The 54,224-nt window shown below is 69.7% G+C and carries 55 protein-coding genes, 3 tRNA genes and 2 pseudogenes (1 of these 60 running past the window's edge); 18 read left to right on the forward strand and 42 right to left on the reverse strand.

From position 1 onward, the window contains the following. The first annotated feature begins 256 nt into the window (after positions 1–256). Positions 257–1,363 (forward strand): hypothetical protein, encoded by a 1,107-nt coding sequence (locus ASF22_RS02820; RefSeq protein ID WP_056261284.1) that lies wholly within the window; start codon positions 257–259, stop codon positions 1,361–1,363. Here ASF22_RS02820 and ASF22_RS02825 read toward each other — a convergent pair. From ASF22_RS02825 to eno, 4 genes are all read right to left on the reverse strand, one after another. Then, positions 1,321–3,087, reverse strand: a complete 1,767-nt coding sequence (locus ASF22_RS02825; RefSeq protein WP_082483481.1) for an HAD-IIIC family phosphatase — start codon at positions 3,085–3,087, stop codon at positions 1,321–1,323. The genes ASF22_RS02820 and ASF22_RS02825 overlap by 43 nt on opposite strands. Before the next feature lie 107 nt (positions 3,088–3,194). Then, on the reverse strand, positions 3,195–3,446 hold the full coding sequence (locus tag ASF22_RS02830) for a phosphopantetheine-binding protein (protein ID WP_056261286.1): 252 nt from the start codon (positions 3,444–3,446) through the stop codon (positions 3,195–3,197). A 125-nt stretch (positions 3,447–3,571) separates the two neighbouring features. Further along, the gene (locus tag ASF22_RS02835) at positions 3,572–4,003 is read right to left on the reverse strand and encodes a DUF393 domain-containing protein (RefSeq protein WP_348271118.1); all 432 of its coding nucleotides are present in this window, start codon (positions 4,001–4,003) and stop codon (positions 3,572–3,574) included. Between the two features lie 59 nt (positions 4,004–4,062). After that, complete coding sequence (gene eno / locus ASF22_RS02840) at positions 4,063–5,352, reverse strand: phosphopyruvate hydratase (protein ID WP_056261289.1); 1,290 nt, start codon at positions 5,350–5,352, stop codon at positions 4,063–4,065. Positions 5,353–5,633: 281 nt separating this feature from the next. Here eno and queF point away from each other — a divergent pair, with 281 nt between their 5' ends. After that, positions 5,634–6,098: a preQ(1) synthase gene (gene queF / locus ASF22_RS02845; protein ID WP_056261292.1), complete on the forward strand. Its 465-nt coding sequence runs from the start codon at positions 5,634–5,636 to the stop codon at positions 6,096–6,098. A gap of 32 nt (positions 6,099–6,130) precedes the next feature. On the opposite strand, the gene ASF22_RS02850 is transcribed toward queF, so the two are convergent. From ASF22_RS02850 to ASF22_RS02920, 15 genes are all read right to left on the reverse strand, one after another. After that, a complete protein-coding gene (locus ASF22_RS02850; RefSeq protein WP_056261294.1) occupies positions 6,131–6,652 on the reverse strand; it encodes a hypothetical protein in 522 nt (173 codons plus the stop codon). Between the two features lie 180 nt (positions 6,653–6,832). After that, entirely contained in the window at positions 6,833–7,156 is a 324-nt protein-coding gene (locus ASF22_RS02855; RefSeq protein WP_056170882.1) for a hypothetical protein, read from the reverse strand. Between the two features lie 101 nt (positions 7,157–7,257). After that, on the reverse strand, positions 7,258–8,130 hold the full coding sequence (gene kdsA / locus ASF22_RS02860) for a 3-deoxy-8-phosphooctulonate synthase (protein ID WP_056261297.1): 873 nt from the start codon (positions 8,128–8,130) through the stop codon (positions 7,258–7,260). Positions 8,131–8,139: 9 nt separating this feature from the next. Continuing rightward, a complete protein-coding gene (locus ASF22_RS02865; protein WP_056261601.1) occupies positions 8,140–8,625 on the reverse strand; it encodes a hypothetical protein in 486 nt (161 codons plus the stop codon). A 41-nt stretch (positions 8,626–8,666) separates the two neighbouring features. After that, positions 8,667–8,993 carry a BrnA antitoxin family protein gene (locus ASF22_RS02870; protein ID WP_056170876.1) on the reverse strand — a complete coding sequence of 109 codons (327 nt, stop codon included), beginning with the start codon at positions 8,991–8,993 and terminating at the stop codon, positions 8,667–8,669. Beyond that, positions 8,980–9,252, reverse strand: coding sequence for a BrnT family toxin (locus ASF22_RS02875; RefSeq protein ID WP_056261300.1), 273 nt, complete (start codon positions 9,250–9,252; stop codon positions 8,980–8,982). The genes ASF22_RS02870 and ASF22_RS02875 overlap by 14 nt, the downstream gene beginning before the upstream one ends. Positions 9,253–9,306: 54 nt before the next feature. Further along, on the reverse strand, positions 9,307–9,750 hold the full coding sequence (locus ASF22_RS02880) for a hypothetical protein (protein WP_056261302.1): 444 nt from the start codon (positions 9,748–9,750) through the stop codon (positions 9,307–9,309). Positions 9,751–9,812: 62 nt separating this feature from the next. Continuing rightward, on the reverse strand, positions 9,813–11,108 hold the full coding sequence (locus ASF22_RS02885) for an aminotransferase class I/II-fold pyridoxal phosphate-dependent enzyme (protein ID WP_056261305.1): 1,296 nt from the start codon (positions 11,106–11,108) through the stop codon (positions 9,813–9,815). A 203-nt stretch (positions 11,109–11,311) separates the two neighbouring features. Next, a complete protein-coding gene (locus tag ASF22_RS02890) occupies positions 11,312–12,862 on the reverse strand; it encodes a Do family serine endopeptidase (RefSeq protein ID WP_056261309.1) in 1,551 nt (516 codons plus the stop codon). A gap of 106 nt (positions 12,863–12,968) precedes the next feature. Beyond that, positions 12,969–13,643 (reverse strand): DUF2459 domain-containing protein, encoded by a 675-nt coding sequence (locus ASF22_RS02895; protein ID WP_056261604.1) that lies wholly within the window; start codon positions 13,641–13,643, stop codon positions 12,969–12,971. Positions 13,644–13,681: 38 nt separating this feature from the next. Beyond that, positions 13,682–16,423: a valine--tRNA ligase gene (locus ASF22_RS02900; RefSeq protein WP_056261312.1), complete on the reverse strand. Its 2,742-nt coding sequence runs from the start codon at positions 16,421–16,423 to the stop codon at positions 13,682–13,684. Positions 16,424–16,534: 111 nt separating this feature from the next. Continuing rightward, positions 16,535–17,164, reverse strand: a complete 630-nt coding sequence (locus ASF22_RS02905; RefSeq protein ID WP_200927072.1) for a DUF2497 domain-containing protein — start codon at positions 17,162–17,164, stop codon at positions 16,535–16,537. 294 nt (positions 17,165–17,458) lie between these two features. Continuing rightward, complete coding sequence (locus ASF22_RS02910; RefSeq protein ID WP_056170859.1) at positions 17,459–18,853, reverse strand: TolC family outer membrane protein; 1,395 nt, start codon at positions 18,851–18,853, stop codon at positions 17,459–17,461. Positions 18,854–19,080: 227 nt separating this feature from the next. Beyond that, a complete protein-coding gene (locus ASF22_RS02915; protein ID WP_056170857.1) occupies positions 19,081–19,740 on the reverse strand; it encodes a protein-L-isoaspartate O-methyltransferase in 660 nt (219 codons plus the stop codon). Between the two features lie 206 nt (positions 19,741–19,946). Continuing rightward, positions 19,947–20,020 (reverse strand) — tRNA-Cys (locus ASF22_RS02920). A gap of 344 nt (positions 20,021–20,364) precedes the next feature. Here ASF22_RS02920 and ASF22_RS02925 point away from each other — a divergent pair. Further along, positions 20,365–20,440 (forward strand) — tRNA-Asn (locus tag ASF22_RS02925). 164 nt (positions 20,441–20,604) lie between these two features. Further along, positions 20,605–20,680: transfer RNA gene (locus tag ASF22_RS02930), tRNA-Asn, on the forward strand. Positions 20,681–20,948: 268 nt separating this feature from the next. Here ASF22_RS02930 and ASF22_RS02935 read toward each other — a convergent pair. From ASF22_RS02935 to ASF22_RS02985, 11 genes are all read right to left on the reverse strand, one after another. Then, positions 20,949–21,152, reverse strand: a complete 204-nt coding sequence (locus ASF22_RS02935; RefSeq protein ID WP_056095218.1) for a hypothetical protein — start codon at positions 21,150–21,152, stop codon at positions 20,949–20,951. Positions 21,153–21,367: 215 nt separating this feature from the next. Next, positions 21,368–21,601: a hypothetical protein gene (locus ASF22_RS02940; RefSeq protein WP_056170855.1), complete on the reverse strand. Its 234-nt coding sequence runs from the start codon at positions 21,599–21,601 to the stop codon at positions 21,368–21,370. Between the two features lie 51 nt (positions 21,602–21,652). Further along, the gene (locus ASF22_RS02945; protein ID WP_156368972.1) at positions 21,653–22,777 is read right to left on the reverse strand and encodes a branched-chain amino acid ABC transporter substrate-binding protein; all 1,125 of its coding nucleotides are present in this window, start codon (positions 22,775–22,777) and stop codon (positions 21,653–21,655) included. 69 nt (positions 22,778–22,846) lie between these two features. Beyond that, entirely contained in the window at positions 22,847–23,206 is a 360-nt protein-coding gene (locus ASF22_RS02950; RefSeq protein WP_056261316.1) for a DUF6867 family protein, read from the reverse strand. Beyond that, positions 23,206–23,988 carry an ABC transporter ATP-binding protein gene (locus ASF22_RS02955; protein WP_056170852.1) on the reverse strand — a complete coding sequence of 261 codons (783 nt, stop codon included), beginning with the start codon at positions 23,986–23,988 and terminating at the stop codon, positions 23,206–23,208. Before ASF22_RS02955 ends, ASF22_RS02950 begins: the two co-directional genes overlap by 1 nt. Beyond that, on the reverse strand, positions 23,985–24,905 hold the full coding sequence (locus ASF22_RS02960) for an ABC transporter ATP-binding protein (protein WP_082483482.1): 921 nt from the start codon (positions 24,903–24,905) through the stop codon (positions 23,985–23,987). The genes ASF22_RS02955 and ASF22_RS02960 overlap by 4 nt, the downstream gene beginning before the upstream one ends. Continuing rightward, the gene (gene livM / locus ASF22_RS02965; protein ID WP_056170908.1) at positions 24,902–26,206 is read right to left on the reverse strand and encodes a high-affinity branched-chain amino acid ABC transporter permease LivM; all 1,305 of its coding nucleotides are present in this window, start codon (positions 26,204–26,206) and stop codon (positions 24,902–24,904) included. Before livM ends, ASF22_RS02960 begins: the two co-directional genes overlap by 4 nt. Positions 26,207–26,278: 72 nt before the next feature. After that, positions 26,279–27,196, reverse strand: a complete 918-nt coding sequence (locus tag ASF22_RS02970; protein ID WP_056170850.1) for a branched-chain amino acid ABC transporter permease — start codon at positions 27,194–27,196, stop codon at positions 26,279–26,281. A 224-nt stretch (positions 27,197–27,420) separates the two neighbouring features. After that, positions 27,421–27,834, reverse strand: a complete 414-nt coding sequence (locus ASF22_RS02975) for a histidine kinase (RefSeq protein WP_056261319.1) — start codon at positions 27,832–27,834, stop codon at positions 27,421–27,423. 177 nt (positions 27,835–28,011) lie between these two features. Next, positions 28,012–28,362, reverse strand: a complete 351-nt coding sequence (locus ASF22_RS02980) for a hypothetical protein (protein ID WP_056170845.1) — start codon at positions 28,360–28,362, stop codon at positions 28,012–28,014. 68 nt (positions 28,363–28,430) lie between these two features. Continuing rightward, positions 28,431–29,084, reverse strand: a complete 654-nt coding sequence (locus tag ASF22_RS02985; RefSeq protein WP_056261321.1) for a hypothetical protein — start codon at positions 29,082–29,084, stop codon at positions 28,431–28,433. Between the two features lie 155 nt (positions 29,085–29,239). Between ASF22_RS02985 and ASF22_RS02990 the strand changes: the two genes are divergently transcribed. Both ASF22_RS02990 and ASF22_RS02995 read left to right on the forward strand, forming a co-directional pair. Further along, positions 29,240–29,908, forward strand: coding sequence for a response regulator transcription factor (locus tag ASF22_RS02990; RefSeq protein WP_056170840.1), 669 nt, complete (start codon positions 29,240–29,242; stop codon positions 29,906–29,908). Then, a complete protein-coding gene (locus tag ASF22_RS02995) occupies positions 29,908–31,335 on the forward strand; it encodes a HAMP domain-containing sensor histidine kinase (protein ID WP_082483483.1) in 1,428 nt (475 codons plus the stop codon). The genes ASF22_RS02990 and ASF22_RS02995 overlap by 1 nt, the downstream gene beginning before the upstream one ends. A gap of 5 nt (positions 31,336–31,340) precedes the next feature. On the opposite strand, the gene ASF22_RS03000 is transcribed toward ASF22_RS02995, so the two are convergent. Next, the gene (locus tag ASF22_RS03000; protein WP_056170833.1) at positions 31,341–32,426 is read right to left on the reverse strand and encodes a 2'-deoxycytidine 5'-triphosphate deaminase; all 1,086 of its coding nucleotides are present in this window, start codon (positions 32,424–32,426) and stop codon (positions 31,341–31,343) included. 100 nt (positions 32,427–32,526) lie between these two features. Further along, a complete protein-coding gene (locus ASF22_RS03005; protein ID WP_056261323.1) occupies positions 32,527–32,973 on the reverse strand; it encodes a hypothetical protein in 447 nt (148 codons plus the stop codon). 145 nt (positions 32,974–33,118) lie between these two features. Here ASF22_RS03005 and apaG point away from each other — a divergent pair, with 145 nt between their 5' ends. Genes apaG through ASF22_RS03025 form a run of 4 tightly spaced genes read left to right on the forward strand, consistent with a single transcriptional unit; the run spans position 33,119 to position 35,571 of the window. Next, positions 33,119–33,511, forward strand: coding sequence for a Co2+/Mg2+ efflux protein ApaG (gene apaG, locus ASF22_RS03010; protein WP_056170823.1), 393 nt, complete (start codon positions 33,119–33,121; stop codon positions 33,509–33,511). Between the two features lie 4 nt (positions 33,512–33,515). Further along, complete coding sequence (gene argE / locus ASF22_RS03015) at positions 33,516–34,682, forward strand: acetylornithine deacetylase (protein WP_056261326.1); 1,167 nt, start codon at positions 33,516–33,518, stop codon at positions 34,680–34,682. Continuing rightward, positions 34,679–35,263: a spermidine N1-acetyltransferase gene (gene speG, locus ASF22_RS03020; protein WP_056170817.1), complete on the forward strand. Its 585-nt coding sequence runs from the start codon at positions 34,679–34,681 to the stop codon at positions 35,261–35,263. Before argE ends, speG begins: the two co-directional genes overlap by 4 nt. Before the next feature lie 23 nt (positions 35,264–35,286). Then, positions 35,287–35,571, forward strand: a complete 285-nt coding sequence (locus tag ASF22_RS03025; protein ID WP_056170814.1) for a YciI family protein — start codon at positions 35,287–35,289, stop codon at positions 35,569–35,571. 132 nt (positions 35,572–35,703) lie between these two features. Here the strand turns inward: ASF22_RS03025 and ASF22_RS03030 are convergent, their stop codons facing one another. The 3 genes from ASF22_RS03030 to ASF22_RS03040 form a co-directional block, all read right to left on the reverse strand. Then, positions 35,704–36,729, reverse strand: coding sequence for an Hsp33 family molecular chaperone (locus ASF22_RS03030; protein WP_056261330.1), 1,026 nt, complete (start codon positions 36,727–36,729; stop codon positions 35,704–35,706). A 165-nt stretch (positions 36,730–36,894) separates the two neighbouring features. Continuing rightward, a complete protein-coding gene (gene argF, locus ASF22_RS03035; RefSeq protein WP_056170905.1) occupies positions 36,895–37,842 on the reverse strand; it encodes an ornithine carbamoyltransferase in 948 nt (315 codons plus the stop codon). 41 nt (positions 37,843–37,883) lie between these two features. After that, positions 37,884–39,077, reverse strand: coding sequence for an aspartate aminotransferase family protein (locus tag ASF22_RS03040; protein ID WP_056261333.1), 1,194 nt, complete (start codon positions 39,075–39,077; stop codon positions 37,884–37,886). A 236-nt stretch (positions 39,078–39,313) separates the two neighbouring features. Between ASF22_RS03040 and ASF22_RS03045 the strand changes: the two genes are divergently transcribed. Beyond that, entirely contained in the window at positions 39,314–39,787 is a 474-nt protein-coding gene (locus tag ASF22_RS03045) for a RidA family protein (protein WP_056261335.1), read from the forward strand. Positions 39,788–39,796: 9 nt separating this feature from the next. Continuing rightward, the gene (locus ASF22_RS03050) at positions 39,797–40,549 is read left to right on the forward strand and encodes a glycerophosphodiester phosphodiesterase family protein (protein ID WP_056261338.1); all 753 of its coding nucleotides are present in this window, start codon (positions 39,797–39,799) and stop codon (positions 40,547–40,549) included. 51 nt (positions 40,550–40,600) lie between these two features. Here the strand turns inward: ASF22_RS03050 and ASF22_RS03055 are convergent, their stop codons facing one another. After that, positions 40,601–40,999: a hypothetical protein gene (locus tag ASF22_RS03055; protein WP_056261341.1), complete on the reverse strand. Its 399-nt coding sequence runs from the start codon at positions 40,997–40,999 to the stop codon at positions 40,601–40,603. A gap of 189 nt (positions 41,000–41,188) precedes the next feature. Here ASF22_RS03055 and ASF22_RS03060 point away from each other — a divergent pair, with 189 nt between their 5' ends. Continuing rightward, positions 41,189–42,433, forward strand: a complete 1,245-nt coding sequence (locus tag ASF22_RS03060; protein WP_056170789.1) for a GNAT family N-acetyltransferase — start codon at positions 41,189–41,191, stop codon at positions 42,431–42,433. Positions 42,434–42,485: 52 nt separating this feature from the next. After that, the gene (locus tag ASF22_RS03065) at positions 42,486–43,007 is read left to right on the forward strand and encodes a glutathione peroxidase (RefSeq protein ID WP_056261344.1); all 522 of its coding nucleotides are present in this window, start codon (positions 42,486–42,488) and stop codon (positions 43,005–43,007) included. Here the strand turns inward: ASF22_RS03065 and ASF22_RS03070 are convergent. After that, positions 42,977–43,951 (reverse strand): cation diffusion facilitator family transporter, encoded by a 975-nt coding sequence (locus tag ASF22_RS03070; protein ID WP_056261347.1) that lies wholly within the window; start codon positions 43,949–43,951, stop codon positions 42,977–42,979. The genes ASF22_RS03065 and ASF22_RS03070 overlap by 31 nt on opposite strands. A 145-nt stretch (positions 43,952–44,096) precedes the next feature. On the opposite strand from ASF22_RS03070, the gene ASF22_RS03075 reads away from it, so the two are divergent. Next, positions 44,097–44,528, forward strand: coding sequence for an HIT family protein (locus tag ASF22_RS03075; protein ID WP_056261349.1), 432 nt, complete (start codon positions 44,097–44,099; stop codon positions 44,526–44,528). Positions 44,529–44,570: 42 nt separating this feature from the next. Here the strand turns inward: ASF22_RS03075 and ASF22_RS03080 are convergent, their stop codons facing one another. From ASF22_RS03080 to ASF22_RS03090, 3 genes are all read right to left on the reverse strand, one after another. Next, positions 44,571–44,978, reverse strand: coding sequence for a PilZ domain-containing protein (locus ASF22_RS03080; RefSeq protein ID WP_056170772.1), 408 nt, complete (start codon positions 44,976–44,978; stop codon positions 44,571–44,573). Positions 44,979–45,069: 91 nt separating this feature from the next. Next, on the reverse strand, positions 45,070–45,297 hold the full coding sequence (locus ASF22_RS03085) for a hypothetical protein (RefSeq protein ID WP_056261353.1): 228 nt from the start codon (positions 45,295–45,297) through the stop codon (positions 45,070–45,072). A 98-nt stretch (positions 45,298–45,395) separates the two neighbouring features. Further along, complete coding sequence (locus ASF22_RS03090; RefSeq protein ID WP_056261355.1) at positions 45,396–47,480, reverse strand: NAD(+) synthase; 2,085 nt, start codon at positions 47,478–47,480, stop codon at positions 45,396–45,398. Positions 47,481–47,769: 289 nt separating this feature from the next. Between ASF22_RS03090 and ASF22_RS03095 the strand changes: the two are divergent. From ASF22_RS03095 to ASF22_RS03100, 3 genes and pseudogenes are all read left to right on the forward strand, one after another. After that, positions 47,770–50,367: pseudogene (locus tag ASF22_RS03095) on the forward strand (DNA translocase FtsK); the annotation flags it as partial. A 98-nt stretch (positions 50,368–50,465) separates the two neighbouring features. Then, positions 50,466–51,091, forward strand: a pseudogene (locus tag ASF22_RS24710) (DNA translocase FtsK); the annotation flags it as partial. Between the two features lie 113 nt (positions 51,092–51,204). Beyond that, entirely contained in the window at positions 51,205–52,110 is a 906-nt protein-coding gene (locus tag ASF22_RS03100; RefSeq protein WP_056261358.1) for an outer-membrane lipoprotein carrier protein LolA, read from the forward strand. Positions 52,111–52,268: 158 nt separating this feature from the next. Here ASF22_RS03100 and ASF22_RS03105 read toward each other — a convergent pair whose 3' ends face one another. Both ASF22_RS03105 and ASF22_RS03110 read right to left on the reverse strand, forming a co-directional pair. Then, positions 52,269–53,450, reverse strand: coding sequence for a glycosyltransferase 61 family protein (locus ASF22_RS03105; RefSeq protein ID WP_082483486.1), 1,182 nt, complete (start codon positions 53,448–53,450; stop codon positions 52,269–52,271). Between the two features lie 45 nt (positions 53,451–53,495). Then, positions 53,496–54,224 carry the 3' portion of a lysophospholipid acyltransferase family protein gene (locus ASF22_RS03110; protein ID WP_056261363.1) on the reverse strand. The gene runs 27 nt beyond the window's last position, so only the last 729 of its 756 coding nucleotides appear in the window; its start codon lies off the right edge, out of view — the gene reads right to left on this strand; the stop codon is at positions 53,496–53,498.

Consider the following 54,224-nt stretch of genomic DNA (forward strand, 5'->3'; position numbering starts at 1 on the left):
GAACAGGCTTCTACGGGCCCATAGCCCAACCGTCAACGGCCAAATGACGGGGAAACGAAATTTTCGCGACGAAAGCGTCATCCCGCCTCACACGGCCCCCTGACGCGATCTGGAACGCCAGTTCCGACGCTCCCTCCGTCCGCATTCGGCCCAGGATCCTGCCGTTCCGAGCGACTTGAGATGCGGTCGGCGCGCGCGGTATGCGTCGTGGCATGACGCACCGAGACACTGCGCAGGCCCGACAGGGGCGAACCCGATGAGGTTCGCCCTCCCCTGGCGCCGCATCGCTCCTCCCGCCGGCCGTGCCATCGGGGCTCTGGCGATGTGCTTCGAGAGCCTCGGCGACAATTGCGAGTTCGGGTTGGTGCAACGCTATTGCGGCGTCGAGCCCCTGGGCCTGTTTCGATTCTCGTCCGTCGAACATGCCGCGCTGATCGACGCCCTCGAGACCGATTTCCGGCACTATGGCGCGGCCGACGATCTCGAGATCCTGGCGAGCTTTACGGGGCGGCTCTATGTCCGCAGCCGGCGCTACGGGTTCGCCTACAACACGTCCGATTTCATCGAAACCACCGCTCCTGAGACGATCCATCGGCGCGAGATCGGCAAGGTCGCCTATCTCAAGCGCCGTCTCTTGGAGGATCTCGCGGGCGGCGAGAAGATCCTGGTGCGCAAGGGCGATACCGATGGGCAGGCCGATGCCCTGGCCCGGGCGATCCGGCGCCACGGACCCGCGCCTCTTCTCAACGTGCGTGCGGCGCAGCCGGGGGACCCGTCAGGACGGGCGGAGGCGCGCGATGGCTGGCTGGCCGGACATGTCCGGCGCTTCGCACCGTACGAGACCGCCTACGAGATCGACCTCGAATCCTGGGTCGATCTCATGACCGATGCAGACGGCCTCGTTCGGGCGGGGGGCCTCGCGGCTCCCGCTCCGGTCCTGCCGAATCTCCTGGCCGGTGCGTCGGGCCGGGCCGTTGCGCATGTGCTCGGAACGCCCACGGACGGCGTCTGCGTGTTCGGTGCGCGCCAACGCACGGACCGCCTCGATCCGAACGCGGTCCACGTCTTTTCCGCGTGGGTCTGGGTTCCGGCGAGCTTTCGCGGTGACCGGGTCGGGGCGGCCATCGGGCATTTTCGCCTCGGCTGGCGCGATGCCGACCTCGACTTGCGGGAATGCTGGCAGCGGGTCTGGGTCGCGGCACGCATGCCCGACAGCTATCGCGATCTGATGATGGGGCTCGTCGTCGTCGGGCCGGTGGGCGACCGCCTGTGGTCGGCCGGGCGGCGACTCGAAGCGGCCCCCCTCCCCGGCCCGGCGCCTCAGCCGTGGGCGATGACGATGGGGCTCGGCCCCGGCCTGTAATCGGCGAGCGCCAGGCGGAAGGTCTCGCTGCCGTCGGCCTCCGCGGCGAGGGGCGTGAACCCGAGCCCGGGGTAATGGCCGCGCACCATGCCGTTCTTCGGGCTTGGCCGGTAGCGGCCGACGAGGTGGCGGCCGCCCGCCTCAGCGACGACCTCGGCCAGAACCCTCAGAACCGCCGCCTCCACCCCTCGGCCGAGGACCCGGCAGCTCATCAGCCAGGTCTCGATGGCATGGGTTTCCGGCTCGGTCTCCCGCGCCACCACCACGCCGATCATGCCGTTGTCGCCGAGGCGGTCGACGAGCCGGAACTGCAGGCCGAGGGCGTGCGGATCGGCGATCAGGGCACGGATCTCGTCCTCTGTGGTGCGCCGGGTGGTGAGGTTGAACTGGTTGGTCTTGTTGATCAACTGGGCGATGCGCGGCAAGCCGACGGGGTCGAACCGCCGCCAGACCAGGCGCATGTCGAGGCCGGCGAGGTAGGCGGCGAGGTCGCCCCCTTCCGAGACGGTCGCCACCCGCGCGGCGTTGGCGGCGTAATGGGCCCCCCGCGCCCGGTCCTCGTCGGTGACGCGGAGGGCTTCGAAATAGCCCGCTTCGGCGAGGCGGCCGGCGTAGAGGGCGGGGTCCTCGGGCAGTTCGGGCACGGCCACCATGGGCAGCTCCGCCCGCACCCATTCGCGCTCGAACGGATTGTCGTCGACGAAGACGAGGGCGTCGAGGCCGATGCCGAGGGTCTCGGCGACCCGGCGCAGGTTCGTGGCCTTGTCGTCCCAGTTCGCCAGGAAGGCGGCGATGTCGCCCCGGCGCAGCAGCATCTCGGGATGATTCTCGAACACGTCGAGGGCGTTGGCCGCGTCGTTCTTCGAGACGACGGCAAGGATCACCCCGCGCGCGGCGAGATCGCGCGCATACGCCTGGAGGCCGAGATAGGCCTCGCCCTCCGCGCTGCCCTGCCCAAGGACGAGACCGGCGGTGCCGTCGTCGCCCACCACGCCGCCCCACAGGGTGTTGTCGAGGTCGAGCACGAGGCACTTTTTCGAGAGGCCCTGCCCCGCTGCGAGCAGCCGGGCGACGTGGTCGCCGTAGAGGGGGGCCGCGGACGGTGCGATCGCCTGCTTGGCGCGCAGCCACCAGACCGGATCGTGCCAGGCGGCGAGTCCGTCCTGGGCCGCCGCCTCGTCGAGGGCGAGGATGTCGACGCCGTCGGACTCCGCCGCCGCGCGGATGCCGGCGTTGAGGCGCGTCACGGCGTGGCGGCGCGAGCCGGGCAGGCGATGCTCGTTGGAGCCCATGAGGGGCAGCGCCACGGGAAGAAGCGTCTGCTGGATCACCGGGCAGCGGAAGCCGTCTCGCGCGCGGCGCCAGGTCTCGCGCAGGCGGCGAAGGGCGTGCGCCTGGGCCGCCTGCGCCTCCTCCGGGCCGGCCGCGGGGTTCAGACCGCCGGTGAGGTGCGGGGTATCGAGGGCGAACAGGATCGCGTCCGGTCCGAACGCGTGCAGGCCGGAGGCGGGATCGGCGAGGTCCTGCGCGTAGGCACCGAAGGGCGCCTCGTAGGTCTCGACCCACAGGCCCCGGCGCAGGCCGCCGATGCGGATCGCCGGCAGGAGGTGCGAGACCGTGGACGAGGACAGCACGGCGAGGCGCAGCGGACGCGTCGCCAGATCGCCGGGCGGTCCCGCCGGAAACGCCTTGCGCAGCATCCGGTCGAGGCCGTTCGTCCGCATCGGGTCGAGGCGTGTGTTGGCCAGGGCGACGAACGCGTCCCAGGATCGGGCACGCGCGGTCGCGCCCGCCCAATCCTTCGGTTCGGGGAGCCAGGCGAGGGGGAGGCTCAGGGCCGGTCCGCCGTCTTCGCCGCGATGATGGCGATGAAATCCGCCACCCGCGCCATGCCGTCGACCTCGCGCGTGGTGAAGCGGATGCCGAATTCCGCCTCCGCCGCGACGATGAGCTCGATCATGCGTCCCGAATCCCAGCCCTCGATGTCGTTCGCGGTGGTTTCGGGATGGATGACCAGGTCGGGATCGCCGAACACCTCGCGAAACAGGTTGGTCAATCGTGCCTGGACCGCGTCGGTGTGCATGCCGCCCTCGCCTCGTTCGCCCGAGCTACGATCCGGGCCGATCTCGGCGCCCGCATATCAAGACGCCGCCCGGTCAGCTACCTCTTTCGCTTGCCCCGGGGCTGTCCCGGCGATCTCCCCCGAGCTCACGGGGAGCGCGGTCCGCACGCCCCGTCGCAGGGTGTCCGGCCCCCGAGGATGCGGGCGATCCGGGGCCGCAGGGGGAGGAACAGGCGGTAGGCGACCTCGGCAAGCCACGGCACGCCCGGGACGTGGCGTATCCAGGCGAGGCGATGCCATCCGGGCAGATGCGCCCACAGGGTGAAGAAGCCCGCGGCCCCCGAGGCGAGGCGTCCGTCGCGGTCGCGCACATGGAAGCGGGCTCGGGCGTCGGCGCGGCTGAGGCCGCCGAGATCGGCCGGACCGTCCCGGCTCACATCCACCCAGGCGAGGGCATCGGCACCCCGGCACCGGCGATAGGTTCGGATCTCGGCCGCACAGAGGGGGCAGGCGCCGTCGTAATAGACGGTGAGCGGGGCGTCGGAGGTCGTGTCCATCCCCGTGAGATAGGGCGGCACGCACGAAAAAGCGGCCGCGACAGATGCCGCGGCCGCCGGGTGTTCGATGAACGTAGGGCTCAGTGCGCGGAGCGGATCTTCAGGGCCTCGCGGCCGGCATAGCGGGCCTGCGAGCCGAGGCCCTCCTCGATGCGGATGAGCTGGTTGTACTTCGCCAACCGGTCGGAGCGGGCCAACGAACCGGTCTTGATCTGCCCGCAATTCGTCGCGACGGCGAGGTCCGCGATGGTCGAATCCTCGGTCTCGCCGGAGCGGTGGGACATCACCGCGGTGTAGCCGGCGCGCTGGGCCATATCGACGGCGGCCAAGGTCTCGGTGAGCGTGCCGATCTGGTTCACCTTCACCAGGATCGAGTTCGCCGTCCCCTCGACGATGCCGCGCGACAGGCGGGTCACGTTGGTGACGAACAGGTCGTCGCCGACGAGCTGGCAGCGGTCGCCGACGCGCTCGGTCAGCAGCTTCCAGCCCGCCCAGTCGTCCTCAGACATGCCGTCCTCGATGGACAGAATCGGGTAGCTGTCGACGAGCTTGGCGAGGTAGCTCACCTGCGCCTCGATGTCCCGGGTCTGGCCCTCGCCCTCGTAGCGGTAGGCGCCGTCCTTGAAGAACTCGGTGGCGGCGCAGTCGAGGGCCAGCACCATGTCGGTGCCGGGCTTGAAGCCGGCGGCCTGGATCGACTGCATCACGAAGTCGAGGGCGGCCTCGGCGGAGGGCAGGTTGGGGGCGAAGCCGCCCTCGTCGCCGACGTTGGTGTTGTGGCCGGCCTTCTTCAGGGCGCCCTTCAGGGTGTGGAACACCTCGGCGCCCATGCGCACGGCCTCGGCGAGCGAGGACGCGCCCACCGGCATGATCATGAATTCCTGGAAATCGATGGGATTGTCGGCGTGCGCGCCGCCGTTGATGATGTTCATCATCGGCACCGGCAACACCCGGCCCTGCGTTCCGCCGATGTAGCGGTAGAGCGGCAGGCCGGCGGTTTCGGCCGCCGCCTTGGCGACGGCGAGGGAGACGCCCAGGATGGCGTTGGCACCCAGCCGCGCCTTGTTCGGCGTGCCGTCGAGTTCGATCATCGCCTCGTCGATGGCGATCTGGTCCTCGGCGTCCATGCCCCCGATGGCGTCGAGGATGTCGGACTGCACGGCATTGACCGCCTTGCGCACGCCCTTGCCGCCGAACCGACCCTTGTCGCCGTCACGCAGCTCCACGGCCTCGTGGGCGCCCGTGGAGGCACCCGAGGGCACGGCCGCCCGGCCGAAGGAGCCGTCCTCGAGGAGGACGTCGACCTCGATGGTCGGGTTGCCCCGGCTGTCGAGGATCTCGCGGGCGGCGATGTTGGTGATCGCGGTCATGCAGGAGCCTTCTTGCGTCGTTGCGATCCCTGGGGCGAGCCCGACACGAGGCCCGGTCCTCAATCCCTGCCGACCGGGGCATCGGGTCGAGATCGCGATTCAGTCGAGGCTTATCCGCCAACGTCACGCATCGGGCAAGCGTCCGGCCCCTGCGGAGGGTGGGAAGGCTCCCAAGAATGTTCGCCCGCCCCTCAAGAAAATCTTGTCGTCGCCCTGTGCTCCACGCGACAGCGACGAACCGGCAGATGCGCGCCCCTGCATCGCACGTTATAGCGAGGGGCATGACGCACGCGCCCCTGAACCCCGAAACGCTCCAATTGGGGCAGGCCACGCCCCTTCCCGGCTCCCCCGAGGAGGCCCGTCTCGATCGGGTGCCGAATCCGCATCCGGGTACGGATTACCTCGCCCGCTTCACGGTTCCGGAATTCACGTCGCTCTGCCCCGTCACGGGCCAGCCGGATTTCGCCATCCTGGTGATCGACTACGTGCCGGATCAGTGGCTGGTCGAATCGAAGTCGCTCAAGCTGTACCTCACGGCGTTCCGCAACCACGGGGCCTTCCACGAGGATTGCACCGTCGGCATCGGCTTGACCCTGATGGAACTGCTGGCCCCGCGCTACCTGCGCATCGGCGGCTACTGGTATCCACGCGGCGGCATTCCCATCGACGTGTTCTGGCAGAGCGGTGAGCCGCTGAAGTCGGTCTGGCTGCCCGAACAGGGTGTGCCGCCCTACCGGGCACGCTGAGGCGCACCGGGCCTGCACGCCCCTCGGCGATCCTAGCGGTCTTCGTAGATCGCGCGCCGAACCTGCTCGACGAACCTGCTCTGCGACTCCGTCGGGCCCTGATGGACCGTGGCCACCGCCGTCAGCATCCGGCACAGGTCATCCCGCTCGCCCTGGGTCAGCCGGTCGCGCAGGAGCGGCGCGAGGGACCGGATCGCCAGATCGGGATCGGGTGCCGCCTGATCGGCCGCATGGCGGATCACCACCATACGGGTTGCCAGATCGTCGCTCGGGTCGGTCACGTCGCGCATTTGGGTCAGGATCTCGCTCTCCTGCTCGGGCGTCCGGACGCCGCGCTGTCGGGCCACCAGCGCCATCAACACGCCGGCCGCATCGGCGGGATTAAGCAGGGATCGCAGCGGCGCCGAACGGATCTGGCGCTCGCTCGCCCGTCGGCGCCGGGCGGTCCGCCAGTCCCGTACGGCGTGATCGATGTGTTGCATGCCGTTCCCGTACCTGACCCAGTAGATCAGGCCGGTCACGAGGGCCCCTGCCAGAGCGATGAGGATCGGCATTCGAAATCGTCTCCGCGCCCGTTCGCGCGGTCACCTCATGCAATCTAGGCGTGTGTTTGGCAATCGTCGCCGATGGTCGAACGGGGCCGTCCCCCTGTTGCGTGGTCTGCCCTCGCCGTGCATGCGAAAGGCGGCCGGCTCGCGCCAACCGCCCCATCGTTCGCACCCGTGAAAGGTGCCTCAGTAGCCGTAACCGTAGGCGGGGGCACCGTAGCCGTAGGCCGGACGGTCGTAGCCGCCGCGATAGTAGGAATCGCGGGCTGCACCGGCCGCGATGGCACCCGCCGCGAGTCCGGCGATCCCCAGGCCGACAGCCGCACCCGTACCGATGCCCCGGCGACCGCCCCCCCGATAGGCGTGACCGCGATGGCCGTACCCACCGTGATTGTAGCCGCCCCGACCGTAGCCGTAGCCATGACCGCCCGGGCGTGCCTCGGCCGCCGTCGTTGCCGCCATGGCGCCGAGGGACAGGGTGACGGCCGTGATCATCGCAAGCTTACGCATGAAGGTTCCTCGAAACGTTGCATCTCTTGAGAAGAGCAACGGTCTCAAAGCGGGAGGGTTCCCCGATCGGCCATTCGCGGCGAAAGCCCGAAGATTGGGATTCACCCGCGCGGGGATTTGTCGATCGCCTTGGCGAGGCGGTCGAATGCCTGCAATTCGGCCAGGAGTGCGGGCATGTCCTTCAACGCCACCATGTTGGGACCGTCCGACGGGGCGTGATCGGGGTCGGGATGCGTCTCGATGAAGAGGCCGGCGACACCGACGGCCACGGCCGCCCGGGCAAGCACCGATACGAATTCCCGCTGACCGCCTGAGGTGGCGCCCTGCCCGCCCGGCTGCTGCACCGAATGGGTGGCATCGAACACCACGGGGGCGCCGTGGGTGACGCGCGCCATGATCGGCAGGCTGCGCATGTCGGACACGAGGGTGTTGTAGCCGAAGGAGGCGCCGCGCTCGGTCACCAGGACGTTGGGGTTGCCGGCACCCGTCACCTTGGCGGCGACGTGTGCCATGTCCCAGGGGGCGAGGAACTGGCCCTTCTTCACGTTGACCACCCGGCCCGTCGCGGCGGCGGCGAGGAGCAGGTCGGTCTGCCGGCACAGGAAGGCCGGGATCTGGAGCACGTCGATCACCTGCGCCGCGACGGCGCACTGCCCGGCCTCGTGCACATCCGTGAGGACCGGCAGGCCGAACCGCTCCTTGATCTCGGCGAAGATCGGCAGTGCGCCCGCGAGGCCGAGGCCCCGGGCAGTGCCGCCGGAGGTGCGGTTGGCCTTGTCGAACGAGGCCTTGAACACGAGGCCGATGCCGAGCGTGTCCGTCATGCCCTTGAGGGCATCGGCGATCTCCACGGCGTGGTCGCGGCTCTCGAGTTGGCAGGGGCCGGCGATGAGGGCGAAGGGCAGGTGGTTGGCGAAGGCGACGCGGCCGGCCTGGACGACGGAACCGGCGGTATTGGGGGCAATCTCGAACATGGGAGCGGTCTAGCCCGGCCGGCGCTCCGCGAAAAGGCCGGCCCGGCGGCGCAGGGGGGCGGCCGGCGTCACGATGCAGACCGTGAGGCTGCCGGACAGGGTGTCGTCGCGCGGCCCGGTCTCGCAGCGCAAGGCCGCCTTGCCGACGATGCCCTCGCGCGGCAGGCCCGTCAGCAGCGAATCCTGGTGGAGCGTCAGGGCCAGGACCTCGACGGCCTCGGCCTTCGCCCCCGCGAGCGCCTCGGCCGCGCGTCCGACGAGCACGAAGAAAGGCCGTTCGGGTTCGCGCGCCTGGGATCCGAACACCATCCGGCGCGGCGTCCGACAGGCGAGGCTCATCCGCTCGGCATCGGCCGCTCGGAACACCGCGCCGGACCCGGCGCGCCCGGCGAGGGACGCGCCCGTGGCGCGGATGACCTTGGCCGTGAGGGCGTCGCAGGCGTCCGCGCCGTGGGCCGTGCCACCGGCGAGGGCAACGAGCAGACCGCTCGTCATCCAAAGGGCATGGACCGCGCGAGTTGGCTTGCGCGAGGTGCTCACCCCTTCGTCTCCACGGGACCAAGTTTGGCGGCGGCGTCCCGCAGAACGTCGTTCATCCGAGTCTGCCAGCCCTCGCCCGTCGCCTTGAACGCGTCGATGATGGCGGCATCGAGCCGGATCGTCACCGGAACCTTGACGCGCTCCTTCTCGGAACCACGTGATTGGCGGAGCTTTTCGCCCAGGGTCGGGAACGCCTCGGCGAACGGACGTGCAGTTCGGAAATCGTCCGCGGTCCATTCTGGGTTGTCGGTGACCGCGTTCCAATCGGCCTGGGAATAGCCCGGATTGGGGACGTAATCGGACGCGATCTTAGTGGCGGCCATACAACATCCTTTCCAATGCACTCGCGGGCCGAAGACTGATGAGGGTCAAGGCCTCCGTGCCGAGTGGGGATACGATCGCAGCGACGACGATGCGGCCGTTGAACGATCCGATCAGCTTACTCCGCGGGCGACCGGTCTGGCTGGATTTGGCCGGAACTTCCAAGGCGGTCGCGAAATTAAAACCGGCCTCGAAATCCGCGAAGTCCAGATCGTGTTTGACGAGATTCGCCAAGCGCTTCGGCTCATCCCATACAATCATGGACCATCTGTACGATGAGAGCTGCCTGACAGTCTACGGCGGGGAAACGAACGCTTAACGCCCCACCTCGAGCGACCCCGTCCGTTCGTCCGGGCAGGCGGCGTCGGGGTGCGCGCGTAGGATGCGTGACAGGCGGACCGGGCGCGCGCCGGTATCATCCTCCAGCACGCCCGTGAGGGCCTCCACCGTGAGCGTCCCCGTGAAGCGAAGCGTGTGCCCGTCCGAATCCACCGTGAAGGCCAGGGCCTTGGAGGCGGCGTCGACCCGGACGGTCCCCGCCTGGACGGGGCCCGTCAGGGCGGCCTCGTAGATCAGCGTATCCCCCATCGGCGAGCGGCGCAGGGTCACCCGGTGGCCGACGGGCTCGTGATCCACCGTCAGGCACAGATCGGCATAGACGGCGGTGCCGGACGCCCACGAGGTCCGGGCCTGGGCCGCGCCGGCCGCCGCCCACAAGGTGATGGCGAGGCCGAGGGTCCGTGTCGCGATCCCGCCCATCGCCGCCTCCCTGTCTCCGACGCGCCCCGGGGCGCGTCGGTTTCCAGATCGCGTCGGGCAGCCTACGCGGCGTCGCGTTCGCGCACCCGGCGCTCCGCCTCGACCGATGCAAGAAGGATGCACACGGCGATGCCTTCGGCGGCGGCGGTGACGTCCTTCAGGCTCGGATAGGAGGGCGCGAGGCGCAGGACGCTGTCGTGCGGATCGCGGCCGTAGGGCGAGGTCGCGCCGGCCGGGGTCAGGGCGAGGCCGGCTTCCTTGGCCAGACGCACCACCTCGGTGGCGGTGCCGTCGCGCGCCTCGACGGTGATGAAGTAGCCGCCCTCCGGCTTCGTCCACCGGGCCGCGCCCGTGCCGGCGAGGTGGCGGGACAGGGCTTCCTCCACGGCGGCGAATTTCGGCGCCAGCAGGGCGCGGTGCGCGTCCATGTGGGCGTCGAGACCGGCCGCGTCGCGCAGGAAGCGGACGTGGCGGAGCTGGTTGAGCTTGTCCGGCCCGATGGTGCGCTTCGACGCGCGGGCGAGGTACCAGCGCACGTTCTCGGGCGAGCCCGCGAAGAAGGCGAGGCCGGCGCCGGCCAGGGTGATCTTCGAGGTCGAGGCGAAGACGAAGGCGCGGTCCGGGTTCCCGGCCTCGGCGCACAGGCTGAGGATGTCGGCGACGGCCACGCGCTCGGGGGTCAGGTGGTGGACCGCGTAGGCGTTGTCCCAGAACAGGCGGAAATCGGGGGCGGCGGTCTTCATGGCGGCGAGGCGCCGGACGGTCTCGTCGGAATAGGTCTCGCCCGAGGGATTGGAGTATTTCGGCACGCACCACATGCCACGCACGGCGGGGTCGGCGACGGCGGCCTCGACCACGTCCATGTCGGGGCCGTGGCCCGTCATCGGCACGGGGATCATGCGGATGCCGTAGGCCTCGCACAGGGCGAAGTGCCGGTCGTAGCCCGGCACCGGACACAGGAAGGCTATGTCGCTCTCCTTCGACCAGGGCTTCACGGACCCGGGCACGCCCGTGAGCAGGGCCCAGGCGATGCTGTCGTGCATCATCGCGAGGCTCGAATTGTCGCCGACCACGATCCCATCGGCCGGTGCGTCGAGGAGGTGGGTGAACAGGGCACGGACCTCGGCGATGCCCTGTTGGCCGCCGTAATTGCGCGCATCCTCGCCGGCTTGCGTGACGTAGTCGCCGTTGCCGGCGAGGCCGAGCATGCCGGCGGCGAGGTCGAGCTGCTCGGGCGAGGGCTTGCCCCGGGTCATGTCGAGCTTCAGTCCCCGGGCCTTGAACGCCGCGTAGGCGTCGCGGGCGCGGGCGTGCAGGTCCGCGAGATCGGCAGGATTCCGATCGGCGATGGTGGTCATGGGTCGGTTCCGGATGGTTGGGGTGCTGCAATCAAACGGGATGCACCATGACCGCTCGCGGGGCGCGCGTCACCCTGGCGGGAACGCGTTCCTCGACGCCCTGCCCTGCGCTCCGGACAAAAGGAAGCCGGCCACGCGGGGCCGGCTTCGAGTCGAGGAGGGAGGCGTGAGGGAGGGGCGGCCGGTCGGCCGCCCGGAGCGGATCAGCCGGCCTTGTTGAGGGCGACGGCGACGAAGCGGGTGGTGCCCTTGGAACTCTTCACCCGCATGAGGACCGCCTTGCGGCCGCTCGATTCGGCGGAGCGGATGCGCTCGGCGACCTCGGAGGGCCGGGAGACGCTGGCACCGGCGACATCGAGGATGATGTCGCCCTGCTCAATGCCCTTGGCCGCGGCCGGGCCTTCGGGATCGACCTCCATCACCGCCACGCCCTCGTCGCCGGCGCCGACCTCGGAGGCCGGGGCGAGGCTGAGACCGAGGCGGGGCTGACCGTCCGACGACGATCCACCGCGAACGCCGCCCGTGGCCGATTTCGGGTCGTTCGGAAGCGCCCCAAGTTCCACCGTGGCGGTGTCGGACTTGCCGCCTCGGAGGTAGGCGAGTTCGACCTTGGCGCCGGGCTTCAAGCCGGCGATGCGGCGGGACAGTTCCTTGGCGTCGTTGACCGGGGTGCCGTTGACCGATTCGATGACGTCGCCGGACTTGAGCCCCGCCTTCGCGGCGGGGGTTCCGGCCTCGGCATGGTCGACCAGCGCGCCCTTGGCCTTGTCGAGGCCGAGGCCGTCGGCGATGTCCTTCGTCACCGGCTGGACCTGCACGCCGAGGTAGCCACGCGCCACCTTGCCGTCGGCCCGGAGCTGATCGACCACCGCCTGCACGGTCTCGGCGGGAATCGCGAAGGCAAGGCCGACGCTGCCGCCGGAGGGCGACGCGATGGCGGTGTTCACGCCCACCACTTCGCCACCGACGTTGAAGGTCGGGCCGCCCGAATTGCCTTTGTTGATGGGGGCGTCGATCTGCAGGAAGTCGTCGTACGGCCCGGCGCCGATGTCGCGGCCGCGGGCCGACACGATGCCGGCGGTCACGGTCCCGCCGAGGCCGAACGGATTGCCGATGGCCACAACCCAGTCACCGACGCGCGGCGCCGACTTGCTGAGCGAGACGTACGGGAAGGGGCCGCCCTCGGTGATCTTGAGGAGCGCCAGATCGGTCTTCGGGTCCTTGCCGATCACCTTGGCGTCGAGGGTGCGGTTGTCGTCGAGGGTCACCTGCACGCTCTTGGCCTTGTCGACCACGTGGTTGTTGGTGACCACGTAGCCGTCGGCCGAGATGATGAAGCCCGAGCCCATGGCGCCGCGCTGACCCTGGCGCTTGGGACCCTGGCCGCCGAAGCCGGGGCCACCCTGCCCACCCTGCCCGCCGGGACCGCCCTGGCCGAAGCGCTTGAAGAACTCGCGCAGCTGCGGCGGCACGTTCTGCTGGCCCTGGTTGCCCGGGCCGTCCTCGTCGTCCGAGGTCGCGCTGTCGTCGAGCTTCACCTTCACGGCGACGACGCCGGGCTTCACCTTGTCGACGACGGTGGCGAAGGAGCCCGGCGGGTGGTCCGGCGTCTCGATGGGGTTCTTCGAAAGGGCCTGGGCCTGGACCGGGGTCACGGGCTGGGTGACGACGCCGACGGCGCCCGTCGCCACGAGGGCGGCCACGGCGACGGAGGCGAGGGCGTTGCGGCGCAGGCGGTTCGGCTGGACGGGCATCAGAGATCTCCGGATCGGGGGGCGCCGCCACACATTCCCCGTGGGGAGCGGCGGGCCGTGATCCAGGGTGTAGGGCCGGCCGGGTGACCCCGCCGTGGCGGCGACATTACGGTTTGGACAGGTTCGGCTCGGGCCTCAGTCCGGCGCGCCAGCGCAGGTCGAGGAGAAGCCCCTGCGGGTGGGTGTCGAGCAGGAGCGTCACCGGCACGCCCGCCGCATTGAGGAGCCGGGCGGCCCAATGGTTGCAGACATTGGCGTAGGAGAAGCGCCCCTCCCCCTCGTAGAACAGGCTCGGCCCGTAGAGCCCCGGGCCGCCGGCGACGGGATGCCCGTCGACGAGGCGAAAACTCGCGTCGAGGCGCGCGAGGAGCCGCGCCAATCCGGCGCCGGAGACCCGCACGGCCACGAGGTCGGAGAGCGGAAAGCTCGCCCGCGCGGTCCGCTCAAGGCCGACCACCTGCACCACGCCGGCGCGACCGCCGGGGGTGAACAGGGCCTCCAGGGCGAGGCGGGCGTCGAACTCGGCGAGCGTCGGCGTCGTGCGGTAGAAGCGGGCCTCGCCCCAACCGAATTCGAGGTCCGGATAGGCCTGGAATCGCAGGGCGATGGCGTTCAGGGCCGGGCCGGCGCCCTCCCCCGTCAGGGCCTCGCGTGGGATCACGAGGCCGGAATGCCAGCCGTGATTGACGAGATAGAGGGTCCGGGCGTCGCTTCCCGTCGCGGGATAAAGCACCGGGTCGCCGGGGCTCGCCGTGAGAACCACCGCGAGCCCGAGGAGCATGAGCAGGCCGGCGAACCCGAAAGCCAGCCTGCGTCGGGTCACGGGGTCTGGTCGGTGAGCCGGGTGAGGGCTTCGGTGATCTTCTCCAGGCGGGAGGCCTGGGCGGCGCGGCGCTCGTGCTGCTCGTCCACGATCTCGTCGGGCGCGCGGGCCATGAAATCGGCGTTGGCGAGCTTGGCGTCGATCTTCTCGATCTCCGTCGCGGCCTTGGCGGCTTCCTTCGTGAGCCGCGCGACCTCGGCCCCGAGATCGACGATGCCCTCCAGCGGCAGGGCCGCCACGGAGCCGCGCACGAGGAGCTGCACCGCATTGCGCGGGGCCGCATCCGCGAAACCGATCTCGGACAGGCGGGCGAGGCGCAGGAGGGTGTCGCTCCAGCGGGTGGCGCGGGCCTTCAGGGCGTCGTCGGCGCCGATCACCACGAGGGGGATCTGCGCGCCCGCCGGCACGCCGGTCTCCGAGCGGGCCGAACGGATCTCGGAGACGAGGTCCACGAGCCAGCCGACCTCGGCCTCGGACGCGGCGTCGTTCAGGGCGGCGAGATCGGGCCAGGATGCCAGGGCGAGGAGCCCCCGGCCCGGGACGTCCTCACCCTTGATCCCCCACAATTCCTCCGTGAGGAACGGCATGAACGGGTGAAGCAGCTTGGCGATCTGGTCGATGAGGAAGGCGACGGTTCCTTGCGTCTCCGCCCGCACGCCCGCATCGACGTTCTCGCCCTGCAACACGGGCTTCGCCAACTCCACGTACCAATCGCAGAAGATGTTCCACACGAAGCGGTAGGCCGCCGCCGCCGCGTCGTTGAAGCGGTAGGCGTCCAGCGCCGTCGTGACCTCGGCCACGGCCCGGGCCGCCTCGCCGAGCGCCCAGCGGTTCAGGGGATCGGTGGCGGTCTCGGGGCGGTAATCGGCGCGCAGGGTGCAGCCGTTGATCTCGGCGAAGCGCGAGGCGTTCCAGAGTTTGGTCGCGAAGTTGCGATAGCCCTCGACGCGGTTCACCGCGAGCTTGATGTCGCGCCCCTGCGCCGCCATGGCCGCGAGGGTGAAGCGCAGGGCATCGGCGCCGTAGAGCTCGATGAGACCGAGGGGATCGACGACGTTGCCCTTCGACTTCGACATCTTGGCGCCGGCAGCGTCGCGGACCAGGGTGTGGAGGTAGACCGTGGAGAACGGCACCCGGTCGGTGACGTGCAAGCCCAGCATCATCATCCGGGCGACCCAGAAGAAGATGATGTCCTTGCCCGTCACCAGGGTGTCGGTGGGGTAGTGGCGCGCGAGTTCGGGCGTGGCGTCGGGCCAGCCGAGCGTCGAGAACGGCCACAGGGCCGAGGAGAACCACGTGTCGAGGACGTCCTCGTCGCGGGTCAAGGCGACCGGCCGGCCGTGCTTCGCATCGGCCTGAGCTTGCGCCTCGGCCTCGCTCGCGGCGACGAAGAATCCGCCCTCCTCGTCGTACCAGACCGGAATCTGGTGCCCCCACCACAGCTGGCGCGAGATGCACCACGGCTCGATGTTCTCCAGCCACTGGAAGAACGTCTTCTCGTAGTTGTCGGGCACGAACCGGGTCTGGCCGTCGCGCACGGCCTGGAGGGCGCGTTCGGCGAGCGGCTTCACGTTCACGTACCACTGGTCCGTGAGGTAGGGCTCGATGACCACGTTGGAGCGGTCGCCATGGGGCACGGCGTGGGTGTTGGACTCGACGAGGCGCAGCCGCTCGCGCGCCTCCATGAGGGCGACGACCTGCTTGCGCGCCGCGAACCGGTCGAGACCGTGCAGGGCGAGGGCCTCGGGCTCTGGAGTCGCGCCGGCCAGGAAGGCGGCGTTGCCCTCGAGGCTGATCCGGGCTTCCGCGTCGAGGATGTTGATGGGCGTGCAGCCGGCGCGGCGGCCGACCTCGAAATCGTTGAAGTCGTGGGCCGGGGTGATCTTGACCGCGCCCGTGCCCTTCTCCGGGTCGGAATAGGTGTCGGCGACAATGGGGATGAGGCGCCCGACCAGGGGCAGGCGCACGTGCCGGCCGACGAGGTGGGTGTAGCGCTCGTCCTCCGGGTGGACCGCCACCGCCGTGTCGCCCAGCATGGTCTCGGGGCGGGTGGTCGCCACCGTGATGACCTCGCCGGTCTCGGCGCCGTCCGCATCCACCAGGGGGTAGTCGAAGTGCCAGAGATGGCCCTTCACCTCGACCTGAAGCACTTCGAGGTCCGAGATCGCCGTCTGGAACTTCGGGTCCCAGTTCACGAGGCGCTTGTCGCGGTAGATCAGGCCCTGGGCGTGGAGATCCACGAAGGTCTTGGTGACCGCCCGGACCATCTGGTCGTCGGGGGCGCCGTTCAGCCCCATGGTGAAGCGCTCGCGCGACCAGTCGCAGGAGGCGCCGAGCCGCTTCAGCTGATTGACGATGGCTCCGCCGGATTCCGCCTTCCAGGCCCAGACCTTCTCGACGAAGGCGGCGCGGCCGATCTCGCGCCGGCCCGGCTCCTTAGCTTCGGCCAAGCGGCGCTCCACCACCATCTGGGTGGCGATGCCGGCGTGGTCGGTGCCGGGCTGCCACAGGACGTCGCGGCCGCGCATGCGCTCGAACCGGGCCAGGATGTCCTGCAGGGTGTTGTTGAGGGCGTGGCCCATGTGAAGGCTGCCGGTGACGTTCGGCGGCGGGATCACGATGGTGAAGGGCCGGGCGTCCGCCCGGTCGGGCCGTCCGGCCTTGAACGCGTCGCCCGCCTCCCAGGCGGCACTGACGCGCGCCTCGACGGCGGCGGGGTCGAAGGTCTTGTCCATCATGGGCGGGGTCGGGCCAGTTCGAGCATTGCGGGTCTATGCGGGTTGGCCCGCTTTCAACCCGTCAGGCCCGCCGCGTCAACACGAGGGCGGATATTCCCCGCCCGCGATCCCTCAACGCCCGCGTGCGACGCGCTCGATCTCGGCCCGCACGAGGCGCTCGACCAGGGGCGGCAGGTTCTCGTCGAGCCAGCCCTTCAGCATCGGCCGGAGCATGTCCTGCACGAGGTCTTCCAGGGTGCGGGGATTGTTGGACAGTACCGTATTGGCCAGCATGTGGAACGCCTGGCCGACGCTGGCATCGGTCACCGACGAGGTCAGGCGCTCGGCCGCCTCGGGCTCGCGATACGCCGGCTGCGGCTCGCGATACTCCGTGCGGGGCGCTTCGTAGGCCGGCTGCGGCACCGGACGCGGCGGCTCCGGGGCGGCCATGCGAACCGGTTCGGGCTCCGGCTCGAGATCGTCGTCGAACGAGATCGCGTCGAAATCGAGGGTTTCGTTGGTGAGCCCGATATCGGGCTCCTCGAAGGTCGCGGGCGCCGGGGCCTTGCGGACGGGCTGCGCCACCTCGGCGAGGTCAAGGATGTCGTCGTTCTCAGGGAGCGGCGGAGCGGCGCGCACGGGCTCCACCACCTCGGCCTTGGCGTTCTGGTCGTCGGCGATGATCCGGCGGATGGAGGCGAGGATCTCCTCCATCGAGGGTTCCTGCGCCTTGTCCGGCACCTTGGGGCTGGCTGCACTCATCCGGACGACGCTCGGCTCTCAAGGATAACGGTTCACGCTATCCGCCACTATTTCACGCTCCCATCCCGACACAAGCGCCCGGCGGAACGGGGTACGGGATAAAGTCCGCCGCCGCGATTCCCCTGGCCCGTGTGGCCGGAGGGCGACCCCCGGGATCGCCCGGCGGCGCCCCTTCCGAAGCGCACGCCCCCGCGGGAGACCCACGCGACGGCCCGAGCAACGGTCGGTTAACCAATCTAGGTTAAATCGGACTGCGTCGGTGCAGCGCCGGATCCCCTAAGACTGGACGCCCGATCAGCGCCCATCGGGGGTTCGGACGCCGAACCATAGATCCTTGACCTGGTCGAAATGCTCCTTGGGGCTGTAGGCCGCCACAGGGAGGGCGGTGAAGCGCACGGTGAGGCGGCCGATGGTCTGGACCACGCCGTAGGAGTTCACCACCCGGTCGCGCTGCGCCAGGATGAGGTTGACACGAGAGTTGAGTAGTTCCTGCTGGGCGTTCAGCACGTCGAGAGTTGTGCGCTGACCGACGCGGGCTTCCTCGCGTACGCCATTGAGGGCGACCTCGTTGGCCTGCACCTGCGCCTGCGAGGCGATGACCTGGGCCTTGGAGGCTTCGAGCCGGCCCCAGGAGGTGACGATGGCCGAGCGGATCTGGTCGCGGACGTCCTCGACCTCGATCCGGCGCTGGCCCACGAGCTCCTTGGCCTGGCGGATCTGCGAATAGGTCAGGCCACCCTCGTAGAGCGGCACGGAGATGCGGCCGACGATCTGGGCGTTGAGGCTGCGGTCGCCGGGGAACTGGCTGTCGAAGCGCTGCTGGACCGTGCCGGACAGGCCCGCCGTGGGGTAGAGCTGGCCTTCGAGCACCTTGACGCTGGCCTCGGCCACGTCGACCGCATGCATCGATGCCAGGATCTGGGGGTGCTCTTTCAGGCCGATCGTCACGGCGGCGTCGAGATTGGCCGGGACGTAGCGGTCGAGGGGGCGGCCGGGGGCGAGCTGGCGCGGCTCGACACCGATGAAGCGGCGGTAGGTGCCGATGCTGGCGCGCAGGGTCGCCTCGGCGCCGCTGACTTCGGAGCGGGCGCCGGCGAGGCGCGCCTCGGCCTGGGCGACGTCGGTGCGGGTGACCTCGCCGACGTTGAAGCGGTCGCGGGTCTGGCGCAGCTGCTCTTCCAGGACCTCGACGTTGTTGCGGCGAAGTTCGAGGTTCGCCGTGTCGCTGAGCACGAACATGTAGGCCTGCGCCGCGCTGAACAGGGTGTTCATCTCGACGGCGCGCAGGGTTTCGCGCGTGCTGAGCACGTTCGATTCCGCCCGGCGGGTCTGGTTGTCCGTCTGAAATCCGTTGAACAGCGTCTGGTTGACGGTCAGGGATGCGCCGCCCGGCCGTGTCACGTTGTTGATGTCCAGTGTCTGGACCCGTCCCTCGGTCCGAGCGAGACCGATATCGGCCGATCCGCTCACCGTCGGGCGATAGCCGGATTTCGCCTGGGCCACGTTCTCGTCGACGCCACGCAAGGCGGCGCGGTTCGAGTTCAGGGTCGGGTTCGCCGCATAGGCGCGCGACAGCGCGCTCTCCAGCGTCTCGGCCTTGGCCGGATGCCCTACCGCCAGCGTCACTGCGACGATGCCAGCGCATCGAAGCCCATGGCGCATCGCTGGTTTCCGTTCTCTCACGTTCATCAGCCCTTGCGGTTTCACGATGAACCGGTCGGCCGCTATCCTGCGGCGCCGCGCATTCGCGCAATCCGGGTTGCCCGCCCATGGGCAAGTCTAGCCGAACTTGGCGTCGCGGGCATCGGGGTGGGGACTGGCCGGGTGTTGAATGGACGGCAGTGCCACAAAAAAGCGACACCGGCCGGTCGTCGACGGGGCGTGGTCGCCCCGGAAGGAAGGCGGCGCGACGCGTCCTAGAAGGCGAAGTCGTTCGCGGCCGCGAAGGGACCGAGCACCGGAAGCGTCGCGTCGAAGAGCGGGCGGGCGCCATAGGCGTCGCCGGTCCGGACGAACAGCGTCGCCTTGGCGGCGCGCGGTTGCCCGATGACGCAGACGAGGCGTCCGCCCTCCTTCAGCTGTTCCAGGAGCGCCTGCGGCCGCACCTCGACGCGACCGTTGACGAGGATCCCGTCATACGGCCCGCTCGCCGGAGCACCGGCCTCCAGCGGGGCTTCGACGAGCTCGGTGCCCGCGAGACCGCCGAGGCGCTCACGCGCACCGGCCGCCAGGGTGGCGGAGGATTCGAGGGCGACCACCTCGGCACCGAGGTGGTGCAGGATTGCGGCCGCGTAGCCGTAGCCAGTGCCGACATCGAGCGCCTTGGCGCCTGCCTTGAGGTCCAGGGCCTGAATCATCCGGGCGAGCAGCATCGGGGCCGGCATCGCGCGAACATCGCCACCGCCGCCGTCGAGGGTCAGGGTCTGGTCGATATAGGCGAAGTCCTCGCGTCCGGGCGGGACGAACCGCTCGCGCGCCACGTCCTCGAACGCGTCGAGGACGGGGACGCTGTTCACGTCGAAGGTCCGCAACTGACAATCGACCATGAGGCGTCGCGCCTGCGCGTAATCGAGCATGAATGCGGTCTCTTCCTTCGACGGCGGTTCCGGCGTCCGGTCCGGACCCCCTCTCGTGGGAGGCCGTTCGGTGACGCGCGAAGCCCGCGGGTTGTCGGGGATGGGCGTTGAAAACGCAAGGTTCCGGCACGCCGGCGCGCGTTCGCCGGTCCCCGTGCGAGAATATCGGGGACAGCGACGGAAAGGGATGGGAAATGGGAAGGATTTGGAGGCCTCGCCCGGAATCGAACCGGGGTGCAAGGATTTGCAGTCCTCTGCGTAACCACTCCGCCACGAGGCCTTCCCGCTCTGCCCCGAACGAGCGGGGCGGCGCCCCCGGCCGGGCGGTCCGTCCGGGGTGAGCGGTCTCTAGCAGAGGGGTGGGCCGATCGGCAACGGTGTTTCGCCGGCCAATCCATGTTTCCCCGGTCCACCCATGTTGCCCCGGCCCACCCATGTTGCCCCGGCCCACCTATGGGAAGTCGCGCGGGCGGGCCGATGTGGTGAATCCGGCCCTTCCAAGCCGGCGCTCGCGATCCGGTCCGGCCGAGGCGGGTGGCGCTCGGGAAATGCGACGGATTTGTCAAACGCCGGTCCCCGGGGCCTTGCGTCCGGCGGCGGCCCTGTGTAGAGACCCGATCGCGGTCCCCGATAGCTCAGTTGGTAGAGCAAGCGACTGTTAATCGCTTTGTCGCAGGTTCGAGTCCTGCTCGGGGAGCCAAATTCTTCTCTCGATCTTGCGCTGTGCCTTCGTGGTGCAAGGTTAGGATCATGGTCCTTCGGACCTTCGTTTCATCCTGGGTCGGCGCAATCCTTGGCGCGATCCAGGTGGTCATGCCGCTCTCTTGCGCATCCCATCGGGTTCGCGCGGAGCCGTGGCGGTGATCCCCGATAGCTCAGTTGGTAGAGCAAGCGACTGTTAATCGCTTTGTCGCAGGTTCGAGTCCTGCTCGGGGAGCCAATCCTTCGTCCATGCCGGGTGTCTCGGGCCAAGTGCCTGGGGGCGCCGAGTGCCGAGACTGACACACCCCGCCATCCCCATGCTCGCCTGCCCGGCCGGGCCGCCCGAAATGGCCCCTCCGGGGTTCCGCCGTGACGCGGAGCCGGGCTGCGTGCGGCTGTGTCCTGCCACCCATCATGCCAATCCATCGATGATCTCATGAAAAACGCCGCAGACCCTGGGGTCCGCGGCGTCGAAGGATGTGGGTGGCGATGTCGGTCGGTTGGACCTACCGGTCGCCGGCTCCCGAAAGGAGCTTCTCGATCTGCTCCATGCCGTTGCCGTAGGCCTTGGCCTCGGTGGGCAGGCTGCGGTCGGACCGCTGCACCAGCTTGCCGTTCTTGCGAATGGCCCATTGGTAAGGAGCACCTTCCGCCTTCGGCGGCACGATCTCGAGGGTGTAGGGATGGGTGTTGATGGTTGTCTCGCTCATCCGCGCACTATGCCATGCGGGAGCGCCGGTCGCCAGACACCGGAGCGTTCAAGAAATCGATAAACGGCCCTTCGGTGCATTTTCTCACGCTGAGACAGGCGTTTTCACCCGCCCCGGCCATGCACGGCGCGGGTTCTGCGACCGCGCTCCCAGGTGATTCGCGGTCGGTCGGGCGTGATCGTCTCCCGGAAGGTCGATCCCGGCGGATGCGGTCTTCAGTCGGACGGGGGCTGTTCGGCCGACGATCGCACGTCGGTGATTCGGGCGTCGTCGGACGTCCGTGCGGCCAAGGCCCGGGCACGCCAGGCGTCGCGCTCGGCCAGAGCTTCGGCCAGGGCGGCCTCCGCCCTGTCGGCCCGGGTCGTCTCCAGCTTGGCCAGGGCCTGTGCCCGTTCGCGCGCCCGGGTCTCGGCCGCCATCTGGACCTTGAGGTCCCTCGGCGTTCCCATGATCTGTTCCTCGATGCCGGCGCCGGCCCGGGGGGCCGGCGCCGCGGGACCTTACTGGGCCACTTCGTTACCGGCGTAGTTGATGGAACCGTCGGCGCCCTTCTTCCAGACGTACATGACGTAGTCCGGCCGGGTGATGTCGCCCTTCTTGTCGTAGGCGATGTCGCCGATCACCGTGTCGAACGGCTTGCCCTGGTGCAGGACGGCCGCGACCTTCTGGCCGTCGGAGGATTTCGCGATCTCCATGGCCTGCTTCAGGATCTGGACGGCGGCGTAGGAGTAGAGGGTGTAGCCCTCGGGATCGAAGTTGATCGCCTTGAAGGCGTCCACGGTCGCCTTGGATTTCGGGTTCTTGCGAGCGTCGGGCGAGAACGTCATCAGGGTGCCGTCGGAGCCGGGGCCGCCGACCTGCGCGAACTCGCGGTCTGCGATGCCGTCGCCCCCCATGAGCGGGGCGGCGAGGCCCTGGTCGCGCATCTGGCGGATCAGCAGGCCGGCCTCGGTGTAGAGGCCGCCGAAATAGATCACGTCGATGCCCGCCTGCTTGAGCTTCGACACGAGGGACGAGAAGTCCTTCTCGCCGGGGTTGATGCCCTCGAAGATCACGTTGGTGCCGCCCTTGGCCTTCAACGCCTTCAGGGTCTCGTCGGCGAGGCCCCGGCCGTAGGGCGTCTTGTCGTGCACGAACGCGATCTTCTTGCCCTTGAACTTGTCCGCGAGGTAGGCGCCCGCCACCGCGCCCTGCTGGTCGTCGCGGCCGCAGGTGCGGAACGTGTTCCAATTGCCACGCTCGGTGTACTTGATCGCCGTCGAGGCCGGGCTGATCTCGATGATGCCGGATTCGGCGAGCACGTCCGAGACCGGGATCGAGACGCCGGAATTGAACGCGCCGACCACGGCCTTCACGCCCTCGGAGGCGAACTTGTTGGCCACCGACACGCCCTGCTTCGGATCGGAGGCGTCGTCGCCCACCGTCATCACGAGCTTCTCGCCGTTGACGCCGCCGGCCTTGTTGATGTCGGCGATGGCCTGTTGCGCCCCGGTCTTGATCTGCGCGCCGAAGGCGGCGTTCGGCCCGGTGACGGGGACGACCACGCCGATCTTGATCTCCGCATGCGCCGCCGTCGCCGCGACCATCAGGCCCAGAGCGACGCCCACTGACAACACTGACTTCATGCTGGTTTCCCCTCTCGAAGCGTCGTACCGCCCGGCATCCCGTGACGGCACGATCGCGTGGAATTCAGGTCACGGCGCGGCCGGCCGGTCGCGCCAGCTCAACGGGCCGGTGCGCTCGTAGAGCCAGGCGTATTGCCGGGTCATCTGACCCGCGCGGGTGAAGCGATAGGCGAAGGCCCCGACGGCGAGCGCGAACACGGCATCGACGGCGTAGGCCGGCGCGGACAGGAGCGTCCCCTCGAACAGGGCGTAATGCAGGAACCGCGTCACGGCCGCGATCAACAGGAGCGCGAGGGCGCAGTGCCAGAACGGGCGCCAGCCGCGTGCCATGCCACTCCCGGTCATCCAGGCGGCCGAGCCCCCCATCGCCACGGTGACGAGGAGGAAGATGCCCAATGTCGCGCCGGTCAGCGCGAAGGTCTCCGGCATCAATGCTGTCCCCCTTCGAGGTAGGCGGCCTTCACCTGAGGATCGTCGAGGAGCGCTTGGCCCGTCCCGCTCATGGTGACGGTGCCCGTGACCATGACGTAGCCGCGATGCGCCAGCTTGAGCGCATGGTAGGCGTTCTGTTCGACGATGAACACGGTCAGACCCTCCGTGCGGTTCAGTTCGCGCACGGTGGAGAAGATCTGCTTGACCACCAGGGGGGCGAGGCCGAGCGACGGCTCGTCGAGCATGAGCAGGCGCGGCCGGCTCATGAGGGCGCGGGCGATGGCGAGCATCTGCTGCTCGCCGCCCGACATGGTGCCGCCGCGCTGGTCGATGCGCTCCTTCAGCCGCGGGAACAGGGTGCACATTCGCTCGAGATCTTCCGCGAAATGCTTTCCGCCGTTGACGGCCGCGCCCATCTGCAGGTTCTCGCGGACCGTCATGCGCGAGAAGATGCGCCGGCCCTCCGGCGACTGGGCGAGGTTGAGGCGCGCGATCTCGTGGGTCGGCAGCTTCGTGATGTCCTGACCCGCGAAGGTGATGGTGCCCTCGCGCGCCTGGGGCTGGCCGAAGATCGTCATCATCAGGGTGGATTTGCCGGCCCCGTTGGCGCCGATGAGGGCGACGATCTCACCCTCGTTCACGTCGATGTCGACGCCTTTCAGGGCGCGGATGCTGCCGTAATAGGCCGACACGCCGCGCACGCTGAGCAGCGGCGCCTTCGCTTCCGCCGCCTGGGCGCGGGTCTCGTCCACGAGGACGTTGATGCCGGCGACGCTCATGCATGGGTTCCTGCAAGGCCGACTTCCGCCTCGACGGCGGCGACTTCCTCGTCGTCGACGCCGAGATAGGCGGCGATGACCCGCGTGTCGTTGCGTATCGCGTCGGGCGTGCCGTCGGCGATCTTGATGCCGTAATCGAGCACCACGATCCGGTCGGAGATCTGCATCACCACCGACATGTCGTGCTCGATGAGGAGTACCGAAGTGCCGAACTCGTCGCGGATGAGGCGCAGCAGAGTGTTGAGGTCCGCCGATTCCCGCGGGTTCAGGCCGGCGGCCGGCTCGTCGAGGCAGAGCAGGACCGGGTCCGTGCACATGGCCCGGGCGATCTCGAGGCGGCGCTGATCGCCGTAGGGCAGGTCGCCGGCCGGCTCGTCGGCCCGGCGGGTGAGGCCGATGCGTTCGATCCAGGCAGCGGCCTTCGCGATCGCTTCCTCTTGCGCCCTGCGGTAGCTCGGCAGGCCGAGGATGCCCGCCAGGCTGAAAGCGGAGGCCTTCATCAGGGGCTTGTGCATGGCGACCAGCAGGTTCTCCAGCACGGTCATCTGCGGGAACAGGCGGATGTTCTGGAAGGTGCGGGCGACGCGGGCCAAGCGGTTGACGTCGTGGCCGGGCAGGCGTTCCAGCAGGTAGGTCTCGCCGCCCGCCTGCCGCAGGCGGATCATGCCCTCGGTCGGCTTGTAGAAGCCGGTGATGCAGTTGAAGACCGTGGTCTTGCCGGCGCCGTTGGGGCCGATCAGCGCCGTGATGTCGCCGCGCCCGACCTTGAACGAGACGTCGCCGACGGCGGTAAGGCCGCCGAAGCGCATGGTGAGGTGATCGACCACGAGGATCGGATCGGCCGGGCCCCCGGGAACGGCGGCCGGGGGCTCGTCCTTCAGGGTGGCGAGGCGGGTGAGACCGGTGGCGTCGCTCATCGGGCGCGAGCTCCCAGGCGCACGGAGGGCGTGCGCTCGGAGATGAGGCCGCGCGGACGCCAGACCATCATCGCCACCATGGCGAGGCCGAACAGCAGCAGGCGGTACTCGTTGGGGTCGAAGCCCTCGCCGAACACCGCCTTGAGGAAGCCGAGGTTGCGCAGCAATTCGGGCGCCCCCACCATGGCGATGGCGGCGACGGCCACCCCGAGCTGGCTGCCCATGCCGCCGAGCACGACGATGGCGAGGATGATGGCGCTCTCGAGGAAGTTGAAGCTTTCCGGCGAGACGAACCCCTGCCGCACGGCGAAGAACGAGCCGGCGAACCCGGCGAACATGGCGCCGAGCGCGAAGGCCGAGAGCTTGGTGATGGTGGTGTCGATGCCGAGCGACCGGCAGGCGATCTCGTCCTCGCGGAGCGCCTCCCAGGCGCGGCCGAGCGGCAGCCGGCGCATCCGCAGGGTGACGAGGTTGGTGACGAGCGCGAGCACGAGGATGAGGTAATAGAGGAAGACCACCCGGTGCATCGGGTTGAAGGCGAGGCCGAAGACGTTGGCGAACCCGCCCTCCCCGGCCGTGAACGGAATCCCGAAGAAGCTCGCCCGCGGGATCGACGACAGGCCGGCGGACCCGCCCGAGAAGTCGACCCAGTTGATGAGCACGAGGCGGATGATCTCCCCGAAGGCCAGGGTGACGATGGCGAGGTAATCGCCGCGCAGGCGCAGGACGGGAAAGCCCAGCAGCACGCCGAAACCCGCCGCGAACAGTCCGGCCAGCGGCAGGCAGACCCAGAACGACAGGCCGAACACCGTCGAGAGCAGGGCATAGGAATAGGCACCGACGGCGTAGAAGGCGACGTAGCCGAGGTCGAGGAGGCCGGCGAGGCCCACCACGATGTTGAGGCCCCAGCCGAGCATCACGTAGGTGAGGATGAGGATGCCGAGATCGATCCAGTAGCGCCCCTCCGACAGGCCGCCCGACCCGAGGGCGGCGAGCAGCGGCAGGGTGAGGGCGACCACGAGGGTGAGGGGCCCGATGATCCGGCCGGGACGTGCGACGCGGGCGGGGGCCGTCGACTCCGCCTCCGCCAGGGTCCGGATATCGCGGCGGCGCGAGACCTCGCCGAGCACGAGGCGCTGGGCGAGCCGCAGGACGAACACCGCCGCGCACAGGCCGGCGACGAGGCCCCAGCGGCCGGTGAGTTCGAGGCCGGTGCCCTGGCCGAGATCCGTGCGGTAGGCCACCACCGGGATGGCGAGGCCCAGGGTCACCAGGGCAAAGAGCGCGGCATCCTTGATCATTTCGGGCAAGGCGGCGCCGGAGCGGCGCGCCACGGTCGGGGCCACCCGGCCGATCGTCGTACCTTGAGCCACCTAGACCTTCTCCACTTCGGGGCGCCCGAGGATGCCGGACGGCTTGAAGATGAGCACCACGATCAGGATCAGGAACGCGGCGACGTCCTTGTACTCGATGGAGAAGTAGGCCGACCAGAACGTCTCGATGAGGCCGATGATCAGGCCGCCGAGGACGGCGCCCGGCAGGGAGCCGATGCCGCCGAGCACGGCCGCCGTGAACGCCTTCACGCCGGGCACGAACCCGTCCGAGAACGAGACCACGCCGTAATACAGGAGGTAGAGGGTGCCGGCGACGGCGGCGAGTGCGGCGCCGAGCACGAAGGTCAGCGAGATGGTGCGGTCGACGTTGATGCCGAGCAGGGCCGCCATGCGCCGGTCCTGCTCGCAGGCGCGCTGGGCCCGGCCGAAGGAGGTGCGCTGGACGAGGTACCAGAAGCCGGCGAGCAGGAGCGCCGTCGTCGTCATGATGATCGCCTGCTTGTAGGACAGGGTCACGGTGTACTGCGCGTTCTCGTAGAGGACGATCACGTCGCGCACGAGGGGCGGCACCGGCTTGTTGCGGGCGCCCTGCACCACCTGGACGAAGTTCGACAGGAAGATCGACACGCCGATGGCGGAGATCAGCGGCGCCAGGCGGAACGAGCCGCGCAACGGTCTGTAGGCCGCCCGCTCGATGGCCCAGCCCCACAGGGCGGTCAGCACCATGGCGAGGATCAGCACGATCAGGAAGACGAGGGCGACGGAGGTCAGCCCGAGCCAGGTCGTGAGGATGAGGAAGAAGATCAGCGCGATGAAGGACGACAGCATGAACACGTCGCCATGGGCGAAGTTCACCATGCCGATGATGCCGAACACCATGGTGTAGCCGAGCGCGATCAGACCGTAGATCGACCCGAGGGTCAGCCCGTTGATGAACTGCTGGGCGAAGAATTCCATGGGCGCCTTTTCCAGAACCGGGCGCCATCGCGGGACCGATCAGCTTGAGCGGACAGGCCTCGCGAATGACGTGCCAGCTTGGCATGTTCCGAACGGGGGGCAACGGTCAATCCTCGGTGCCCATCCTCCGTGCACGGTCGCCGGCTCCTGAAACACGAACGGCCCGGCACAGGGGTGCCGGGCCGTCCTCGCAGTGAGACGCGAGAGCCGCTCGCGGTGGAGGCTTACTTCAAGAGGGAGACCAGGGCCTTGCCGGCCGGGGTCTTTAGTTCCTTGGCGTCGAGGGTGCCGTCGTTGTCCGGATCGGCGGCCTTGAAGCGGGCTTCCACGAGGGCGAGGTACTCGGTCTTGTCGAGGGTGCCGTCGCTGTCCGGATCGGCGGCCGTCAGGGCCTTCTTGCTGACGCGGCCCTTGAGCTCCTTGGCGTCGAGGGTGCCGTCCTTGTCGGCTTCCAGCTTGTCGAACCGCGCGGCGGCCACGGCCTGGACTTCCTTAAGATCGACCGTGCCGTCGTTGTCGGTGTCGACCATCGAGAGCACCTTCTGCGCGCTCGGCTCCTTCGCCGAGGCCGGCAACGTCAGGGGGAGCGTGAGCGCCACGGCGCCGAGGGCGGCGGTCAGACGGAACAGTTTGGACATGGAAGAACCTCTCTCGGGCAATCGCCATTGCCACTTCATCACGGGCGAACGGTCGAAAATCTATTTCATGCCGCAGTGCAATATTTCAACCCCCGCCCCGGGGTGAACCGGTAGAATCCTGCCGGTTCGGCGACCCTCGGGACAGGCGGCGCGGTGGGCCGCCCGTCCCGCGCCCGGTCAGTCGCGGGGTTTCGGAGCGGGACCGGCCGGTACCGGCATCGCCGCGAGCTTGTCGAGCATCTGCAGGGCAATCTCGGCGCAGGCCTTCATCGGTTCGTCGGCGGCGCATTTCACGTCGAGGGCGGTGTCGCCCCGCTCCAGGCGGAACTGCGCGGCCTTCGGCGGCGGAGGCGGGGCGTCGGGGCCGCCACGGGGGCCGCGCGGGCCGCCATGGGGCGGTGGAGGCGGCGGCGCGCCGGCTTCGGGACCGGTTTTCGGACCACCGGGCGGCGGCGGGGCGGGCTGGGCCACGGCGGCGGACGCGCACAGAATCGCGGCCGCGCTCAGCAAGGCGAGGGTCTTGGTCATGGGTGGAACTCTCGGTGAGGGTGCCCGTGAGGCACCGAGGCTAGGAACGCGGATCGGAAGGCCGGGGTTCAGAAGACGCGCTTCTCGCGCACCTGACCGTCGAAGCCGACATGGAGGTGGCGCTCGCGGCCATCCGCGCCCTTGGCCGCGACGTCGAGGTGGCGTGGCCCCCGGCCGGTGACGCGGATGTCGGAATAGCCGGCGGCCTCCACCTGGGCCGTCAGGGCGGGCACGTCGGCCTTCGGGCCGAGGCCCACCTTGTCCTTGGCCCAGTCGAGGGTGCCGGGGGGCAGGCCGCCGGCGGGGCCGACCACGACCTTGGTGCCGTCGGCGCGGGTGATCAGCGCGGCATGGAGGAAGCCGTTCTCGAACCGGCCCTGGACGGTGACGGCCTCGCCGGTCGTCACCAGGGTGCCGCCCTCGCCGCGCTTGCCCGTCTCCACCAGGGCTTTGCCGGTGCCGTCCTGCACCACGAACTTGTTTCCGTAGATCTCGGCGACCGTCCCCTTCGCGGCGATGGCGGCCGAGGGCTTCAGGGCCGCGACCGCGACGGGCTCCACCGGCGTGAGGGTCGCGGTGTTGTTCTGCGCCAGCGACAGGCCGACGGCGCCGAAGGCGAGGGGGGCGGCGATGGCGCCGGCCACGAGGGTACGCTTCCTGGAACGCTTGGCCTTCTTCGGGGTCAGGTCGGTGGCGGTCCGGTCGATGGTGTCGGTATTCATGGTGTCGGTGTTCCTGTCGGCGTTGCCCTTTCGGGTTGACGCCGTTCTAGGGAAGCCCCGCCAATCCGATCTGAACCGCGCGGTTCAGCCCCGGTTAAACCCAACGGCGTAGCCCGCCCCTTCCCATCCGCCGCCGCCCACGGATTCTACGCCCGATGAAGATCCTGCTCGTGGAGGACGACGCGCCGCTGGCCGCCGAGATCGCTAAGGCGTTGCGGGCGGAGAACTTCGCCCTCGACCACGCCGTGAACGGCGAGGACGGCCAGCACCTCGGCGAGACCGAGACCTACGACGCCGTGGTGCTCGATCTCGGCCTGCCCAAGCGCGACGGGATCGGGGTGCTCCAGGCCTGGCGCGGGGCCGGCCGGACGGTCCCGGTACTCATCCTCACGGCGCGCGACGGCTGGAGCGACAAGGTGGCGGGCTTCAAGGCCGGCGCCGACGACTTCCTGGTCAAGCCGTTCCGGGTCGAGGAACTCGTGATCCGCCTGCGGGCGCTGGTGCGGCGCGCCACCGCGCACGGGGCGAACCGCGTCGTCTGCGGACCCCTGACATACGATTCGGGGCTCGGCACCTTCGAGCGCGACGGCCTGCCCCTGAAACTCACGGGCCTCGAATGGCGGGTGCTGTCCTGCCTGATGCTGCGCAAGGACGGGGTGGTGCCGCGCGGCCAGCTCATCGAGCGAGTCTATGACGGCGACGCCGACGTCGATTCGAACTCCGTCGAAGTCATCATCACCCGCCTGCGCCGCAAGATCGCCCCGGCCCGCATCGAGGGCGTGCGCGGCCACGGGTATCGCCTGATGCCGGGCGAGGCGGCCTGATGCCGCCGCCGCGCGAGTTGGAGCCCCCTGCCCCGCCCGCTCCGAAAGCCGAGGGCGCGGCCGGGCCGTTCCATCTCGGTTCGCTTCAGCGCCGGCTGCTCGCCGCCGCCCTGGTCCTCGTCACCGTCGCCCTCGTGGTGGCGGGCGTCGCCATCGGGCTCGTTCTGTACCGCTTCGTCCGGGGCCAGCTCGACAGCCGGCTCGACAGCCAGCTCGTCGCCCTCGCGGCCGGCCTGGAACGCGGCCCCGGCGACCGCTTGCGGCTCGCGCGCAACCTCGACGGGCCGCCCTTCGACCGGGACCGGGCCGGCTGGTACTGGCAGGTGCGCCAGGGCGGCACCGTCCTGCGCTCCGGCGCCCTGGAGGGCCGCGACCTCGCCGTCGAGGCGGGACGCCCCGAACGGGACGACACGCATCGGCCGCGCCCGGCCGACGGCACCGGCCCGTGGGGCGAGAGCCTGATCCTGCGCGTCCTCACCCTGCCGCCCGCGCCTGGCGTGCCGCCCGCGATCCTCGTGGCCTCGGCGCCGTCCGCCGCCCTGTGCGGCCCCTTGCGCGAGGCGGCCGGCGCCCTGGCGCTCATCCTGGGCCTCCTCGGTGTCGGTCTTCTGGCCGGAGCCCTCGCGCAGATCCGCCTCGGCCTCAGGCCCCTGGAGCGCCTCCGCCGCGACCTCGCGGAGGTTCGCGCCGGGGACCGCGCCCGCGTGCCGGGCAAGCAGCCGGCCGAGATCCGCCCCCTGGTGGCGGAGGTCAACGCGCTCCTCGACCAGAACGCGGTCAACCTCGAGCGCGCCCGCACCCATGTGGCCAACCTCGCCCACGGGTTGAAGACGCCGCTCGCGACCCTGTCCCTCGCCTTGTCCGACCGGTCCCGCGACCCCGACGGGACCCTGGCCAGCCTCGTCGGTTCGATGGATTCCCAGGTCCGACACCATCTGCGCCGCGCGCGTGCGGCGGCCCTCGGTGGAGCCACCCGCGCCCGCACGCCCCTCGCCGGACCCGTCGCGGATCTGCGCACCACCTTCGCGCGGCTCTATGCCGAGAAAGGGCTCGTCATCGACGTCACCCTTCCGGCCGGCGTGACCGACACGTCCAACGCGGCCGTCGCCTGCGACGCCCAGGACCTCGACGAGATGCTCGGCAACCTCATCGACAACGCCTGCCAATGGTGCCGCAGCTACGTGCGCGTTGGTGCGGTCAGCACCGCATCCGGCCTAGTGATCACCGTAGAGGATGATGGGCCGGGCCTCGCTGCCGAGGCCGCCGCCGAAGCGGTCCGGCCCGGGCGGCGCCTCGACGAGACCGTGCCGGGCAACGGCTTCGGCCTGTCCATCACCCAGGAATTGGCCGAACTCTACGGCGGCGGCCTCCGCCTCGACCGCTCGGCCCTCGGGGGACTCCGCGCGGCCCTGACCCTGCCGGTGTGACGCCCTCAGGCGAAGTGCTTCGAGAGCTTCAGCCCTTGCGCCTGATAGTTCGAACCGGCCCCGGCCCCGTAGAGGGTCGCCGGCACCTCGGCCATGCGCTCGTAGACGAGGCGGCCGACGATCTGGCCGTCCTCGAGCAGGAACGGCACGTCGCGCGAGCGGACCTCCAGCACGGCCCGGGCGCCGGCCCCGCCGGCCGCGGCAAAGCCGAAGCCCGGATCGAAGAAGCCGGCGTAATGCACCCGGAACTCGCCCACGAGGGGATCGAACGGCACCATCTCGGCGGCGTGGTCCGGCGGCACCTGCACGGATTCCTTCGAGGCCAGGATGTAGAACTGGCCCGGATCGAGGATCAGGGCGCCCGAGCCGTCGGCGGCCAGCGGCTCCCAGAACTCGGCCGTCCGGTGCGCGCCGGGTCTGTCGACATCGACGAGGCCGGTGTGGCGCTTGGCCCGGTAGCCGATGAGCCCGTCGAAGCCGGAGAGATCGATGGAGACGGCGATGCCGCCCTGGAACGACGGCTGGCCCGCATCGACCAGGGGCGTGTGGGCGTGAAGCGCCGCGAGCGCAGCGTCGGTGAGGCGCGGATCGCCCCGGCGGAAGCGGATCTGCGACAGGCGCGAGCCCGTGCGCACCTTGACCGGGAAGGTGCGTGGGGAGATCTCGGCGTAGAGCGGGCCGTGATAGCCGGCCTCGACCTGATCGAACGCCGTGCCCCGGTCGGTGATGACCCGGGTGAACACGTCGATGCGCCCCGTCGAACTCTTGGGATTGGCGCTGGCGGCGAGATCGGCCGGCAGGGCGAGGTGCTCCTGCAACTCGGCGATGTAGACGCACCCCGTTTCCAGCACGGCGCCCTGGGTCAGGTCCATCTCGTGCAGCACGAAGGCCTCGATGCAGGCCGCGACCGTGCGGGCGCCGGGCAGGAAGCTCGTGCGGACGCGAAACACCCGGGCGCCGAGGCGCAGATCGAGGCTCGCGGGCTGGATCTGGTCCGGGGCGTAGGACGTGTCCGGCCGGATCGCCCCGGCCTGCGTCAGGGCCGCGATCCCCTGCGCCGCCAGGATGCCGGTGCGCGCCTCTGTCTGCATCACGTCCGGCCCTTCGCTTCGCCCGCACTCGATCGGGCGCCTCGTGTCGATGAGGATCGCCGAATTCGCGGCAGTGTCGCGGCGACGGCCTAAGGCCGCGTTAAGCTTCCGGCTCCTCGGGCGTCGCGAGCACGATCTGCGCGAGCACGATCCGCGCGAGGGCGAGGCGGGCGAGAGCCCCCATGGTGACGAGGCCGGCCAGCGCGCTCGCCAGGACGGGAAAGCCCGCCGGCCAGACGATCAGGCCGAAGCCGAACAGCACCGCGCCGAGGCCCGCGCCCGGCCCGACGGCGAGCACCACCGAGGGCATGCCCACCATGCGGGGCGACGGCCCGGTCCGCCGCGCGACCCGGGCGCCGGCCATCCGCGACAGCCCGTCGAGGGCGAGGGCGGCAACGAGCGCCGCGGCGGCCCAGGTGTTGGCATCCGGGGCGTGCCACGCGAAGGCGGCGGCGAGCCCGGCCATGGCGAGGCTGGCGAGAAGCCCCCGCGTCGGGGTTCCCCCCGGAAGCGGCGGAGAACCCCGCGAAACCGTCTCGTCGACCACGCAGGCTGGTCCTCATTTTTCCGCGGGTGTCCCCGCATTCACCACGATTGACGCGGTTTTCGCCGGGCCGTACCACGACGCCCTGAGCTTGTCGCGATCCTGGGTCGCGCCCGGGTCAGGCCCGGCCACGGAGGCGTTGAAGGCGATGTACAAGGCTCAGACGCGTGGGATCAGCGTGACGGTGATGCCCCGCTTCGTCGAGGAGGAATCCTCGCCGGACGAAAGCCGCTACTTCTTCGCCTACACCGTGGAGATCGTGAACAACGGCTCCGAGCAGGTGCAACTGCGCTCGCGCCACTGGCGGATCGTCGACGGGCGCGGCTCGACCCAGGAGGTGCGGGGCGCCGGCGTCGTCGGCAAGCAGCCCGTGCTCGAACCGGGCGAGTCGTTCAGCTACACCAGCGGCTGCCCGCTCTCCACGCCCGACGGCCTCATGGCCGGCAGCTACACCATGGCGACGAATGCCGGCGAGAGCTTCGAGGCCGAGATCCCCGCCTTCTCCCTCGACTCGCCCCACGTCCGCCGCAGCGTCCATTAAGCTCATGTCCGGCCCGCGCCCCGAGACCCTCGACCTGCTGGCGCGGCTCGTGGCCTTCGACACCGAGAGTTCGAAGTCGAACCTCGCGCTCATCGACTTCGTCTGCGGCTACCTTGCCGATCTCGGCGTCCCGCACGTGCGCATTCCCGACGCGACCGGCAGCAAGGCTGCGGTCTTCGCCACCATCGGCCCGATGATCGACGGGGGCGTCGTGCTCTCGGGGCACACCGACGTGGTGCCGGTGACGGGGCAGGCCTGGACCACGGACCCGTTCACCCTGCGCATCGCCGACGGGCGCGCCTATGGGCGCGGCGCCGTCGACATGAAGGGGTTCTGCGCCCTCGCCCTCGCGGCGATCCCGGACTTCCTCGCCGCCGATCTGGCGCGCCCGATCCACATCCTCCTGTCCTACGACGAGGAGACCACCTGCCTCGGCGTCGCCGACACCATCGTGCGCTTCGGCGCCGACCTGCCGCGCCCCGGCGCCGTCATCGTCGGCGAGCCCACCGACCTCGAGGTCGCCGACGCCCACAAGAGCATCGTCACCTATATGACCACGGTGCACGGCCACGAAGCGCATTCGGCCAAGCCGATGCTCGGCGCCAACGCCGTGATGGCGGCGGCCGACCTCGTCTCCGAATTGAACCGCATCGCCGATGCGATGATCGCGCGCGGCGACGCGTCGGGCCGGTTCGATCCGCCCGCCACCACCGTGCATGTGGGCACCATCGCGGGGGGTACGGCGCGCAACATCCTGCCGAAGCTCTGCACCTTCCACTGGGAGTTCCGGGGCCTGCCCGACCTCGACATGAGCGAGATCCCGGCCCTGTTCCAGGCGAAGGTGGACAGCGTGCTGAGGGAGCGGCTCAACCGCTACGGCGATTACGGGCACATCGAGACCCTGGAGGAGGTGGCGGTGCCCGGGCTCGCACCCGAGCCCGGCTCGGCGGCCGAGCACCTCGCCCTGCGGGTGGCGGGGCGCAACCACACGGTCTCGGTGCCCTACGCCACGGAGGCCGGACGGTTCCAGGTGGCGGGTATCCCGACCGTGGTGTGCGGCCCCGGCTCCATCGACCAGGCCCATCAGCCCGACGAGTACATCACCCTCGCGGCCCTGGAGGCCGGCGAGGCGTTCATGCGCCGCCTGATCGACGAATGCCGCGTCCCATGAGAACCGTCACGGCCCGCACCATCGCCGCCGACGGCCCGGTCAAGCTCCGCCCGCTGGAGCGCGAGGATCTGATGTTTGTGCATCAGCTCAACAACAACGACAGCATCATGCGCTACTGGTTCGAGGAGGCCTACGAGTCCTTCGCCGAGTTGGCGCAGCTCTACGAGCGCAATATCCACAACCAGACCGAGCGGCGCTTCATCATCGCCAATGCCGACGGCGAGCCCGCCGGTCTCGTGGAGCTCGTGGAGATCAACCACCTCCACCGGCGCTGCGAGTTCCAGATCGCGATCCACCCGATGTTCCAGGGCCAGGGCTACGCCCCCCGCGCTACCCGCATCGCCATGGACTACGCCTTCAGCGTGCTCAACATCCACAAGCTCTACCTGCACGTGGACAAGGACAACGCCCGGGCCGTGCGCATCTACGAGCGCTGCGGCTTCGTCCCCGAAGGCATTCTCAAGGACGAGTTCTTCGTCAACGGCAAGTACCGCGACGCCGTGCGGATGTGCCTGTTCCAGCCGGAATATCTGGCGCGCCGGGGCAGCGGCGAGATCGCCGAGCCCGTGTTGAAGGCCTGACGGCGCCGCCAAGGGATATGCGTATGATCGTCGTCTCGCTCACCTACGTCAAAAGCACCGAGGAGGCCGACCGCCACATGGCGGACCATCTGGCGTGGGTGAAGCGGGGCTATGCCGAGCACGGCTTCCTCGCCTCCGGCCGCAAGGTGCCGCGCACCGGCGGGGTAATCCTCGCCCGCGGCCCACGCGCGGAGATCGAGGCCTTCATCGAGACCGATCCTTTCCGCCAGCACGGCATCGCCGACTTCGAGATCACCGAGATCGACGTGACCACGGCGATCGAGGGACTGGAGGCCTTGAAAGGCTGAGCCCAGTCCTCGGTTCTCATACGGTTTCCGGCTGATCAGTTCGGTGACGCGGTATAATGCGGGTTCCCTCTCCTTCCAGGAGAGGGAACCCGTCGCGCCCGCTCGATCCGAAGTGATCAGGCGGACACCGTATTAGTCGGCCGCGACCTGCGCCTCCACCTCGGCCGGATCGAGGTCGTAGCGTCGCGAGCAGAACTCGCAGGTGATGCCGATGCGGCCGTCGTCGGCGACCATGTCCCGGCGCTCCTGGGGCGAGAACGACACGATCATCGCCATGACCCGCTCGGGCGAACACCGGCATTGTTCGCGCACCCCCTGCGCCTCGAACACCCGCACGCCGCGCTCGTGGAACAGGCGGTAGAGCAGGGTCTCGGACGACACCGCCGGATCGACGAGCTCGTGGTCCTCGATGGTCGAGACGAGGCTGCGGGCCTCGACCCAGGCGTCGTCCTCGGGGACGCCCTGGGCGTCGAAATGGGCGTGGCCCTCCGGGATGTCGCCGGGGGGCAGGTCGGCGAGCCGCGCCCGGTCGATGGATTGCGGCAGGAACTGCACAAGGAGGCCACCCGCCCGGTAGGTGGTGGTCCCGTTCGCGTATTCCTCCGCCACGGCGAGGCGGACCTGGGTCGGGATCTGCTCGGATTGACGGAAATACTGGTGGGCCGCCTCCTCCAGGCTCTGACCCTCCAGGGCGACGACGCCCTGGTAGCGGCTGTTCTGCGGCCCCTGGTCGATGGTCATGGCGAGGTGCCCCTGCCCGATCAGGTCGTGACTTTTCAACGGGGAGCTTCCCAGGGCCTGGACACGGCCGGCATCGAAGCGCGCCGTGGCCCGCAGCCGGTCGGGGGCCTCGAAATCGACGACGATCATCTCGACGGGGCCGTCGGTCTTGGTCTGGAGCTGGAACCGGCCCTCGAACTTCAGGGACGAGCCAAGGAGAACGGTGAGGGCCGCCGCCTCGCCGAGCAACCGCGCCACGGGGTCCGGGTAGCCGTGCCGGCGCAGGATGGTGTCGACGGACGGACCGAGGCGCACCACCCGGCCGCGCACGTCCAGCCCCTCGACGGCGAAGGGCAGCACCACGTCGTCGTCCCCCTCGATGGCGAGGGCCGGGGCGACGGGGTCGGGTCCGGCGGGGCGTTCGTATCCGGCAGTCATGGCATCTCCCTTCGGGGGCGGGCGAACGTGGGCCGTCCGAAGCGCCGAGCGGGGCGTTGCCTCGGCACTCGGCGCTCCAGCCCCTCCGTCGTCCGGCTCGAGCCGTTCATATAGGACGCGACCGCCGCTCGCGCGACGGGGGACACGATGCCTCGGGGCGCCCCGTCAGAGGGCGTGCAGGCACCAGGCCAGGATGCCCTTCTGGGCATGCAGGCGGTTCTCGGCCTCGTCGAAGATCACCGATTGCGGGCCGTCGATGACCTCGGCCGTGACCTCCTCGCCGCGATGGGCCGGCAGGCAGTGCATGAACAGCGCGTCCTTGGCCGCCGCCGCCATGAGCTTGGCGTTCACCTGATAAGGCGAGAGCAGGTTGTGGCGGTGGTGGTCGTCCTCGTCGCCCATGGAGACCCAGCAATCGGTCACCACGGCGTCGGCGCCGTCGACGGCCGCGTAGGCGTCGGTGGTGCAGTTGACGGCGGCGCCCTGCGCGCGGGCCCAGTCGAGGAGCGGCTGCGGCGTCGAGAGCTCCGGCGGGGCGGCGACGTTCAGGGTGAAGTCGAACCGCGCGGCGGCGTGCACCCAGCTCGCCAGCACGTTGTTGGCGTCGCCCGACCACGCGACGGTGCGGCCCTTGATCGGCCCGCGATGCTCCTCGAAGGTAAGCACGTCGGCCATGATCTGGCAGGGATGCGAGACCTTGGTGAGCGCGTTGATCACCGGCACCTCGGCGTGCTCGGCCAGTTCCAGCATCAGGTCGTGGTCGAGGATGCGGATCATGATCGCGTCGACGTAGCGCGACAGCACCCGGGCGGTGTCGCCCACGGTCTCGCCCCGGCCGAGCTGCATCTCGCCGCCCGTCAGCATCAGGGTCTCGCCCCCGAGTTCGCGCATGCCGACATCGAACGAGACCCGCGTGCGGGTGGACGGCCGGTCGAACACCATCGCGAGGGTCTTGCCGATCAGTGGCCGTTCGGCCGCGATCTCGCCCTTGCGCCGACGACCCTTGATGGCGGCCGCGGCGTCCAGCACCGTGCGCAGCTGCTGCGCCGAGAAGTCCTTGAGGTCGAGGAAGTGGCGCGGGCCGGGCCCGGTCCCGTTGAGGGTGGTGGTCATGGATCCGTTCTTCGTCTGACGGTTCGTCGTGGGACCGGCCATCACGCGGCCGCCCCCTGTGCCGGGGTCTTGAGTGCGGTGGCCGTCGCGTCGAGGCGCGCCACGGCCTCCGTCACGTCGGCATCGGTGATGATGAGCGGCGGCAGCAGGCGCACGACGTTGTCGCCCGCCGGGATGACGAGGAGGTGCATGTCCCGTGCCGTCGCGGCGAATTCGGTGTTGGGCACGCCGAGCTTGAGCCCGAGCATTAGCCCGTCGCCGCGGATCTCCTGGATCACCCCGGGGTGGCGGTCCTGCAGGGCGGCCAGACGCTGCTTGAGCAGCAGGCCCACCTGTCCGACCCGGTCGAGGAAGCCGTCGGCCAGCACCACGTCGAGGACGGCGTTGCCCACCGCCATGGCCAGCGGGTTGCCGCCGAAGGTGGTGCCGTGGGTGCCGGCGGTCATGCCGCGCGCGGCCTTGGCCGTGGCGAGGCAGACACCCAGCGGGAAGCCGCCGCCGATGCCCTTGGCGGCGCTCATGATGTCGGGCGTCACGCCGGACCATTCGTGCGCGAACAGCCGGCCCGTGCGACCGACCCCGGTCTGGACCTCGTCCATGATCAGGAGGAGGCCATGCGCGTCGCACAGGGCGCGCAGGGCGCGCAGGTGCTCGTGCGGAATCACCCTGACGCCGCCCTCGCCCTGGATCGGCTCGATCATCAGGGCGGCGGTCTCCGGGCCGATGGCGGCCTCCAGCGCCGCGAGATCCCCCGTCGGAACCTGATCGAATCCGTCTACCTTCGGGCCGAAGCCCTCGATGTACTTGGCCTGGCCGCCGGCCGCGATGGTGGCGAGCGTCCGCCCGTGGAACGCGCCCTCGAAGGTGATGATCCGGAACCGCTCGGGGTGGCCGCCGACCGCATGGTACTTGCGCGCCATCTTGATGGCGGCCTCGTTGGCCTCGGCGCCCGAATTGGCGAAGAACGCCACGTCGGCGAAGGTCGCGTCCACGAGGCGCCGGCCCAGCCGCTCGCCGTCGGGAATCTCGAACAGGTTCGAGGTGTGCCAGAGCTTTTGCGCCTGGGTGGTCAGGGCGTCCACGAGGTGGGGATGGGCGTGGCCGAGGGCGTTCACCGCGATCCCGGCGCCGAAATCGAGGTATCGCTCGCCGTCGCGCGCCACGAGCCAGGCGCCCTCGCCACGCTCGAAGGCGATGGGGGCGCGGGCATAGGTCGGCAGAAGAGCGGATGTCACGATCCCGACTCCGTGTCTCGCGGCGTCCGAAGGCGACCGCACCAAATGAAAGTGCCGCCTCGGCAAGGGGGCGGCACGCGCGCGATTACTAGAGAAAAGCCCAATTCTGTCAATGACGGGAGGGGTTCACACCTCCGACATGACGGCCCGCTACGCCGTTCGCGGAGGTGCCTTGCGTGCCACGCGCGGACATGGTCAGAGCCCCTCGGAACGGTTTCTCAGGAGATGCGACGCGCATGAGCACGGCCAAGGAACGCCTGGAGGCCATGGGCCTCACCCTGCCGAAGGCGGCGGCCCCCGTGGCGAACTACGTGCCGTTCGTCCGCACCGGCAACCTCGTGGTGATCTCGGGGCAGATCTGCTTCGGGCCCGACGGTAAGCTCGACCCGGCCCATCTCGGCAAGCTCGGCGCCGAGGTCTCGGTTGAGAACGGCATCGCGGCCGCGCGCCTGTGCGCCATCAACGTCCTGGCCCAGGTTCAGGCGGCCGTGGGCGACCTCGACCACGGCGTGGTGCAATGCGTGCGGCTCGGCGGCTTCATCAACGCGGTGCCGAGCTTTTCCGGCCTCGCCGGCATCATGAACGGCGCCTCCGATCTCATGGTCGAGGTGCTGGGCGACCGGGGCCGCCACGCCCGCGCCACCGTGGGCGTGGCCGAACTCCCCCTCGACGCGGCCGTCGAGGTCGAGGCGATGTTCGAGGTCAAGTGAGCGTTTGAGTTGAGCGTCAACGCACCGGCCTGGCTCACCGCCCGGCCCATCGCCCATCGCGGCCTGCACGACCGGGGGGCCGGTGTGCCGGAGAACACGATCGCGGCGGCGAGCGCCGCGATTCACGGCGGCTACGCCATCGAGTGCGACGTGCAGCGCAGCGCCGACGGCGAGGCGATGGTTTTTCACGATGCCGGGCTCGGCCGCCTGACCGGGATTCCGGACCCGGTTGCGAGCCTGTCGGCCGCGGCTTTGCGCGATCTCGCGGTCGCCGGCTCGTCCGAGCGCATCCCGACCCTGCCCGACTTCCTCGCCGCCATCGCCGGGCGTACGCCCCTCGTGATCGAGGTGAAGTCGCGCTACGACGGCGACCTGCGCCTCCTCGAGCGCGTCGCCGAACTCGCAGCCGCCTATGCGGGCCCCGTGGCGGTCAAGTCGTTCGATCCGCAACTCGTGGCGGCCCTGCGCGAACGCGCGCCCGGCATCCCGCGCGGCATCGTCGGCGAGACCCGCCAGGACGACCCGGCCTACGCCGCCCTGCCCCCGAGCCTGCGCCGCGCCCTGTCGGACCTGCTGCATTTCGGCGAGACCGAGCCGGACTTCCTGTCCTGGCGGGTGGACGACCTCCCCTGCGCGCCGACCCATCTCTGCCGGCTGCTCGGCGGACGCCCGGTGATGACCTGGACCGTGCGGACACCCGACCAGCGGCGTCACGCGCAAGCGCATGCCGACCAGATGGTGTTCGAGGGGTTTCTGCCCTGAGCGGCGTCTGCCCTGGGAAGACTCCCGCCCCGAGAAGTCCTCGTCGGCGGACTACCGCGCCAGCGGCTTCAGCCCATCCAGGAAGGCGGAAACCTCGCGGCGATTCCACGACGCACCGTTGTTCCAGAAGTTGAGCAAGGCAACGTGGTTGAGGCGCACCCATGCGATCACGCGCGGAAGCGCAGCACGCGAAAGCGTGCCGGGTAAAAAGTCGTCGCGGGGCTGCGGGTCCGGGCCGATGGAGACGATGAGGCAGGGCAGAGTTCTGCCCGCGCGATCGGGATACCACTTCACCCGAGGGCCATGCGCGCCCAGTGCCGTCGAGATGAAGATCGTGCCAGGAATGTTGGTGTCCTGTTCGTCGAGATTGGCCATCTCGATCAGGACGTCTTGGGCGAAATCGTCCGGCGGCGTGCGGGACGGATGCGTCTGCCCGGCATGAACGTCCATCAATCCCATCGTCTGCCCCTTCCGAAGGCACGTACCGCGTCATCTTGAGCTTGCGGATCCGTCCTTACAAGCCCCACCAACCTTGCGAGCGACCAACGCCGGACGTCGGTGACGACGGACATCCCTGCGACGGTGCGCGGCTCCGCTCGCCCTTGGCCCCTCCGCCGGCGGGGCCTAGATTGCCTCCTCATGGACACGCCCGACGCAGCACCCGACGCCCCGGCCGAAACCGTGACCACGTTGCAGGTGCGTGCGGTCCAGGGCCTCGGCCAGATCGCGGCGGCCGAGTGGGATGCGTGCGCGACCTCGCCCGAGACCCTGTCGGCCGGCGACGAGACCCACAACCCGTTCATCTCCCACGCCTTCCTGTCGGCCCTGGAGGATTCGGGCTGCGTCTCGCGCCACACCGGCTGGCTGCCGCTCCACGTGGCGGTCGAGCGCGAAGGGCGCCTCGTCGGGGTGGCGCCGTGCTACCTGAAATCCCACAGCCAGGGCGAGTACGTGTTCGATCACGGCTGGGCCGACGCCTACGAGCGGGCCGGGGGCGCCTACTACCCGAAGCTTCAGGTCAGCGTGCCGTTCACGCCGGTGACCGGCGCGCGCTTCCTCATCGCTCCGGGGCAGGACGTGAACGAGGCGGCCTCCGCCCTAGTGGCCGGCCTGCGCGCCCTGCGGGCGGAGACCAAGGCGTCCTCGATCCACGTCACCTTCATGCAGGAGCGGGAATGGGCGCAGGCCGGGGAGCTCGGCTTCCTCCAGCGCGTCGACCAGCAATTCCACTGGGACAATGCCGGGTATGCAAGCTTCGAGGATTTCCTCGGGGCTCTGGCGTCCCGCAAGCGCAAGGCGATCCGGCGCGAGCGCCGGGATGCCCTCAGCCGCGGCATTACCATCGAGCACGTCACCGGGGCCGATCTGAAGGCGGAGCACTGGGACGCGTTCTACGCCTTCTATTCCGACACCGGTGCACGCAAATGGGGCCGGCCCTACCTCAACCGGAAGTTCTTCGATCTCGTCGGTGAACGGATGCCCGAGCGAGTGCTGCTGATCCTTGCCCGCCGCGAGGGGGAGATCATCGCGGGCGCCATCAACTTCATCGGCGACGTCGCCCTCTACGGCCGCAACTGGGGCTGCGTCGAGGATCATCCGTTCCTGCATTTCGAGGTCTGCTACTATCAGGCCATCGACTACGCCATCGCCCATGGCCTGAAGCGGGTCGAGGCCGGGGCGCAGGGCGAGCACAAGCTTGCGCGCGGCTATCGGCCGGTGCTCATGCACTCGGCCCACGACATCGCCGACCCGGCCCTGCGCCGCGCCGTGGCCGACTATCTCGCGCGCGAGCGCGCGCACGTGGTCGAGGCGGCCGACGTCCTCGACACCCTGACGCCGTTCCGGCGCGACGGGGCGGAGCGGCCGCCCGAGGAGCCCGCGTGAGCCCGACGGGGATCAGACCCGCCGGCGCCAGATCCACCCCCGAGGGGACCCGATGACCAGCCTGTACGATCTCGTTCCACGCGCCGCCGACGGCACGCCGTATCCGCTGGCGCAGCATCGCGGCCGGGTGCTCCTCGTCGTCAACACCGCCTCGCAATGCGGTTTCACCGGGCAGTATGCAGGGCTGGAGGAGATGTGGCGCCGGCACCGCGACGCCGGCCTCGTGGTGCTGGGATTTCCCTGCAACCAGTTCGGCGCCCAGGAGCCCGGGGACGCCGCCGAGATCGCCCGGTTCTGCAGCCTGACCTACGACGTCACGTTTCCGGTTCTCGCCAAGGTGGCGGTCAACGGCTCTGCCACCGATCCGGTCTTCGCCCATCTGAAGCGGGAGAAGCCGGGCCTCCTCGGGCTCACCGGAATCAAGTGGAACTTCACGAAGTTCCTCGTCGGGCGCGACGGGCGCGTGATCGCCCGCTACGCCCCGAAGACCAAGCCTGCCGATCTCGATGGGGCGATCGCGCAGGCGCTCGCCGCGCCGGCGCCTCAGGCCCCGGCGGGTGCCGCCGCCGGGTAGGCCGGCGCCGTGTCCTTCGACTGGATCTCGATGAACACCCGGGTGACGTCGGGGCTCCGCGCCTTCAGCTTGCCTTCCAGGCGGCCGACCATCGCCTCGATGTTGCCGGCGCTCAGGGTGTCGTCCATGTCGAGGCTGACGTTCACCAGGATGTCGGACGGCCCCATGTGCTGGGTCAGTACGGCGTTGACGTTGTGGACGCCCGGCTCCGTGCGCACCACCTCGCGGATGGCCGCGACGAGGGCGGGGTCCGCCGCCTCGCCGATGAGCAGGCCGTGGGTCTCGATCATCAGGAAGCCCGCCATGCCAATGAGGATCGCCCCGATGGCGATGGAGGCCCAGCCGTCGAGGTCGGGCATCTCGAGCACGTGCGCCAGGATCACGCCCGAGAGGGCCACCACGAGGCCCATGAGAGCGGCGACATCCTCGACGAGCACCGTGAACAGGGCCGGGTCCTTGCTGCGGCGGATGGCCGTGAGCGGCGGGCGGCTGCCCTTCTCGGCCCAGAACGACTTCAGGGCGACGGCGCAGGAATAGCCCTCGGCCAGAACCGCGAAGCCCAGGATGCCGACATTGACCCACAGGCCCGGGATCGTGTGTCCGAACACGTGCGCGTCCGAGACCGGCTCGGGATAATGCAGCTTGTGGATGCCCTCGTAGACCGCGAAGGCGCCGCCGCCGAGGAAGATGAACAGCGCGACGATGAACGCGTAGAAGTAGATCTCGCGGCCGTAGCCGAACGGATGCAGGGCATCGGCCGGGCGCTTGGCCCGCCTCATCCCGACGAGGAGCAGGATCTGGTTGGTGGTGTCCACCATCGAATGGACGCCCTCTGCCAGCATCGCCGAGGAGCCGGTGAAGAACGCGCCGACGAACTTCGCCGCCGCGATGGCGAGGTTGGCGCCGGCGGCGGTGTAGATGGCGCTCGTGCTTTCGTGGGCCATGTTGGTCTCGTCCGGGAAAAAGCCGGGGAAAGCCCAGGCGTCGAACCCTGCAACGCATGGGGCAAGGCCAAGGTTCGGTCGGTAGACGCGCGGGGGACGCCTGTGCATCGTGGCGCCCGAAACGACCCGACCGGAGCGAGCGACCGTGACCGCAGCCTATGACCCCCAGAACATCTTCGCCAAGATCCTGCGCGGGGAGATCCCGGCGCAGAAGGTCTACGAGGACGACCACACCCTCGCCTTCATGGACGTGATGCCCCAGGGCGACGGCCACACCCTGGTGATCCCGAAAGCCCCGGCCCGTGGCCTGCTCGATGCCGACCCGGCTTCGCTGGCGGCGGTGGCGGCGACGGTCCAGCGCGTCGCCCGCGCGGTGAAGGCGGCCTTCGCCGCCGACGGTCTGACCGTGTTCCAGTACAACGAACCGGCCGGCGGCCAGACGGTGTTCCACCTCCACGTCCACATCCTGCCGCGCTTCGACGGCGTGGCGCTCGGGCGCCACTCGGGCGGCATGGCCGATCAAGGTGTTCTGGCCGATCACGCGGCGCGCATCCGGGCGGCGTTGGAGACGGCGTAGCGCTTGCACACCCCAGATTCCGGGGGACCGCTCGGGCCGGCCTCAGCCGGCGTTGACGGTGCCCTCGGCCGGAGCGGCCGCCGCGCCCATGAGCAGGCGGCGCAGGGCCGCGTTCTCGGCTTCGAGTTCGCCGACCCGGCGCATCAGCATCAGCATGGAGCCCGGATCCTCGGCGGGAGCCGGCATGGGCGCCGGCACGGCCTCGTCCAGAAAGGTGATGCCGACGCCGTCGGCCCGGCGCCAGGCCAAGGTCGAGCGGTAGGTCCTGTCCTTCTGCGGGATGTAGAGGTCGAAGGATTCGGGAAGGGTGGTGGTTTCGCTGAGGGCCAGGCGCGCGCCCGACGCCGACATGTCGCGCACGAGGCAATCCATGCTCGACGCACCCTTGTTGAACAGGATCCGGCCCTTGAGGAACGTCCTCTGCCGTACTTCCCTGCGATGCTCCGACATGGGGCGCGATCTCCGTTCACCGCTCGCGATGACGGATCCTGACACGCGCCCCTTAAGGAATGATCGCCGGGATCGGCGACTCGGGCGCGTCTCAGTGGAAGCGTCTGTCCATGGTCTGGAACAGGTAGAATCCGTTGAAGCGCACGGCCGTCTCAGCCGCCCGGTCGTCGAACTCGATGGGGGCCGCGCCGAGATCCGCGATCTTGCCCCCGAACGACCAGTGCCCGCCGCCGAGGAAATGCGGCACCGTGCGGCTCTCGGGCACGGCGCAGCAGAGGCCCTCGACGGTCCTGAGGCAGAAAACGTTGTAGTTCTGCATCGGTCAACCTCCGATTCGCCCACCCACCGGGAGACGTAGCCGGACAATCGGACGGGTTTGTGTCGGCTCCCGGTCCGGCGGCCCTTTCGGTCTTGGGCTCAGCGCTCGGGGACGTTGCGCTCCAACTCGTCCAGCCACGCTCGGGCCGAGCCGTCGGAGGGCGCCCGCCAGTCGCCACGCGGCGACAGGGCGCCCCCGGCCGAAACCTTCGGCCCGTTCGGCAGGGCCGAGCGCTTGAACTGGCTGAAGCCGAAGAAGCGTTTCAGGAACAAGGCGAGCCAGCCGCGGATCTCGGGCAGCGCGTAGGCCCGGCGCTCGCCGCGCGGAAAGTCCGGCGGCCAGGCCCCCGCGCGCGCGTCGCCCCAGGCGTGGAGCGACAGGAAGGCGATCTTCGAGGGCCGGAAGCCGTACCGCAGAATATGAAACAGGTTGAAATCCTGCAGGGCGTAGGGGCCGATCACATCCTGCGTGCTCTGCGGCCGGGCACCCGCATCCACCGGCACGAGTTCCGGCGAGATCTCGGTGCCGAGGATCGCCTCCAGGGTCGCGCCCACGTCTCCGTCGAACTGTCCCGTGCCGACCACCCAGCGGATCAGGTGCTGGATCAGGGTCTTGGGCACGCCGGCATTGACGCCGTAATGGCTCATCTGGTCGCCGACGCCGTAGGTGCACCACCCGAGGGCCAGTTCCGACAGGTCGCCCGTGCCGATGACGATGCCGCCCTGCTGGTTGGCCAGCCGGAACAGGTAATCCGTGCGCAGGCCCGCCTGCACGTTCTCGAAGGTGACGTCGTAGACGGGCTCGCCGCGCCCGAACGGGTGGTCCATGTCGGCGAGCATCTTCGTCGCCGTGTCGCGGATGTCGATTTCCCGGGCGGTGGTGCCGAGGGCCGCCATCAGGGCGTGGGCGTTGGCCTTGGTCTCGTCCGAGGTGGCGAAGCCCGGCAGGGTATAGGCCAGGATGTTCGAGCGCGGCAGGCCGAGGCGGTCGAAGGCCTGGGCCACGACGATGAGGGCGTGGGTCGAATCGAGGCCGCCCGAGACGCCGATGACGGCGCGCTTCGTGCCCGTCGCCGCCAGGCGCTGGGCGAGGCCCGCGACCTGGATGTTGTAGGCCTCGTAGCAATCCTGGGCGAGGCGGGCCGGATCGGCCGGGACGAACGGAAATCGCTCGACCCGTCGCTTCAAGCCGAGGTCGCCCCTGGGCGGATCGAGGCGGAACCCGACGCGGCGACAGGCCGACCCGCGGGCCCGGGCGTTGTCGTCGAAGCTTCCGGTCTGGAGTCGCTCCTGGGCGAGCCGGTCGAGGTCGATGTCGGCGAGGGTGACGACGGGGGTGTCGGCGAAGCGCGCGCCCTCGGCGAGGCGCTCGCCCAGTTCGTCGATGCTGGTCTGGCCGTCCCACGACAGGTCTGTGGTGGATTCTCCCATCCCCGCCGCAGCGTAGACGTAGGCGCACAGGCCCCGCATGGAGGCGGCGCGCGTCAGCAGCGCGCGGGATTCCGCGCGGCCCACGGTGATGGGGCTGCCCGATGGGTTGGCCAGCACCGTGGCGCCGGCCAGCGCCAGATCCATGCCGGGGGAGGCGGGCACCCACAGGTCCTCGCACACCTCGATGCCGAGCACGAATCCCGGCACGTCGTCGGCTTCGAACAGCAGATCGGTGCCGAACGGAACGGTCTGGCCGCCGATCCGGATCGTCTGCCCGGTGATGCCGGCCCCGGACGCGAAATGGCGCTTCTCGTAGAATTCCCGATAGTTCGGCAGGTAGCTCTTCGGCACCACCCCGAGCACCCGGCCCCGGTGGATGGCGAGGGCGCAATTGTAGAGCCGGTGGCCGGCCCGCAGGGGGGCGCCGACCACCAGTACCGTGGCCAGCCCCTCAGAGCCCGCCCGCACCGCCTCCACGGCCGCCTCCACGGCCCCCTGGATCGTGGCCTGCAGGAGCAGGTCCTCGATGGCGTAGCCGGACAGGCAGAGTTCGGGAAACACCGCCAGCGCCGCGCCGTGACCGTCGCAGTCCCGCGCGAGCGCCAGGACGGCCGCGGCATTGGCCGCCGGATCGCCCGGGTGGCTGCGCCCGGTGCAGGCCGCGGCCCGGGCGAAGCCGTGGGTGTAGAGCGAGCGGAAGGGCTGGGCGGCGCAAGTCGGGGCGGGGCTGGTCTGGGCCGGGGGAGCGGTCAAGGGGCTGGGGGTCCGTAGGGGAGGGGCCGTAGGGATCTGGTGAGCCATCCTAGTCCGATCCGCCCCGTCCCTCCAACGGCCGTCGGCCGGTGGCGCAAGCGTCTGTTAACGACGATGGTCCTAACTCGTGGGTGAACCGCGCCCCTCCCGGCAGCGGACCCGCTTCGAGTAAATCCGGCCAATCATGCGCGCATCGGGACGGCTCCCCTACTCCCATCGTGATCCCTCTCGCCCCGTCCGTGGCGGCGACCGCCTCGGACTGTCCATAGGCGCCCTGGCGCATCGGCTCATGAACCTGCGGGCCACCCTCACCCGCCGGCTCGCCGGGCCGCCGCAGCGCCCGGACTACACCGTGGCGGCGACCCGGCCGGCGCCGAGCTGGATGACGAGTCCGCACGCCCTCGTCGGACGGGAAGCGGCCTACCGCACCCCGCCCGCCGTGCAGGGCTGGCCCGACCACGTCTTCGACGACCGCGCCACCCTCGACATGATCCCGGCGCGCGCGGCCCCCTTCGCCCGGCCCGAGGACGGTCTCGGCGACGGCGAGGCCGGACCCCGCGTCCTCATCCGCGCCCCGCGCCGGCCCGCCGCCATCGTGCCGGAGGCCGACGAGGCCCGCCCGGTCCAGGCCACCACCGCCCCCGCCCCGGCCGTGCGCTACACCCGCACGCCCGATCCGGTGCTGCAGGAGCGCCGCCAGCGCGCGCTGGATGCCGAGCGCGCCGTCCTGGCCCAGGCCGAGGCCGCCGCCGAGGAGATCCGGACCCGCGCCGAAGCCGAGCGCGCCGCCGAAGCCGCCGCGCGCGCGGCCGCCGAACTCGAAGCCATCGAGCGGGCGACCCGCGAGGCGGCGGCGGCCACCGCCGAGCCCCTGTGGCGCCAGCCCTTCGTGGTGCCGGAGGGCGTCCGTTTCTTCCGCAGCCCCGACCGCCGACAGGCCAGCCCCGCCGTCGAGGCGCCCGTTCTGGAGGCGCCCGTTCTGGAGGGGCCCGGCTTGGAGGGGGCCGTTCTGGAGCTGTCGGTCATCGCCGAGACGCGTGCCGACGCCCCGGCGGCTGATCCCATGGCCGATCCCATGGCCGAGGATCGCGACTGGTCCGAGGTTCCGGACTGGTCCGAGGTGCACGCCTGGTTCGACAACCGCGATTCCGCGGCCCTCGACGCTTGGTCGGAGATCCAGGCGGATTCGGCCGGCGTCGCGCCGATTGCCGATGTCGTCCCGCCGTTGGCGGAGGTCGCGCCGGCTCCGGACACCGTCGTCCCCGCGCCCGCCGATCTCGCGCTCCTGCGCCCGGCGCCGGTCTACGGCCTCGACCGCCTGCTGCAGTTCGACAGGCCTCCCGCCCCCGCCGACGGTCAGGACAACGCGGCGTGCGCCGTCGCGCGGGTGGCCGCCGCCGCGCCGCGTTCGCCCGTGCTGAGCGCCATGGCCGCCCGCGCGGCCATTCGCTCGGCCCGCCCGCCGGTGGCCCCCTCCCCTGCCCCGCTCCCGCTCGCCGCGATCGTCCCGGCCCTGCCGGACGCGCGTGCCGAGCTAGTGGCGTTGCCCCGGTCCTTCGCGGAATCCCAGCCCTTCCCCGATCCCAAGCCTTTCCCCGACCCCAAGCCTTTCGCCGAACCCGTGATCTTCACCGAGTCGGCCTTCGTTCCGGCGGCGATCCCGGCGCGGACGGTCCTGCTGCGCACGCCCAAGGGCGCGCCTGCCCCCGAGCCCGTGGTCGAAACGCCGGAAGCCGAAGGAACCCTCGCGCCGCAGGTTGCGCCTGAGGCGCAGGCTGCGTCCGAGCTTCGGGCCCAGCCCGAGCCCGAACTGGCCGCGGCGGTCGCCCCTCCCGTTCCGGTCCTCAACATCCCGCGCGCCATCCTGCCCGAGCGCCAGACCCTCATCGCCGCCGGGCGGCACATCTCCCTGTCGCTCGTCGAGAACGAGGATTACGAGCATCCCTCCCTCGAACTCCTGGCCGAGCCCGACCCGAGCGGGACCGAGGAGGTCGATGCCGACGTGCTGGAGCAGAACGCCCTGAACCTCCAGCAGACCGTGCAGGATTTTGGCGTGCGCGGCGACATTTTGGCCGTACGGCCCGGCCCCGTCGTGACCCTCTACGAATTGGAGCCCGCGCCCGGCACCAAGTCGAGCCGCGTGATCTCGCTCTCGGACGACATCGCCCGGTCCATGTCCGCCGTCTCGGCCCGCGTCGCCGTGGTGCCCGGCCGCAACGTCATCGGCATCGAGCTGCCCAACGACACCCGCGAGACCGTATACCTGCGCGAGCTCCTCGCCTCGGCCGATTTCGGCCTGAGCAAGCACAAGCTCGCCTTGTGCCTCGGCAAGAACATCGGCGGCGAGCCGATCATCGCCGACCTCGCCCGGATGCCGCACCTTCTGGTGGCCGGCACCACCGGCTCCGGCAAGTCGGTGGCCATCAACACCATGATCCTCAGCCTGCTCTATCGGCTCAAGCCCGAGGAGTGCCGCCTGATCGACGGCATCCCGCACCTGCTCTCGCCCGTGGTCACGGACCCGAAGAAGGCGGTCATCGCCCTCAAATGGGCCGTGCGCGAGATGGAGGAGCGCTACAAGAAGATGTCCAAGATCGCCGTGCGCAACATCGACGGCTACAACGCCCGCATGGCCGAAGCGCGGGCCAAGGGTGAGATCATCACCCGCGAGATCCACACGGGCTTCAACCGCGAGACCGGACAGGCCGTCTACGAGACCGAGGAGATGGACCTCTCGGCCCTGCCTTACATCGTCATCGTCGTCGACGAGATGGCCGACCTGATGATGGTGGCGGGGAAAGACATCGAGGGTGCGATCCAGCGCCTCGCCCAGATGGCACGCGCAGCCGGCATCCACCTCATCATGGCGACGCAGCGCCCGTCGGTCGACGTCATCACCGGCACCATCAAGGCGAACTTCCCGACCCGGATCTCCTTCCAGGTGACGAGCAAGATCGACAGCCGCACGATCCTCGGCGAGATGGNTCGACGTCATCACCGGCACCATCAAGGCGAACTTCCCGACCCGGATCTCCTTCCAGGTGACGAGCAAGATCGACAGCCGCACGATCCTCGGCGAGATGGGCGCCGAGCAGCTGCTCGGCCAGGGCGACATGCTGTTCATGGCCGGCGGCGGGCGCACGACGCGCGTGCACGGGCCGTTCTGCTCGGATTCGGAAGTCGAGAGCGTCGTCGCTCATCTCAAGCGCCAGGGCCGGCCGTCCTACCTCGAGGCCGTGACCACCGACGATTCGCCCCCGGACGAGAAGCCCGCCAAGGGCTCCAAAGCCGACAAGGCCGAGAAGTCCCAGGCCCTCGAGGCCGAGGACCTCGACGTGCCGATCTTCGACGGCGGCGCCTTCGCCGCCACCGGCGGCATCGATCCGGGCGCCGAACTCTACGATCAGGCCGTGCAGGTGGTGATGCGCGACAAGAAGGCGTCCACGTCCTACATCCAGCGCCGCCTGCAGATCGGCTACAACCGCGCCGCCTCGATCATGGAGCGCATGGAGATCGAGGGCATCGTCGGCCCGGCCAACCATGCCGGCAAGCGCGAGATCCTCATGGAAGGCGGCCCCGGTCCGTCGTCGATGATGGATTACGACGACTGAGTCCGTCCCCTCCATCTGGGGAGGAGCGCGGCCCGGATGCGTCGCATAATCGCCACAGGGGCGGACTCTAAGCGGAGCCCTCCCCGTTCGAACCGCCTTCAGGAGACCGTCAGATGATCGGCCGCCGTCACCGCCTCGCCGCCGGCCCGCTGCTCGTCCTGGCGGCTGTCCTCGTTCAGCCCCAACCTGCCGCGGCCCAAGGCTCGTTCCTCGACGGCCTGTTCGGCCGCAAGGAGGAGCCCGCCCCGGCGCCGGTCGAGCCGCCGGCCCCGCCCGCTCCCGCCCCGGCCGCTCCGAAGAAGCCCGCACCGCAGGCGGCAAAGCCAGCCAAGGACACGCCGGCGAAGGAGTCCAAGACGGTGGCGGGCGACAAGATCGTGACCCCCAAGCTCCCCCCCAAGGCCTCCGAGCCCGCCAGGGTGGCCGCCGTCGGTGCGCCGCTGGCGCAGGAGGCCGATGCCGCAGCCGTGCTCGCGCAGGCCAACGCCTACTTCAACGGCATCACCACCCTCACCGGCACCTTCGTGCAGATCGGCGCCGACGGGCGGCGCATCGGCGGCAAGCTGACGCTGGCGAAGCCCGGCCGCCTGCGCTTCGACTACGACCAGCCCTCCCCCCTGGAAGTGGTCGCCGACGGCACGTCCGTGGCCGTGAAGGACCGCAAGCTCGGCACGCAGGACCTGTACTTCATCTCGCAGACCCCGCTGAAATTCCTCCTGCGGGAGAAGATCGACCTCGCCCGCGACCTAACGGTCTCGGACGTCTCGAACGATCCGGGCGGCGTCCGCATCTCGATGGAGGACCGCTCGACTCTCGGCGGCACCTCGAAGATCCAGCTGTTCTTCGATGCCGAGGTGAAGACCCTGAGCCAGTGGCGGATCACCGATCCCCAAGGCTACCAGACCATCGTGCAGCTCTCGAATCTGCAGAAGGGCCGCAGCGTCGAGGGCACGGCGTTCTTCATCAATTACGGCCGGTCCGAGGACAAGGCGATGGAGAAGCAGATCCGGGCGCAGTGAGGAGCGCAGATCGCCGGCCGTCATCGATGAAGTGCCCGAGCCGGCGCCCTGTCGCGAACGCGGAAGCCACTTCCTCCACGATGTCGCGTTCGCGAATCGAGCGATCCCAGGGAACGCTAACCGAGACGGATGTGGCTGACCAGTGTCGAGCCAGCGTTTCAAGCTGCTCCACCGACGAACCGTCTACGGACGATCTGGCGCATGACGTCCCCTATGCCATGCGGCGGGTGCCATCCGAAACGTTCGAGGAGGCCCCTGTCCTTGCCGGCGACAATTCTGGCGAGCTGCCTTGGAGGAATATCGAGCGCCCTGTCCCACGGGAGGGGCCCAGTCTGAGGGCCAGTCTCCTTGGTTCGGATCTCGCAGTAGTTGAGTCGCCTGATCTGGGAGATCATCCAGAACAGGACTTCCGCCGCGCTACTCGGCATAAACACGAACACGTCCGTGCCGGGCCTGCAGAAGACTAGGTTCGTCAACGCCGCGCCCATGGAGCCCACAACGGTGCTGGCGCCCTTGAACGCGGCGATCTGATCACGGAAATCGAGCGATGCCGTCGTGACCTCAGAGAAACCATCGGCGACCAGGGCCGCTGAGATCTGCCTTTCGTTGACGAAATCCCGCGTCGGTGCGGGTCTACGTGGCACATAGATCATGCTGGCCGTTCCCGCTTGGACATCGTCTGCAACGGCATCGAGACATTGCATGACGTAGGGCGAGATATACTGAGAATGGGAAGCAAGGCCGTCGACGTAGATCAATTCCTGTAGAAAGACTGGTTCCTGACCGCAGGTCAGAATCTGATCGCGGTCGTATCCTGCCTGCTGAATCGCCTGAATCGCGACCTTTCGGATTGCAACTGTGCTTTCGTGAATGAGAACGGGCCAATCTGTCAGAGCGAGGTAGGTTCGCGCGAACCAAGCCCGCGTCAGCATCTCGATCAGGAAATGCCCGTAGTTCTCCGCACCCCGGCTTTTCGCCAGGACGGCTTTCCGGATGGCACGGACGCCTTCGCGATCTCGGATCGACCGGACCGCTTCGGCCGAGGAATCGATTTGTTCGTCGGAATGAAGTGTTCGCGTGCAAGCAATAAGGTGTGTGTTCTCGTCGAAAACCAATCCTTCGTTCGAGACAAAAACGTTTTTCAGAACATAAATATCGATATTTCTTCCGGCGTGAACTGAATTTTGCCAAATCTTGACCATGAGCTTCGCGATGTCTGGTGGCATCTTCTCAAGCTCTACAATCTTAGGAGGAGTGTAGTAGACAGTTGGGCACTCAATTTGGCGGATTAGGGAACCGGATGGTGCAGACACCAAGGGAGTTTTGAGGGCGTAGGACATTTGATCGCTTGCCTAGAGGACAGCGATGCGCGGCCTCCGCTCCTCCTATCCTGCGGAAGGACTTGTGTCGCCCTCGGCAACCGACCTGTCCGCCTCCCTCCAGCGATTCAACTCCGCATCGATCGCCCCTTGCGTGCCCTCCATGAACGCCGCACCGGAAAGTCCCGCGGACAGGACCGGGAGGTAGCTCACGGTGATGGCCCCGGGATGGTGGCGTGAGCCGCCATGGGGCCAGTACAGGCCGGAATTCACCGCCACGGGCAGCACGGGCAGGCCGAGCTTGGCGTAGAGCAGCTCGACGCCGCGCTTGAACTGCACCGGATCGTCGATGCCCCCGCGGGTGCCCTCGGGGAACATCAGCACCGAGCGCCCCTGCGCGATGGCCGCGCGGCTCTCGTCGATCATCACGCGCAGGGCCTGGGTGCCGTTGGCCCGGTCGATGATGATCATCGGCGAGCGCCGTAGGAACCAGCCGACGATGGGGATCGCCACGAGCTCGCGCTTGGCCACGATGGCCACGTTGGGCACCAGGGTGAGGAAGGCCAGGGTTTCCCAGGCCGACTGATGATTGGCGACGATGAGGCAGGGTTCGGCCGGGATGCGCGCGCGCCCCTCCTCCACGTAGGTGAGGCGGACGATGCGCGCCAACCCGAACAGGATCCCGCGCGACCACAGGCGCGTCGCCGCACGGATCGGGCCCGTGGGCGAGCCGAGCGCGGCCAGCACCACCAGGGGCGCGAGGAAGAGCGCGGTCCAGCCGGCCCAGAACAGATT

This window comes from Methylobacterium sp. Leaf87, from assembly GCF_001422775.1.
In the GTDB taxonomy this organism is placed as follows: Bacteria; Pseudomonadota; Alphaproteobacteria; order Rhizobiales; family Beijerinckiaceae; genus Methylobacterium.

What these genes read in the sequence shown, in the direction of transcription:
- ASF22_RS02875 (WP_056261300.1), bottom strand. Translation starts at nt 9,252, where the DNA reads ATGATTGTATGGGATGAGCCGAAGCGCTTGGCGAATCTCGTCAAACAC.
- ASF22_RS02985 (WP_056261321.1), bottom strand. Translation starts at nt 29,084, where the DNA reads ATGAATACCGACACCATCGACCGGACCGCCACCGACCTGACCCCGAAG.
- queF (WP_056261292.1), top strand. Translation starts at nt 5,634, where the DNA reads ATGACGCACGCGCCCCTGAACCCCGAAACGCTCCAATTGGGGCAGGCC.
- ASF22_RS02970 (WP_056170850.1), bottom strand. Translation starts at nt 27,196, where the DNA reads ATGGAATTCTTCGCCCAGCAGTTCATCAACGGGCTGACCCTCGGGTCG.
- ASF22_RS02820 (WP_056261284.1), top strand. Translation starts at nt 257, where the DNA reads ATGAGGTTCGCCCTCCCCTGGCGCCGCATCGCTCCTCCCGCCGGCCGT.
- ASF22_RS02825 (WP_082483481.1), bottom strand. Translation starts at nt 3,087, where the DNA reads ATGCGGACGAACGGCCTCGACCGGATGCTGCGCAAGGCGTTTCCGGCG.
- ASF22_RS02990 (WP_056170840.1), top strand. Translation starts at nt 29,240, where the DNA reads ATGAAGATCCTGCTCGTGGAGGACGACGCGCCGCTGGCCGCCGAGATC.
- apaG (WP_056170823.1), top strand. Translation starts at nt 33,119, where the DNA reads ATGTACAAGGCTCAGACGCGTGGGATCAGCGTGACGGTGATGCCCCGC.
- argF (WP_056170905.1), bottom strand. Translation starts at nt 37,842, where the DNA reads ATGACCACCACCCTCAACGGGACCGGGCCCGGCCCGCGCCACTTCCTC.
- ASF22_RS02905 (WP_200927072.1), bottom strand. Translation starts at nt 17,164, where the DNA reads ATGAGTGCAGCCAGCCCCAAGGTGCCGGACAAGGCGCAGGAACCCTCG.
- ASF22_RS02950 (WP_056261316.1), bottom strand. Translation starts at nt 23,206, where the DNA reads ATGCCGGAGACCTTCGCGCTGACCGGCGCGACATTGGGCATCTTCCTC.
- ASF22_RS02955 (WP_056170852.1), bottom strand. Translation starts at nt 23,988, where the DNA reads ATGAGCGTCGCCGGCATCAACGTCCTCGTGGACGAGACCCGCGCCCAG.
- ASF22_RS02915 (WP_056170857.1), bottom strand. Translation starts at nt 19,740, where the DNA reads ATGCTCGATTACGCGCAGGCGCGACGCCTCATGGTCGATTGTCAGTTG.
- ASF22_RS03055 (WP_056261341.1), bottom strand. Translation starts at nt 40,999, where the DNA reads ATGGACGTTCATGCCGGGCAGACGCATCCGTCCCGCACGCCGCCGGAC.
- ASF22_RS02935 (WP_056095218.1), bottom strand. Translation starts at nt 21,152, where the DNA reads ATGAGCGAGACAACCATCAACACCCATCCCTACACCCTCGAGATCGTG.
- ASF22_RS02910 (WP_056170859.1), bottom strand. Translation starts at nt 18,853, where the DNA reads ATGAACGTGAGAGAACGGAAACCAGCGATGCGCCATGGGCTTCGATGC.
- ASF22_RS02895 (WP_056261604.1), bottom strand. Translation starts at nt 13,643, where the DNA reads ATGCTCCTCGGGCTCGCGGTGGTTCTCACGGCGAGCCCCGGCGACCCG.
- ASF22_RS02995 (WP_082483483.1), top strand. Translation starts at nt 29,908, where the DNA reads ATGCCGCCGCCGCGCGAGTTGGAGCCCCCTGCCCCGCCCGCTCCGAAA.
- ASF22_RS02900 (WP_056261312.1), bottom strand. Translation starts at nt 16,423, where the DNA reads ATGATGGACAAGACCTTCGACCCCGCCGCCGTCGAGGCGCGCGTCAGT.
- ASF22_RS03105 (WP_082483486.1), bottom strand. Translation starts at nt 53,450, where the DNA reads ATGTCCTACGCCCTCAAAACTCCCTTGGTGTCTGCACCATCCGGTTCC.
- livM (WP_056170908.1), bottom strand. Translation starts at nt 26,206, where the DNA reads ATGATCAAGGATGCCGCGCTCTTTGCCCTGGTGACCCTGGGCCTCGCC.
- ASF22_RS03030 (WP_056261330.1), bottom strand. Translation starts at nt 36,729, where the DNA reads ATGACTGCCGGATACGAACGCCCCGCCGGACCCGACCCCGTCGCCCCG.
- ASF22_RS02870 (WP_056170876.1), bottom strand. Translation starts at nt 8,993, where the DNA reads ATGGCCGCCACTAAGATCGCGTCCGATTACGTCCCCAATCCGGGCTAT.
- ASF22_RS02880 (WP_056261302.1), bottom strand. Translation starts at nt 9,750, where the DNA reads ATGGGCGGGATCGCGACACGGACCCTCGGCCTCGCCATCACCTTGTGG.
- ASF22_RS02940 (WP_056170855.1), bottom strand. Translation starts at nt 21,601, where the DNA reads ATGGGAACGCCGAGGGACCTCAAGGTCCAGATGGCGGCCGAGACCCGG.
- ASF22_RS02855 (WP_056170882.1), bottom strand. Translation starts at nt 7,156, where the DNA reads ATGCGTAAGCTTGCGATGATCACGGCCGTCACCCTGTCCCTCGGCGCC.
- speG (WP_056170817.1), top strand. Translation starts at nt 34,679, where the DNA reads ATGAGAACCGTCACGGCCCGCACCATCGCCGCCGACGGCCCGGTCAAG.
- ASF22_RS02890 (WP_056261309.1), bottom strand. Translation starts at nt 12,862, where the DNA reads ATGCCCGTCCAGCCGAACCGCCTGCGCCGCAACGCCCTCGCCTCCGTC.
- ASF22_RS02945 (WP_156368972.1), bottom strand. Translation starts at nt 22,777, where the DNA reads ATGAAGTCAGTGTTGTCAGTGGGCGTCGCTCTGGGCCTGATGGTCGCG.
- ASF22_RS02830 (WP_056261286.1), bottom strand. Translation starts at nt 3,446, where the DNA reads ATGCACACCGACGCGGTCCAGGCACGATTGACCAACCTGTTTCGCGAG.
- ASF22_RS03025 (WP_056170814.1), top strand. Translation starts at nt 35,287, where the DNA reads ATGATCGTCGTCTCGCTCACCTACGTCAAAAGCACCGAGGAGGCCGAC.
- ASF22_RS03045 (WP_056261335.1), top strand. Translation starts at nt 39,314, where the DNA reads ATGAGCACGGCCAAGGAACGCCTGGAGGCCATGGGCCTCACCCTGCCG.
- ASF22_RS02980 (WP_056170845.1), bottom strand. Translation starts at nt 28,362, where the DNA reads ATGACCAAGACCCTCGCCTTGCTGAGCGCGGCCGCGATTCTGTGCGCG.
- ASF22_RS03080 (WP_056170772.1), bottom strand. Translation starts at nt 44,978, where the DNA reads ATGTCGGAGCATCGCAGGGAAGTACGGCAGAGGACGTTCCTCAAGGGC.
- eno (WP_056261289.1), bottom strand. Translation starts at nt 5,352, where the DNA reads ATGACCGCGATCACCAACATCGCCGCCCGCGAGATCCTCGACAGCCGG.
- argE (WP_056261326.1), top strand. Translation starts at nt 33,516, where the DNA reads ATGTCCGGCCCGCGCCCCGAGACCCTCGACCTGCTGGCGCGGCTCGTG.
- ASF22_RS03065 (WP_056261344.1), top strand. Translation starts at nt 42,486, where the DNA reads ATGACCAGCCTGTACGATCTCGTTCCACGCGCCGCCGACGGCACGCCG.
- ASF22_RS02960 (WP_082483482.1), bottom strand. Translation starts at nt 24,905, where the DNA reads ATGAGCGACGCCACCGGTCTCACCCGCCTCGCCACCCTGAAGGACGAG.
- ASF22_RS03060 (WP_056170789.1), top strand. Translation starts at nt 41,189, where the DNA reads ATGGACACGCCCGACGCAGCACCCGACGCCCCGGCCGAAACCGTGACC.
- ASF22_RS02850 (WP_056261294.1), bottom strand. Translation starts at nt 6,652, where the DNA reads ATGCCGATCCTCATCGCTCTGGCAGGGGCCCTCGTGACCGGCCTGATC.
- ASF22_RS02975 (WP_056261319.1), bottom strand. Translation starts at nt 27,834, where the DNA reads ATGTCCAAACTGTTCCGTCTGACCGCCGCCCTCGGCGCCGTGGCGCTC.
- ASF22_RS02885 (WP_056261305.1), bottom strand. Translation starts at nt 11,108, where the DNA reads ATGACCACCATCGCCGATCGGAATCCTGCCGATCTCGCGGACCTGCAC.
- ASF22_RS03000 (WP_056170833.1), bottom strand. Translation starts at nt 32,426, where the DNA reads ATGCAGACAGAGGCGCGCACCGGCATCCTGGCGGCGCAGGGGATCGCG.
- ASF22_RS02865 (WP_056261601.1), bottom strand. Translation starts at nt 8,625, where the DNA reads ATGACGAGCGGTCTGCTCGTTGCCCTCGCCGGTGGCACGGCCCACGGC.
- ASF22_RS03085 (WP_056261353.1), bottom strand. Translation starts at nt 45,297, where the DNA reads ATGCAGAACTACAACGTTTTCTGCCTCAGGACCGTCGAGGGCCTCTGC.
- kdsA (WP_056261297.1), bottom strand. Translation starts at nt 8,130, where the DNA reads ATGTTCGAGATTGCCCCCAATACCGCCGGTTCCGTCGTCCAGGCCGGC.
- ASF22_RS03100 (WP_056261358.1), top strand. Translation starts at nt 51,205, where the DNA reads ATGATCGGCCGCCGTCACCGCCTCGCCGCCGGCCCGCTGCTCGTCCTG.
- ASF22_RS03070 (WP_056261347.1), bottom strand. Translation starts at nt 43,951, where the DNA reads ATGGCCCACGAAAGCACGAGCGCCATCTACACCGCCGCCGGCGCCAAC.